Here is a 57,671-nt window from a genome sequence, read left to right as displayed (position 1 = left end):
CTGATAAGCGCAGCGTCATCAGGCAGTTTGCCGGATGACGGCACAAGACCTTATCCGGCCTACGGTGACCTATACCCGATGAAGCACTCCGTAGGCCTGATAAGCGCAGCCCCATCAGGCAGTTTGTCGGATGACGGCACAAGGCCTTATCTGGCCTACGGTGACCTATACCCGATGAAGCACTCCGTAGGCCTGATAAGCGCAGCGCCATCAGACAGTTTGTCGGATGACGGCACAAGGCCTTATCCGGCCTACGGTGACCTATACCCGATGAAGCATTTCGTAGGCCTGATAAACGCAGCGCCATCAGGCAGTTTGCCGGATGACGGCACAAGGCCTTATCCGGCCTACGGTGACCTATACCTGATGAAGCACTCCGTAGGCCTGATAAGCGCAGCCCCATCAGGCAGTTTGCCGGATGACGGCACAAGGCCTTATCCCGGCCTACGGTGACTTATACCCGATGAAGCACTCCGTAGGCCTGATAAGCGCAGCGTCCTCAGGCAGTTTGCCGGATATGCGAAAGCGCCATCCGGCAAATCATCAATCCAGCCGACGTTTGGTTTTTATCCACGTCAGACCAATAAACATCACCGCCGAAGCGATTAAAAACAGCACGTTGACAATCAGCACCACCGGAATATTACCAGCGAGAAACAGGCTTTGCAGCGTGCTGACGAAGTAACGCGCCGGAATAATGTAGGTCACCGCGCGGATCACCGCGGGCATACTGTCTATCTGGAAAATAAAGCCTGACAGCATAATCGACGGTAAAAAAGCGGCGTTAAGCGCCACCTGGGCGGCATTAAACTGGTTGCGGGTGATGGTGGAAATCAACAGCCCCATCCCCAGCGTGCTGAGCAAAAACAGGCTGGTGATGAAAAACAGCAGCAGTAACGATCCGCGATACGGGACGCCGAGAATAAACACCGATACCAGCATACACAGCAGCATTGCCAGCATGCCGAGGAAATAGTAGGGGATGAGTTTACACAGCAGCAGCTCGGCGCGCGTCACTTCGGTGGAGAGCAATGCTTCCATCGTACCGCGTTCCCATTCGCGCGCGACGACCAGCGAGGTGAGGATCGCGCCGATCACCGTCATGATGATCGTCACCGCACCGGGGATAATAAAATGCTGACTGATGGCCGCCGGGTTGAACCAGTAGCGGGTCTGCACCTCAATCAGCGGTTCAAACGTTTCCCCGCGATCTTCCGCCCGCTGCATCTGCCAGATTTGCCAGATGCCTTCCACATAGCCCTGCACGAAGTTGGCGGTATTGGGTTCACTGCCGTCGGTAATCACCTGAATCGGCGCGGTGTCGTTGGCGCGCGCCATCTGCTGGGCGAAATCGACCGGAATGACCACCAGCCCGCGAATGCGCCCGGCCTGCATTTTTTCAATCAGCGCCTGGCGGTTATCGCTGATAGTGGCGTCAATGTACGGCGAACCGGTCATTGCGTGGGCAAAGTCCAGCGCCTCTTCGCTTTGCTGTTCAAGCAGGATCCCTACCCGCAGCTTGCTGGAATCGAGGTTAATGCCGTAGCCAAAAATAAACAGCAGCAGCAGTGGGATGACCACAGCAATCAGCCAGCTACTGGGATCGCGGACGATCTGTCGCGTCTCTTTGACGCACAGCGCCCGCACGCGGCGCCAGGAGAGAAGGCGGTTACGCATTGCCGTGCTCCTTATCCCAGTCATTAATCAGCCGGATGAATGCCTGTTCCATGGTCGGGTCCGGCGTGTCATCATCGGCCGCCTGCGCCTTCAGGTCGTCCGGCGTGCCGCTGGCAATTAGCTTCCCGCGATAGACCAGGCCGATACGGTCGCAATATTCCGCTTCGTCCATAAAGTGCGTCGTCACCATCACCGTCACGCCTTTTTCCACCATGCTGTTGATATGCAGCCAGAACTCGCGGCGGGTGAGGGGATCGACGCCAGAAGTGGGTTCGTCGAGAAACAGAATGTCGGGTTCGTGCATCAGCGAACAGGCCAGCGCCAGACGCTGCTTAAAGCCCAGTGGGAGTTCATCGGTGGCATGCGAGGCGATACTTTTCAGGCCAAACGCCTCGCTCATGCGGGCAATTTTTTCGTTCTGCGCGCGTCCTCGCAGGCCATAAACGCCGGAGAAAAAGCGCAGGTTTTGCTCCACCGTCAGGTTGCCGTACAGCGAAAATTTTTGTGCCATATAGCCCAGATGCTGACGCGCCTTACCGGAGCTGACTTTCAGATCCATGTCCAGCACCAGCGCTTTGCCGGAAGTGGGCACCAGCAGGCCGCACATCATTTTAAAGGTCGTGGATTTCCCCGCGCCGTTGGGGCCCAGCAGGCCAAAAATTTCCCCGCGCTGGACGGCAAAATCAACGTGATCGGTGGCGGCGAAATCGCCAAATTTCTTGGTCAGGGCTTTCGCTTCAATCACCGTTTCGCCCGGTGTCCCTTCGACGGTGTGCAAAATGGCGCCCAGCGGCGATTCAGAGGTGGCAGCCCCGCCCAGCAGATCGATAAACGCGTCTTCGAAGCGTGGCGCGGTTTCGCTGATATCGATCGCCGGCATGCCGTTGCTGCGGCGAATATCGTCTGCTGTGGCCTCTTTTTTCAGGATCAGACGAACCGATTTCCCCTGGATCATGCCGTCGCTGACCTGCGGCAGTTTAAGCGCCCGCTGGAGCAATTTACGGTTGTTTTCCTGTGGGCTGTGCATCAGAAAACTGCGCCCGGCCATGGTTTGTGTCAGTTGAGTCGGTTCGCCCTGATACAGCAGTTCGCCTTCGTTCATCAGCAGTACGTCCCGACACTGTTCGGCTTCATCCAGATACGACGTGCTCCACAGGATCAGCATCCCGTCGCCCGCCAGTTCGTGCACCATCTGCCAGAGTTCGCGCCGTGAGATGGGGTCAACGCCGACGCCGGGTTCATCCAGTAACAGTACTTTGGGTTCACCGACCAGCGTACAGGCCAGCCCCAGTTTCTGTTTCATCCCGCCGGAGAGTTTTCCCGCCAGACGACCGGTAAACGGACCGAGCGAGGTGAATTCCAGCAGGCGGGCAAAGGTTTTTTCCCGCACATCGCCTGTAACGCTGCGTAAATCGGCGTACAGGTTGAGGTTCTCCATCACGGTGAGATCTTCATACAGGCCAAATTTTTGTGGCATGTAACCCAGCACCGCGTGCAGCGCGCTGTCGTTTTTAATCGGATCAAAGCCAATCACCGTTGCGCTGCCGCCGTCCGGCCTCAACAAACCCGCCAGCATTCTCATCAGCGTGGTTTTCCCTGCACCGTCCGGTCCCACCAGACCGGTCACGTATCCGGCGTGAATCGTACAGTCGAGCGGGGCGACTGCCGGCTTTTCCAGTCCGGAAAAACGTTTAGTCAGCCCGCTCAGCGTGATGACGGCGTCATTCATGTCCAGCCTCGTTGCCGAACGTCACCGTCACCGGCATGCCCTGGCGCAGGGCGTCGTCGGCATCGGTGACCACAATACGCAGGCGGTAAACCAGATCGGTACGCAGGTCCGGCGTCTCTACCGTTTTCGGGGTGAATTCTGCGGTCGGGGAGACAAAGCCGATTTTACCGTGATACGGCTTTTCGGGACGTCCATCGGTGTACAGCAGGATTTCGCGTCCCGGCTGTGCCTGAGAAAGATGACGTTCGTCGACGTAGGCGCGCACCCAAACCGGTCGGGTGAGGGAGAGCGTCAGCACGGTACCCCCTGCGCTGAGCATGCTGCCGGGCTCAACCGCGCGGGTTAACAGCGTGCCGTTCGCCGGGGCGACAAGCGTGGTGTCATGGAGGTCGAGTTCCGCCTGCGCCAGCTGTGCCTGCGCCTGTTCAAGGCTGGCTTTCGCCTGGGCGATATCCTGTTCACGATTACCGGAGCGGTACTGACTCAGTTTGTCCTGTGCGGATTTCAACGTTGCCAACGCCTGGTCGCGGGAAGAGCGGGCGTTTTCCAGATCGTTAGCGGAAATGGTGCGGCTTTTCCACAATCCCTGCTGACGGTTGTAGAAATTCTGCGCGTAATCATAGGCGGCCTGCGCCTGTTTCACCGCTGCCGCTGCCTGGGCAATCTCTTCCTGACGATAGCCCGCCAGCATCAAATCGTACTGGGCCTGCGCGACGGAAACACCGGCTTTTGCCTGCATCAGGGCGTTCTCATAGGGAGCATGATCCAGCTCGCCCAGCACCTGTCCTGTTTTAATGGCATCGCCTTCATCCACCGTCAGTGATGCGAGTCGACCACCGACGCGAAAGCTGAGGTTAACGGTACGGATGTCCACGTTGCCGTAGAGCGTCAGTCCGTTGTCCTGCCGGCTTTGATACCACCATGTGCCACCGGCAATCACCGCGAGCAGCGCCGCGATCACCAGGCCAATAACGACAGGCTTTTTCATCAGTCCAGACTCCTTTGCGATAAACCTTGCAGAATAAGATCGATATGACAGGTCACGGTCTGCGTAATCAGCGCCGTTTTTTCTTCATCAAACTGCGACCAGCCGGTACGTAACAGAATGGTTTCTTTACCGAGACGGAATGCCAACACTTCGCCGAGCAGCGCGTGGGTATGCAGAATCATGCGCGTGTCGTGGGCGTCGCAACCAGTATACGCGGCGATAAGACGGGTCAGATGACTGTGCAATGGCTCGATAACCTGCTCGTGCACCCGCTGATACGCCGCGGTAGGGGAGAGCTGTTCGCGCGAGATAAATTTGCTCAGATTCACGGTGTCATCCTGGGTTAACAGCATGATCATGTTTTTGCAGGCGCGCAGAATCAGCTCGCGCATGGCGGCACGGTCGGGATGGGCCTGGGCGAATAAACGTTCGGCGTCTTCCGCGTGCGGGCGAAACTGACTGCCAATGAAATCGGCAATCCACTGGGCGCAGGCGAGGTATAAATCCTCTTTTGAGCCAAAATAGTAGGTAATGGCGGCAATGTTTTGCCCGGCCAGCGCGGCAATGTCGCGAGTGGTGGCATGCAGGCCATACTCGCCAAACTGGGCCAGTGCGGCGGCAATCAGCTGGCTTTTGGCCTGTTCACCTTTGGTGGTCATAGTGGGAGTATTCATCACGCGACCTAAATCTTAATCAATCGATTGATTAAGATTATGACTGAAAATCATCCTTGTCCAGTCTGGTGGTTTATTTTGTCGATGCCAGTAAGAGGGATAATTTATGCGGTGCGTCACAAAAACTGCTACACTCCGCCCCTTCATGACATTGTGGTTTTTGTCATTCCCAAATTGTATGTATCTCCCTGAAAACGACACCGGGAACGGTCGGGGCGGTTCGGAGTAGTTATGTCTTTTGATTCCCTGGGTTTGAACCCTGATATTCTGCGCGCCATTGCCGAGCAGGGTTACCGTGAACCTACCCCTATTCAGCAGCAGGCAATCCCTGCCGTGTTGGAAGGTCGCGACCTGATGGCGAGTGCGCAGACCGGTACCGGTAAAACGGCGGGCTTTACGCTGCCACTGTTACAGCACCTTATTACTAAACAGCCGCACAACAAAGCGCGCCGTCCGGTACGGGCGCTGATCCTGACGCCGACGCGTGAACTGGCGGCGCAGATTGGTGAAAACGTCCGTGATTACAGCAAGTATCTGAACATCCGTTCGCTGGTCGTTTTTGGCGGCGTGAGCATTAACCCGCAGATGATGAAACTGCGCGGCGGCGTCGATGTGCTGGTTGCAACGCCGGGCCGCTTGCTGGACCTGGAACACCAGAACGCGGTGAAACTGGACCAGATTGAGATTCTGGTGCTGGATGAAGCGGACCGTATGCTGGATATGGGCTTTATTCACGATATTCGCCGTGTGTTAGCGAAACTGCCGGCGAAGCGTCAGAACCTGCTGTTCTCTGCGACATTCTCTGATGAGATCAAGGCGCTGGCCGAAAAGCTGCTGCATAACCCACTGGAAATTGAAGTGGCACGCCGCAACACGGCTTCAGAACAGGTCACGCAGCACGTGCATTTTGTGGATAAGAAACGCAAACGTGAGCTGTTATCGCAGATGATCGGCCAGGGGAACTGGCAGCAGGTGCTGGTGTTTACCCGTACCAAACACGGCGCCAATCATCTGGCGGAACAACTGAACAAAGATGGCATTCGCAGTGCGGCGATCCACGGCAACAAGAGCCAGGGGGCGCGTACCCGTGCGCTGGCTGATTTTAAATCAGGTGAAATTCGCGTGCTGGTGGCAACGGATATTGCCGCGCGTGGTCTGGATATCGAAGAACTGCCGCACGTGGTGAACTACGAGCTGCCGAATGTTCCGGAAGATTATGTGCACCGTATCGGTCGTACCGGGCGTGCGGCGGCTACCGGTGAGGCGCTGTCGCTGGTCTGTGTTGATGAACACAAACTGCTGCGTGATATCGAAAAACTGCTGAAAAAAGAGATCCCACGTATTGCCATGCCAGGCTATGAGCCGGATCCATCGATTAAAGCAGAGCCGATCGAGAATGGTCGCCAACAGCGTGGCGGTGGCGGCGGCGGTCGAGGCCGTGGTCAGGGGCAAGGGCAGGGCGCGGGTCGCGCTCAACAGCCGCGTCGTCAGGACGGTGGCGCGCCAAAAGTCGGCGCTAAACCTTCACGCCGCACAGGCGATGCGAAACCGGCTGGCGAAAAGCCCCGTCCGCCGCGTCGTCCACGCAGAATTACGCCAGTCCAGTAAGGGGTCAGGGGAACCTGATACTCTGAGAAATTTTACGTTCACTTTGTATTCAGTGATTCTCTGAAACTACAGCACACGTGAACGTGCAAGGGAGGCTCTCCGCCGCCTCCCTTGCAACCCTGGCTCCCGGCAAGGAAAATCGCCACTTCGTGGTGCATTCGTCTTATGCCGTCTGCCTGTCGGGTCGGGGTCGAGCCTGCATCCCCGCAGGCCGTCCCCTCCGCCCGCTTCCCTGCGGGCGGACCCGGTCAGCCGTCACGCCTCATCGATTTTCAGGCCGGACCAACGGCATCGCTTCAACATCCTCCCTCCCGGATAAATTTATTTTGCTGCCAAAAAAGCAAACCGCTGAGAGGGTCAGGTGTGGAGTGGTCCGGCTGAAAATTGCCGACGTGTTTCCGTAAGGCCGGGGGAACCCGCAGGGATGCGGGTTCAGGGTGCGCGAAGCAGGGATGCTGAGTCGCACCCGACCCGATAGCCTGAAGGAATAAGCGGAGGGTATCGCGAAGCGACAATTTTCCTGCCGGGAGCCTGGATTGTTAAGGAGGCGGCGACGAGCCTCCTTAACACGTTCACAGGAGCAAGGGTGCCAGACAAGCTGCGAACATGAGGTGAACGGAACCTGTTACAGGTGGTGGCATATTCACTTTAAAAGGGTATGCAAAATTCCCCCTCATTCCCCCGAATTCTGCGATTTCAACACGATAGAGCAGGTATACCTTCCCGCCGGGTGAATTGAAATCGTGGTCTCGAACACCTTTCCGTCTCGATCCCGATAGCGTCGCACGATGCGCATCCCCGGAGAATCGGGCTCGACATTCAGTATCTTTGCGATTTTCTTTGGTACACCAACGGCGGTGATCGTCTGATGGACTTCGTGGCTCTTAATCCCGTAGTGCGTTTCGATCAGATCGCTAATCAGCGAGTGCGGATCGTCACGGATAAACGTGCGCAGCCTGGAGTAATCGGTGCTGGCGTAACTGTCCGTCCAGCAAATGGGGGCGTCCGGGTTTTGCGCATCTTCGCGAATACTGGCGATATGTAGCCAGCGTGAGCCTGGCGGACAATCTATCAGCTGAGAAAGCTCAATATCCGCCACAATCTCATCGATCTTCTTAATCACCCGCAGGTTGTTCTTCGCCAACAGCAGCAGATCTTCCAGATGCGACAGCGGATGGTTAACCCCGCTCGCCTGCGGTTCACATACGCGCGTACCTGCGCCTTTACGCCGCGAAATCAGCCCCTGTTCCGTTAATTCCCGCAACGCTTCGCGCATGGTGTGACGGCTCACCTGCCAGGTTTCGCACAGTTCCATTTCCGTCGGAAACAGTGAACCCGGTGGGTAAGTTCCCGTCGAGATTTGATGGGCCAGTTCACGGGCTATCCGCTTGTACAGAGATTCTTTCATCGCAGTTTCATCAAATAATTAATGATCACAGTCACAAAAATGTGTACGGGCTATTCCATACATTCATCATGATTATTATAAATGTCCGTACATTTAAAATGTACGGACATTGTTTTATGTTCGGACATTTAAGCTGTCCCGGCTGAGGTGTAAACCGGGGCAGACACACATCTTATCACTATCGGATTAAACCGGGGGATTTATGGCTTCGAATGTAATGGATTCTGTTTTATTTAGAGATTCTTTTGGTACACCGGCAATGCGTGCGGTGTTTGATGACTACGAACTCATTCGCAAATATGTCGAAGTGGAGGTCGCGCTCGCCAAAGCGCAGGCGCGCTGTGGGGTGATCCCGGAAGCGGCAGCCAAAGAGATCGCCGAGAAGTGCAATGCCGATACGCTGGATTTCGATTTGCTGCGCCATGAGACGGAAATCGTCGGTTACCCGATCCTGCCGCTCGTTCACCAGATTTCAAAGCAGGCCGGCGAGTCTGGCGGCTACGTGCACTGGGGAGCGACGACGCAGGACATTATGGACACGGCGGTGGTCCTGCAAATCCGTGATGCCTTTGAACTGATCGAGGCGGACATGGACCGGTTGCGTGCAACGCTGGCTGACCTGGCGCTGCGCTATCGTGATACGCCGATGGCCGGACGCACCCACTTACAGCAGGCGCTGCCGGTGACTTTTGGCTATAAAGCCGCCATCTGGCTGGACATGTTTGAACGCCATGCCGAACGTCTGCAACAGGCGCGTCCCCGCGTGCTGGTCGGTGAATTTGCCGGGGCTGCCGGCACGCTGGCATCGCTGGGCGATAAAGGATTGGCGGTACAAAAAGCGCTGATGGAAGAGTTGGGCCTCAACGTTCCCACTTCCACCTGGCACGTGGCGCGCGACGGCTTTGCCGAAGCGGTGAACCTGCTGGCGGTCATGACCGGTTCGTTAGGGAAGATTGCGTATGACGTGATGCTGATGGCGTCGAACGAGTTTGGCGAACTGTATGAACCGTTCGTGAAAGGACGCGGTGCGAGCAGCACCATGCCGCAAAAACGCAACCCTATCTCCAGCGAACTGATGCTGGCCTGTGCAAAAGGCGTTCGTCAACAGGCCGGACTGATGCTGGATGCGATGGTTCAGGATCTGGAACGCGCGACCGGGCCGTGGCATGCGGAGTGGATTGCGATCCCGGAAAGTTTCGTGCTGAGCGCAGGCGCGCTGCATCAGGCCAACTTTATGCTGGCGGGACTGGAGGTCGATGAAGCGGCGATGCTGCGCAATCTGGGAATGACCAATGGACTGATTGTGGCAGAAGCCGTGATGATGGGACTGGCTCCGTACATCGGTCGCCAGGATGCCCACGATGTCGTCTATGACGCCTGTCGTATCGTCAATGAGAAGGGCGGTCACCTGGCAGACGTGCTGAACGCTATGCCGACAGTTGCACAGCGACTGGATCCGCAACTGATCCACCAACTGACCGATCCGGCAAATTACCTGGGAATGGCGCCTGAAATGGTCGATCAGGTGCTGGCCAAGTATCAGTCACGGAAATGAACGTTCTCGTGTTAACGGAATAAGGATATTGCTATGTCTACGAATTCTGTCGCGGGAAAGAAAGTTATCTCATTTCTGATCCCGCTGGTGATTGGCGCCGTCATTTGGTTTATTCCCGTCCCTGACGGGCTAACGCCGGCGGCCTGGCATATGTTTGCGATTTTTGCCGCGACCATTGCGGCTATCCTGACCCAACCGCTCCCTTCGGGGGCGGTCATGCTGATTGCGCTTTGCGTGGTTATCTTTAGTAAAACCTTGACCGAGGCAAAGGCGCTGTCGGGCTTTGCCTCTGGCACCGTGTGGCTGATTTTCTGCGCCTACGTGCTCTCACTGGGATTTGTGACCTCCGGACTGGGGAAACGCATTGCTTATAAAATGCTGTCGCTGTTTGGTGGAAGCAGTCTGGGAATTGCTTATTCGCTCGGCGTTTCCGACCTGATTATGGCCCCGGCGATGCCTTCCGTGACGGCGCGTTCTGGTGGGATTATTTTCCCCATCGCCCGTTCAATCAACGACGTACTCGGCTCGGCACCCGGCGCGACCGGTAAGCGGATTGGTGATTTCTTAACGATGGTCTGCTTTCAGTTCACGCCGATCACCGGGGCGATATTTTTGACGGGGATGGCGGCGAACCCGCTGGTAGCAAGCCTGGCAAAATCCACGCTGGGTCTGGATATCACCTGGGGCGGATGGTTTATTTCCGCCGTAGTACCGGCGATGGTCTGCTTTTGCCTGATGCCGCTGCTGGTCTACAAGCTGCTGGATCCGGAACTGAAGCACACTCCGGAAGCCAAAGCGATGGGCAAACAGTCGCTCAGCGAACTGGGCGGAATGAGCAGTAATGAGAAAAAAGTGGCGGTAGGCTTTGTGCTGGCGCTGGTGGGCTGGGGAACCAGCCTGATAACCGGGATCTCCGCGACGTCGGTCGGGCTGGGGCTGGCGGCCTATTTGTTTGCGACCGGCGCGGTAAGCTGGAAAAGTCTCCTTAATGACCATGCCGCGTGGGATACGGTAATCTGGTTTAGCGTGATCATCAGCCTGGCGACGGGTCTGGCGGATCTGGGATTCATCAAATGGATGACGGTGAAGTTGGGCAGCGGGATTCAGGGATTCGGCGCGATGGAAGCCTTTATCGTGCTCGGGGTACTGTACATCTATGTCCACTATCTGTTTGCCACCGCCACGGGGCACGTTGCCGCGCTGTACGCGCCGTTTGCCGCAACGGCGATTGCGGCCGGCGCGCCGCCGATGATGGTGGCAATCTGCTTCGGTATCTTCAGTAACCTGATGTGGGGGAACACGGAGTACGGTGGTGGACCCGGCCCTATCTACTTTGCGCAAGGCTATTTCGAGCGACCGCGGTTTTACCGAATCAACCTGTGTGTGGTGACGTTTAATGTGATCATCATCTTCGCGGTTGGGATGCTGTGGTGGAAGCTGCTGGGATACTATTAAGTCATAGCGCAGCTGCCTGATGGCGCTGCGCTTATCAGGCCTACGCGCTTATCCGGCCCGGAGTATGCTTAAACGTAGGCCGGATAAGGCGCAAGCCGCCATCCGGCACTTCGCCCCCGAGTTGCGAAGCGCTTTCCAGAACCGGCAAAAAAGGTACGTTCCAGGCCTGAAATGTGCCACAATAGTGGCTGTTTATACAGTATTTCAGGTTTTCTCATGGCATTAACCGCTGCGCTCAAAGCGCAAATCGCCGCCTGGTATAAGGCGCTTCAGGAACAGATCCCCGACTTTATCCCCCGTGCGCCGCAGCGGCAGATGATTGCCGATGTCGCGAAAACGCTGACCGGAGAAGAAGGGCGTCATCTGGCGATTGAAGCACCCACCGGGGTGGGGAAAACCCTGTCTTATCTCATTCCCGGTATTGCCATTGCCCGGGAAGAGCAAAAAACGCTGGTGGTCAGTACCGCCAACGTGGCGTTGCAGGATCAGATCTACAGTAAAGATCTGCCATTACTGCGCAAAATCATTCCCGATCTTCGCTTTACCGCCGCGTTTGGTCGCGGTCGCTATGTGTGCCCGCGAAATCTGACGGCGCTGGCCAGTACTGAACCCACGCAGCAGGATCTGCTCGCGTTTCTTGATGATGAACTCACGCCGAACAACCAGGAAGAACAGAAGCGCTGCGCAAAGTTGAAAGACGCCCTCGACAGCTACAAGTGGGACGGCCTGCGCGATCATACGGATATCGCCATTGATGACGACCTCTGGCGGCGATTGAGCACCGACAAAGCCAGCTGCCTGAACCGCAACTGTCATTACTATCGTGAGTGCCCGTTCTTTGTGGCGCGTCGTGAGATTCAGGAAGCGGAAGTGGTGGTGGCAAACCATGCGCTGGTGATGGCAGCGATGGAAAGTGAAGCGGTGCTGCCGGACCCGAAAAACCTGCTGCTGGTGCTGGATGAAGGCCATCATCTGCCGGACGTCGCCCGCGATGCGCTGGAAATGAGTGCCGAAATCACCGCACCCTGGTATCGCCTGCAGCTGGATCTGTTCAGCAAACTGGTGGCGACCTGCATGGAGCAGTTTCGTCCCAAAACCACGCCGCCGCTGGCGAATCCGGAGCGTCTGAACGCCCATTGCGAAGAGTTGTATGAGCTTATCGCCTCGCTTAATAGCATTCTCAATCTGTACATGCCCGCCGGGCAGGAGGCGGAACATCGCTTTGCGATGGGAACACTGCCGGATGAAGTGATGGAGATTTGCCAGCGTCTGGCGAAGCTCACCGAAACGCTGCGCGGTCTGGCGGAGCTATTTTTAAACGATCTCAGCGAGAAAACCGGCAGCCACGATGTTGTGCGCCTGCACCGGGCTATTTTGCAGATGAACCGTGCGCTGGGGATGTTTGAGGCACAAAGCAAACTGTGGCGGCTGGCCTCACTGGCCCAGTCGTCCGGTGCGCCGGTGTCGAAATGGACGACGCGCGATGTGCGCGACGGGCAGCCTCACGTCTGGTTTCACTGTGTGGGGATCCGCGTGAGCGATCAGCTGGAGCGGCTACTCTGGCGCAGCGTGCCGCATATTATCGTCACCTCCGCCACGCTGCGTTCGCTTAACAGTTTTTCACGCCTGCAGGAGATGAGCGGTCTGAAGGAGAAAGCCGGAGACCGTTTTGTCGCGCTTGATTCGCCGTTTAACCACGTCGAACAGGGCAAAATCATTATTCCGCAGATGCGCTATGAGCCGCTAATTGATACCGAAGAGCAGCATATCGCGGAAATGGCTGCCTATTTTCGCGAACAGCTGGAAAGCAAAAAGCACACCGGCATGCTGGTATTGTTTGCCAGCGGACGGGCAATGCAGCGATTTCTGGAACACGTCACCGATTTGCGTCTGCTGTTGCTGGTCCAGGGTGACCAGCCGCGCTATCGGTTGGTGGAGTTGCACCGTAAGCGGGTGGAGAACGGCGAGCGTAGCGTGTTGATTGGGCTGCAATCTTTCGCCGAGGGGCTGGATCTGAAAGGGGATTTGCTCAGCCAGGTGCATATTCATAAAATAGCGTTCCCGCCCATTGACAGCCCGGTGGTGATCACCGAAGGCGAATGGCTCAAAAGCCTCAATCGCTATCCGTTTGAGGTGCAAAGCCTGCCCGCCGCCTCGTTTAATCTCATTCAGCAGGTGGGACGCCTGATCCGTAGCCACGGGTGCTGGGGAGAAGTGGTGATTTATGACAAACGGCTACTTACCAAAAACTATGGTCAGCGGCTGCTGAACGCGCTGCCGGTATTCCCAATTGAACAACCGGAAGTACCGGAAGTGAAAAAAAAACCGACAAAACTCGCCGCCGGGCGTAAAAAAAGCCTCCGTGCTAAGGGGCGCGGTCCTACTGGTAAATAAAGGTCACCTGAACCACGCTTGCGAATGTCCCGCCGCTGACCGGCATTGACGTTGCGTAGTAGCGGGCGGCCAGCGGGAAATCCGCCGTATGATCGTTTGGGTTGATTAACACGCTGAAGCTTGAGTGCGGTGCCAGCGCTATCTGATCCTGGGGATCGGCGAGCTCCAGCGCTAACCCTTTTGCCGTACCGGCATTGGCGAATTTCGTCGGATGGGTGCTGTCCGGCTGGCCGTGAAAGGTGGCGGTGGCTAGTACAGCGGTCGTCGGACATTTCGACAGCGTCAGATCAAACGTTTTCCATTTGCCGGTATCGCCCACCTCTTTAAAATCACTTGAGTTTGCCTTACCCAGACTCACCGTTAAATCCTGGCTGGCGCTGTCTACCTGGCAGGCGTTCGCGTAAATATTTCCGCGAATATTGATCTGGACTTCTTCCGCCTGGGACTGGCAAGTCAGTCCCAGCAGCAAAACGGCCAAAAACATTTTCATTTATAGGCCACCGTGATGGTTGCGACGGTGTTAGCCGTCCCCGGCGAAATGTCCGCGCTGGTTTGTTCGTAAGAGACGCTGAAGGGGTATTGCGACTGAATATTCGCATGTGTGATGAACGTGTTCATATATTGTTCAAAAACAGGTACCTGACCGTTGAAGAGCATTTTCACGCCCACACCCGTGGCGACGCCGCTTTCCGGAGTGAGCTTAATGACACCGGGATAATTCGTTTCATAGCCGTTGGCGCTGGCGATCATCATTTCCGGCTGTACGTCCTGATCGCAGAGCATGCCAATATTGAAAACCGACTGGGATACTAAAGTGCCTGGACCGGTAAAGCGGCTCAGCGGAACATCTCCGAGCGTGACGGTCAGGGATGCGGGCGATACGGCGCAGGTCACCGCTTTGACCTGGACATCACCAGAATATGAAATGGTGTTCGGGCTGTCTAAGCCTTCAACATGCCCAACGCCAAGGTTGAATTGCGTATTGCTGCTTGTGAGTGAGCCGGCGGCCACTGTTTCGCTGGTTTTCACCAGCTCCAGTGAGACATCAAAGCTAAACGGGTATGAACCGTCGCTGTTCTTCGTAGAAGACACCTGGCCTATGGGGTCATTATCAGAGCAGTACTGATCTGCCGCCCCTACTACGCGTTGCCCCTTATCGTTTCTGAGCGACACCCCCACTCCGGTAACCCCCGACGCATAGACGCCAGGGATGCCGGGAACCTCTTTACCGAAGCCGTTGTAGCAGACAATGATAGGCTGACCCGCGTCTTCGTCCACATAGCAGTCCCCCGATATGTGAACTGAACGTTCTGTTCCCGAAATCGTTGCGCCTACGGGCAGGCTGGTAGACACGGAGACAGACGTTAACGACAACAGCGCGGGTATATTCGGCGACATACAGTTGGCCTTCGCGTGCGGCATAAAGAGCACAGCCGTAGCCAGTACCAAAAGTAAAAATAATTGTTTTGCTATCTGCATAATGTTCAGTCCGGTGTTCATCAGTGACACTGCGCGGCAGCGTTTATAATGTGGGTATTGTCCTTTTCTTTCGTCAGGGCGTAATCGGCGACGCAATGTTCGCTTGACTCCTTGCCCCAGGAGACGAGCAGTTGTCCCTGCTGTGACAGACCAGTGAGATACACCTGACCATCGTTGCCGACGATAAATTCGCCGCTCTTATCTTCTGTTGTCACCGTTGCGCCAAAGGGCAGCGGTTTATCGTTCCTGGCTATCGTCATTAAGACGCGGTTGCCGACGCGGGTATCGAAGCTGGCTCGAACCACCGCACCGCGTGTCGGCGTGACCGTCTGCGAGGCGTGTGTGACGTCGGCATCCTCAGGCAGTGTTTCCGTATCCAGCGATATTGGGTTGTGGCGCCACGGCGTAACAAAGGGAACGAGGGTATAGCCGCGAGAATCGGTTTCCACACCCGTCTGGTTAGCGACATGTGTGCCATGCGTACCCGGTGCTTTGACCAACACCACGGTTTCGCCCAGCGTCTGACCAAGCGTGACCCCGTCGGCGTGGGCAACGATGCCCCCCTGAACCCCGGCGCTTACCGTCTGCTGGTGGCTGTCCTGGCTTACTCCGCCATGCATTTCGCCATAAGTGCCTTTGTAATCCGCATTCATGCTGGTGGCCGTATTGTTATTGGCACTGTCCTGACTTTGTTGAACGCTCCAGCTCAGGTTGTCACCCTCCAGTGTCGTACCGTTCAGGCCGAGGTTGTGAGTGGTGCCATCTTTACTGTTGTTCAGACTGTAGTTTGCCCAGGTGTTGTGCATCCAGTGGTCAAGAGGTACCGATATGTTCAGGCTAATCAGGCGTTCATTGCTGACCGATTCACCATCTTCATTCGTGTCGTAACTGTTCTTATTAAAACTGTAGCTAAGGCTGTAACTTATCCCGTGCCAGCTATTGTTGTAGCTGGCGCTCAGCGAGGTCATATCCTGACTCTGAGACCAGTAGCTCTCTTTCACCAGACTTAACGTCATTGACCCCCAGTTCTCACCCAGCGGCTGGTCTACAGTTGCTTCCGCCCGCGAACGGCGCTGCTGCGGCGCGGACCAGTTGTTCGCGCGGGTCCAGGAGTCCATCGTGTCCTGTAAGGTGTAAAAGCCTTTGCTGTTGTAGCGATAACCCGCCAGCGAAACGTTAGTGCCGGTTACGGCAAAATTTTTGCTGTAACGCAGACGTAAGGACTGGCCTTTGCTGGTTTTACGCTGTTTGAGCAATGCTTTGGCGCGTGTGACATCCACCGAGAACGCCCCTAAGTCACCCACGTTTTTCCCGATGCCAAGGGCAGCGGAGTGATAATGCGAGCTCTGCTGCGTACCGCCATAAAGGGTCACACCGTGTGACATGCCATAGATAGCACTTCCTTGCGCGAACGGATTTTTCTCGACGTCTTTATCGTATGAGCGGTAACGTCCGACGGTAGCGCTGTATTTCAGGTGTTTCTCACGTTGCAATACTGGCACTGAGGCAAACGGCACCACGAAATGGCTTTCACTGCCGTCGGTCTCTTTCACGGTGACGTTCAGATCGCCACTGCTGCCGGTCGGATAGAGATCGTTAATCTCGAACGCGCCGGGAGCGACAGTGTTCTGGTAGATAACATAGCCGTTCTGACGAACGACCACCATGGCGTTACTGTGCGCTGTGCCGCGTACCACGGGGGCATAGCCACGCTCGCTGTCTGGTAGCATGTCACTTTCGGAAGCTATCTGTGCGCCGGTATAAGAAATACTGTCAAACACATCGGCCTGAGTATTACTCTGGCCCACGGTCAACTCACTCTTCAAACCGATGACGTCGCGCTGCGCATAGGTATAAACAGGGGTGAATTTCCCGTTGTCATTACCGCCATCCGAACTGTGATTCCATGTGGTGTAATTACGTATACGCCAGGCGCCGGCGTTAAAACCCGGACGCAGGTTGATGTACTGGTTGCTGCTGTCCGCTTCCCCCCGCTGGCGGGCGTGGTTCTGGCTGGCATTCGCGCTGTAGTTCAAAATACCGGCAGTGATCCCCTCGTCATATTCTTTCTGATCGATATAGCCACGCGGCACCTGACCCACCGCTGACTGAGGAATACTTAACAGAAGCTGTTGGTTTTTGATGCGAAAGGTCGCGGAAGCAGACGGTATGGCGCGAATGTCGGCACACTCTCCCTTTCCTGCCAGTTGGGGAAAGTCTTTGATTTTGACGCCAAGGTTTTTTAAATCATCAAGGCTGAAACAAGGCTGCAGGGAATTATTCCCCTGCGTATCTTTTTTTAATGTAAAAATAACGTCGCGGGTATCAATTTTATTATTATTGACGAACACGCTAACCTGATATTTTCCTGGTGCCTGGCCCGGGCCATTTTCATAAATGGCAAGATCAGTCTTTCCCTGCTCGGGATTATCAATATCCAGTAGGGCAGGGTTAAAATAATCATCAGCACGGGCCTGTAACGTAAAGCAGGTCAGTGCTATTCCACAAATGGTGGGCAGCATCGCATGCAATCGACGTGAAAGCGGTTTTTTTGTGCTGTACATGATTATTCAGGCACCAAATAATGAATTTATTAATGAACGGGTGCAGACCTGGTTTTGCTGATGCTGCCAAAATCGGTAATGATTGACCATGACACGGTTGAACCACGTGTATTGGGCGGTAGGGCAAAGTGGCTTGCCGTTTTCGGCCTGGCCCAGGTGGCCTTAGTCACTTTTTTCCCATTCAGGGTGACGCTCTGGAAATTCATATAAAAGGGCGTGGGGTTATTCACCACCAGATCGTTGCCTTCGATGTGCCATTCAAGTTTATCGGCAACCTCTTCTGGTTTGCCTTTGATGGAAGCCGGGCGATACATCAATTTCAGGCGCGTATTGATGGCGATTTGTAATGTATTTACCCCTTCCTGATGACTTGAGGAAGGAATGGCTTTAATATTCAGCCAGTACAGCGATTCGCGATCTTCCGGGATATTTCCACCGGTACGGACTACGCGCAGCACGTTATCTTCTTTCGCGTTCAGGCGGAACAGTGGCGGGGTAATCAGAAATGGCGCTTTGTCACTTTTTTTTATGCCAGTATCCACCCAGGACTGCACCAGGTAGTTAATATCATCCGGATTGGAAATACCAATTGAAGACTCTTTTTTCTCTCCCTGATAGACCAGACGGGTGCCATTAATAATAACACCCGCATGGGTTGTTACTGCGGTGAGTAACAGTGCGCCTAATAAATAACTGTGTCGCATAATTCTTTCTTAAAAAAGGAGGAGATAGTCACCTTCGTGTGAAGGCGACTATCTCCTGATTGATTGTATCAGTTATAAATAACGGTAAACGTAGAAACTGAGTTAGCCAGGCCCGCGGTGACAGCCGTCTGGGTTTGAATATAACGCGCACCGAATTCGAGATTGTTGACCGCTGTACCGGACGCTAACGGGTACTGGCGGGTAGGGGTATAGAGACTAACGGGTTGCGCTGAAGCGTCAACCAGTTGGATCGCCACACCCGTTGCCGTATCGGCATCCGGCGTTAACGCCAGCGTGGAATGGTTATCCGCATCCGGTGTGCCACCGAAATTAATCGCCGCTGAGGTCACTGTCTCAGGGCAATCTTTCAGCTGGATATCAAATTTCGTCAATGTGCTGGTAGAGCCCGCACCGGTAAAGACCGTTTTAGAGATCTTGCCTAACTGCACGTTCAGTGGATTACTGATCTCATTAACCACCTGACAGGCGGAATCAATGATTTCCCCTGTGAAGTTAATTTGTCCTTCACCGTCAGTGGCTGCAAATACGGATGCGGAGCATCCTACGGTTGCAGCAATAAATAAACCTAACGCAATTTTTTTCATGTTAAATCCTGGTATTCTCCTGTGAAAACTTTGCCTGGAAGTCTTCAGATTGACACTAAACTATTTTCCGGTAGTGATTAGACCAGAATACTCAGGCGGGATGTTTCTCTATAGACATTACAAGTATTTTAAATAATGCTTGAATTTTAATATTTTCAACAAAAACAGACGCGTGATGCAGTAGATAAAAAACTAACGGCAGGGTCTCCTTAGGCGCTATATTGTGAAAAAGTCGCAATGGGAGACGTTATGGATTACCGCAAAATTATTAAAGAGATCGGCCGGGGCAAAAACCACGCCCGGGATCTGGACCTGGACACCGCCCGCGGTCTGTATACCCACATGCTCAACGGGGACGTGCCTGAACTGGAGATGGGCGGCGTGCTGATTGCGCTGCGTATTAAAGGGGAAGGGGAAGCCGAAATGCTGGGCTTTTATGAGGCGATGCAAAACCATTCTATTAAGCTAACCCCTCCGGTTGCGAAACCGATGCCGATTGTCATTCCCAGCTATAACGGCGCGCGTAAACAGGCGAATCTGACGCCGCTGTTGGCCATTTTATTACACAAACTGGGTTTCCCGGTGGTGGTGCATGGGGTGAGTGAAGATCCGACCCGCGTGCTAACGGAAACCATTTTTGAGCTGATGGGGATTGCACCGACGCGGCATGCCGGACAAGCGCAGGCGAAGCTGGATGGACATCAGCCGGTCTTTATTCCGGTGAGTACGCTCTGCCCGCCGCTGGAAAAACAGCTGGCAATGCGTTGGCGACTGGGCGTGCGTAACAGCGCACATACGCTGGCGAAGCTGGCGACACCGTTTGCTGAGGACGCCGCGCTGCGTCTTGCCAGCGTGTCACATCCGGAATATGTGCCGCGCGTAGCGAAATTCTTTAGTGATATTGGCGGGCGTGGGCTGTTGATGCACGGAACTGAAGGTGAGGTCTACGCCAACCCGCAGCGCTGTCCGCAGATCAGCCTGATTGATAGCACCGGCTCGCGGGTGTTACAGAACCGACAAAGCGAAATGCCCGACGAACCCGTACCGCTGCCTGCGGCAAAGGATCCCGAGACGACTGCGCGCTGGATCGAACGCTGTCTGGCGGGAAGCGAGCCGGTACCGGCATCGTTGAAAATCCAGATGGCCTGTTGCCTGGTGGCAACGGCAGCAGTGTCAACACTCGAGGAAGGACTGGCGCGGGTGAACGACAGTTTTTAGCACGACAGATAAAAAAAAGCCCGTCCAGTGGCGGACGGGCAAATAAGGGTAATTCAGGTTCAATGAGGGTTGGAGCAGGGTGTCTGTTGGCAGCAGACGGGGTAAAACTTATTTGTAGATAACAGCAGTACCGCTCATTTTGTTGTTGTTGTTGGCAGAGGTGATGCTGTAACCGCTCGCGCCAGCTGCAGCGGCTTTCTCAGCCAGTTTTGCTTCCAGGCCGTCCAGCGTGGTTGCGCCTTCTGCAGAAACCACACCGATTTTATTCATGTTTTGCGCCTGAGCAGCCGTGACAGGTTCGGCAGCGAAAACGCCAAAAGACAGGGTAGACAGGGCAACAGCGGCAATAGCGTATTTGATAGTTTTCATTGTTAATCTCTCGCAGGTTATTCTTTAAGGAAGACGATGTTTCGTCGATGTGATAAGTATCACGCTTTTGCTTGAGAGATAAAATCGAAGAGAATTGACAACATTCATCAAATAATTTGAATGACAAATAACTTATTGATTATTAATTAATTCGCGAGATGAATTTACGGTTCTTCGACGTTCGCTTTACAGTTGAGCGGTGAACGGCACGTTTTGCTACGCAGAATGCGATTTAACGTGAGCGTAAGCGAAACGGCATGTTCTTTATATCTCTGTAAAAATAGGTCAGCGTAGCTGGCTGTCTTTTGAACCTCTGCGATTATATCCTGTGTAAGATGCATTTTTTGAATCTTTCTCCTGTTGGCAGTTGAGGCACAGTCTTACACCGGGCACCGCCTGTCGACGCGCTTCGGGTATGGGGTCGCCACATTCTTCACATTCATACAGGCTATCACCGCGCGGAATTTCACCTCTTGCACGGGCGACAGCATCTTCAATTGTACTGTTGATCTGTTCGTTCACGGCGTCATCATTTGCCCAACCGGAGGCCATAGCGATATTCTCCTCACGCTTTATGACAGGGATTATTATAACCGAGATGGGGTCAAAAATTGCTCAGTCAAGGGAGGTATTGCCCGATAAGCGAAGTCGCTATCGGGCAGGTCGTGGGGAAGATTACTTGTAAATGGTAGCTGTACCGTACATTTGGTTGTTACCGCCTGCGGAATTAACCACAAAGCCTTTCGCGCCTTGTTCTTGCGCTTTTTCCGCCAGTTTATCCTCCAGGTCACTCAGGTTGGTTGCGCCAGTCGCAGAGACGGTACCTGACGCGCGTAGCTGACCAGTATCGGGGCTATTGAGAGGCTGTACTGCTGATGTCGCGAATGCCACACCGGCAAGCGTGGTAGCGACGAGTAATGCGAGGCATTTTTTCATGATGCTCTCCTCAGTGAAACAACGTGTAGTGCCTGATAAGTTTAGGTCGTCAGTGCGGCGGAAATGGCGTAAAAAATTGATGATGTTCTGCTTAAAATTTGAACGATAAATATTGACGTATGTTGACAAATCAATGACATGCATATCACTGATTTTCGGGTGATTTATGCCGCTTCGCCCCATTTTTCGTTCTGATACGCCGCAGCGAAGCGGTTGTTTCTCATCAACCTGGTTTACCGCGTTGCGTTATGCGGGTATCTTACGCCGCTGTTAAAAGGAGAATGCTATGTCCCCCCAGAAACCGGGCCTACACCCGCGTAACCGTCATCACAGCCGCTACGATCTTGCCTCGCTCTGCAAAGGCACGCCTGAGCTGGCGCAGTATCTCGTCCTGACTCCCGCAGGCGAGCAAAGCGTTGATTTTGCCAATCCACTGGCGGTAAAAGCGTTGAATAAGGCGCTGCTGGCGCATTTCTATGGGGTGGCAAACTGGGATATTCCTGAAGGGTTCCTGTGTCCGCCCGTGCCAGGGCGTGCAGATTACATCCACCATCTGGCCGATCTTCTTGCTGAGACGTCGGGAAGTGTGCCAACCCAGGCCACTATCCTGGATGTCGGTGTCGGCGCGAACTGTATTTATCCGCTGATTGGCGTGCATGAGTATGGCTGGCGCTTTACGGGCAGCGAGACGCATGAGCAGGCATTAGCTAGCGCGCAGGCGATTATCAGTGCCAATCCGGGACTGACGCGTTCGATTCGCCTGCGTCGGCAGAAAACCCCTGCGGCTATCTTTAACGGCATCATTCATAAGAATGAGCAATATGATGCAACGCTGTGCAACCCGCCGTTTCATGACTCTGCCGCGTCTGCCCGGGCAGGGAGCGAGCGCAAACGCCGCAACCTCGGACAGAGCAAAGACGATGCGTTGAACTTCGGCGGTCAGCAGCAGGAATTGTGGTGTGAAGGTGGCGAAGTGGCATTCATCAAAACGATGATTGCTGAAAGCCAGGCCTTTGGCCGTCAGGTCATGTGGTTTACTACGCTGGTGTCTCGCGGTGAAAACCTGCCGCCACTTTATCGTGCGCTGACAGACGTGGGGGCGGTCAGGGTGGTGAAAAAAGAGATGGCCCAGGGACAAAAGCAGAGTCGCTTTATCGCCTGGACCTTTATGGATGACGACCAGCGCCGCCGTTTTAGCACGCGTAAACGCTAGAGGGTTGGCTCGCCGGGCGGCAGCGGCGCCGGTGCGGTCGGCGCTGTCGGTGTCGTTGGCGTGGCGGGCAGTACCTGATAAGTTTGCACCGGCGGGCGAACGCCAGCGAGGTCGAAATGTTTTTTCACCTGGCTGTCCAGCGCGAAGCGGACCGTCCACTGTTTCAGCGGCAGCGTGGTGAACGATACTCTCAGCGTAAATGCTGTGTTGGTTAATCCGACAATCCCGGCAAACGACGGCTCACCGATAATCAGCCCTCGAACCTCTTCGGTTTCCATCACCGCAGCGACCGCCTCTTTCAGCGCCTGATTGGCTTTATCGGCATCTTCATGGCGATCCACATCGTAGTTGGCGACCACCGACCCAATGCCGCGGACAAAGTTGGCGAAGGTGGTGATCGATGACCACGGGATAATATGGTACGCCCCGGTGTCCTGGCGCACGCCAACGGAACGAATCGACATCCGTTCTACTGTCCCGGTCAACGGTCCGATGGTCACCAGATCCCCGGTGTTCATGCCATTCTCGAACTGAATAAAGACCCCGGTAATAATATCTTTCACCAGCGTTTGCGAACCAAATGAAATCGCCAGCCCCAGCGCCCCGGCCCCGGCCAACAGTGGGGCGATGTTAACGCCAATTTCCGAGAGCACAATCATGATGGTGATCGTGCTGATGATCACCGCCAGCGCGTTGCGAAACAGCGTTAACAGCGTGCGGGTACGTGCGCTGGGCAGAGGGCGACCATGAATATCGGAGGCCAGCCGGTTTTCGATCAGGCTGGCAAGCAGCGTCCAGCCCACCGCGGAGAAAAACAGGATCAGCGCAATACGGATCAGAATATCGACCGTCTTCTCTCCGGCGCCGTTGTGCAGCCAGTTCCAGAAATCAAACAGCCCCCATGCGTTTAACAGCAGCATGATGGCAACGCATACCGTCAGGATCCGCGCCACGTTCAACGCGGTAGAGAGCCAGCCGTTAAGCCGTTTTTGCAGTTCAGGATAATTGCGCTGCGTATGCGGGGAGAGGGTAATCGTTTTGGCGATCCAGCGGGTGAACATCCCGGAAACGAAGGCCGCAATGCCGATGATCATCAGACTGCGCACCGTCGCCCCCATCATAAACTTCAGGCTGTTGCCAGGGTCGAACAGCGAGAAGAAAAACAAGACGATGAAATAGGCGCTCGCCAGCCAGTGCCAGACCAGCGCAAAGGCGCGGATAAACAGACTGAAGAAGGCCAGCGATCGTTCTGCCAGATTCAACAGGTGTTGGGTAATCTCTTTCTTGTTGCGGAAGATCAGATACAGCGCCCACAGCGTGATACACAGCATGATGACCACGTTGGCCATTGCGCCAACCTGCACGTTCACCTGATTAGAAATAATGGGAACCGCAACGATCAGTCCATAGCCAATCAGGCTGCTGAGTGAACTTAATCGCCGGTTCCAGTAACGGGCGCTGGCATCCTGAATATTAAAGGGTCGCAGTTGCGCCACGTTTGGACAAAAAATCAGCCGCAGAATGGCTTTGAAAAATTCGATCAGCGCAAAGGCGTTCAGAAACAGCCCTTGCTGAAACGCGATGGTGCGGCTGCCTGCGTTCAGTCTGTCACTCAACAACTGACCGACAAACAGGGTCAACGCCAGTAGCAGCAGATCGATAATAAAGGCGCCAACGATCATTGCCGGTAGCTGGAGCCAGTTGCTGCGCTCACGGTTCTTTTTTCGCGCCCAGTTACCCATTTTGCGATACAACGGTAGCGCACACAGACGAATCAACCAGTAGAAGCCGAACACCGCCGCGGCCAGCATCAGAAAGTGGCTAAGGGCATTATTAAAGGTCTGGCTGTTAAACGGTTTGTGAGGCGCATCGGTGATGTTGCGATAGAGTTGGGCGAAGCGGTCAGACAGCGCTTCGCCGTAATGACGGCTGAGCTCGGTGACGTTCTCCAGTACGGTTTTTTCTTCAACCACCACCGGCGGCGTGATTTTTGGCACCGGGTCCGGCGGTGGCGTGGCCGCAACGCTGCGCAACTGGTCAATCAGCTCCTTGCGCGAGGTGTCATTTTCCAGTACGTCGGCCAGCGCCCCGTAAGCGGCTTTCTTTTGCTCGACGTCAGGTTCTGGCGCAGGAGTGGTTTGTGCGTCAGCGTCTGTACCGGTCGTGACGCCGGGGATGGTCACCGCCTGGGCGGGTGTGCCCAGCAGGCAAAAGAGGATGAACAGGATCCACCGCATGACTCCTCCAGTGAGAAAACAGAACAAAAAGATAAGTATAGTTGCTGGAGGAGCGGCGATTCGAAATGGGAAGAGTCGTAGAAAAACCTCCCTTCCAGGCGGAAGGGAGGTGGACCGTCAGGAAACGTGTTGCAAAAACTCCTGCAAGCGCTGGCTGGGCGGGTTTTCAATCAGGGTTTGCGGATGGCCGTCTTCGGCAATACGGCCTTTGTCGATGAAGATCAGACGTGAGGCGACTTTTTCGGCGAAGCCGATTTCGTGCGTGACGATGACCATCGTCATCCCTTCTTCCGCCAGATCCTGCATTACTTTCAATACTTCGTGACGCAGTTCTGGATCGAGCGCAGAGGTAGGCTCATCAAACAGCATCATCTTCGGTTTTACCGCCAGGGCGCGGGCGATGGCCACACGCTGCTGTTGACCGCCGGAAAGTTCAGAAGGGTAGTGGTGGGCGCGCTCGGCCAGACCCACTTTCGCCAGCAACTCTCTCGCCTGCTTCTCGGCCGCGTCTTTCTTCGTCCCCCGCACGCGTTGTGGACCGAACATGACGTTTTCCAGCGCGGTCAGGTGAGGGAAAAGATAGAACTGCTGGAACACCATTCCGGCTTCCTGACGAATCAGGCGCTCGTCCACCTTCGGATCGTTAACCTTCAGCCCATCGACGAACAGATCGCCGGAGGTGATTTCTTCGAGTTTATTAATACAGCGCAACAGCGTGGATTTACCGGAGCCTGATGGTCCGATAATCACCACCACTTCGCCCTGCTTAATGTTCAGATCGATGTTATGCAGCACCTGGGTTGGACCAAAATGCTTTGAGACGTTTTTAAATTCAATCACAGGATTTTCATCCTTCTTTCCAGACTACGAAGCACGATGTTCAGGACCTGCGTGATAATGAGATAGATAACCCCCACCGCGGTCCAGATCTCCAGGGCGCGGAAGTTACCGGCAATAATCTCCTGACCGCTACGGGTCAGTTCGGCCGCGCCGATCACGATAAACAGCGACGTATCTTTGATACTGATGATTAACTGGTTACCGAGCGACGGCAGCATACGGCGCAGCGCAAGCGGCATGATCACGTGGAGAATGGTTTCGCGACGGGAAAGCCCCAATGCCAGACCGGCTTCGCTAAACCCTTTATGGATCGACAGGACTGAACCACGGGTGATTTCGGCGATATAGGCGCCGGAGTTAATCATGATAGTGATAACAGCGGCGCTGAAGGTGTCGATACGCAAGTCCGGGAAGGCCATCGGTAGGGCAAAATAGATGTACATCACCTGGACGACGATCGGCGTGCCGCGGATGATCTCAATGAAGACAAGAGAGACGTGATTGGCTATCCAACCACCATAGGTACGGGCTAAACCCGCCAGCAAGCCGATGATGATCCCGCCAGCCAGACCAAGGATGGAGATCCACAGGGTCATTTTGGCACCCTGAAGCAGGATCGGAATGGCGGGCCAGATGGCACTCCAGTCAAACTGCATATGTTGTTCCTGTTACCGTGGTGAAAAAAATCAAATGCCCGGTACGCTTAGCGCCCCCGGGCAACATCTGAAGGCAAAACGTCTTATTATTTAGGTTCAGAACCGAACCATTTTTTGTAAATTTCGTTATAGGTACCGTTGTCACGCAGCGTTTTCAGCGCGCCGTTCACTTTCTCGCGCAGTTCGTCGCTGCCTTTCGGGAATGCGATACCGTACTGCTGTGCTTCCAGTGATTCGCCAACCGCTTTGAACTGGCCGTTACCTGCGGTTTTGATGAAGTAGAGGATGTTTGGCGTATCGTGCAGAACCGCATCTGCGCGGTTGGTGCCCAGTTCCATGTACGCGTTATCGATGTTCGGGAACTGACGCAGATCTTTCGTTTTGATGTTGGCTTTTGCGTAATCAACGGAGCCGGTGCCGCTCTTCACTGCGACGACTTTACCGTCCAAATCTTTTACGCTTTTCACGTCGTTGTTGTTGGTTTTCACCATCACTAACAGGCCGCTTTTGTAGTAACCATCAGAGAAATCGATCGCTTTTTTGCGCTCGTCAGTAATGGTGATGCCCGCCAGCGCCAGGTCAACGTTCTTCGTTTGCAGTGCCGGGATAATGCCGCTGAAATCCATCGGTTTCAGTTCATAATCCAGCTTCAGTTCTTTTGCTACGGCGGCCCACAGGTCCACATCAAAGCCAACGTATTTGTCGCCCTGTTTGAATTCGAACGGGACGAACGCGGTGTCGGTCGCGACAACCAGTTTCTTATCCGCGGCATGAGAGGACACCGCAAAAGCCAGGGTAAGTGCTGCCAGTGAAACTTTTAATACAGACTTCATAGCATTTCCTTTTTTATCCACGGGGCGATCCCCTGCGAGAACGATAAGTGTAATGAAAGAATCGTGCCAATTTTGCAACCCCTTGTTTTCACAAGAGGGTATCGCACTCTTTTGCACAGTTAGCGGAGCAAAACTCGCTTTTTGCACCATGTTGGGGCACTGATTTAGTGCATCCCAAAGGGTGTGCGAATGGTTTGCCTATTTAGCGCAAAGATCGTTGATAAAACAATCTTTCGTTAACGATTGTGTGAGGTGATTATTACAAATATTTTACTTTACAGCGGGGAAGAGGCGATGTTATGCACCATAAAAGTGCAAAACCCCCGCCGTGGCGAGGGTTATAGAGGGAATACTTATGATGCGATTATTCGATGTTGGATTCGATGAACCACAGGAATTTATCGAGATCGCGGGAAGCGGCGGTAAAGATATCTGCGGTATCTTCGTCTTTCGCTTCACTGATGGCTTTACGGACATCATTTGCCACTACAGCATAACGGTCTGCCAGTTCTTTCAGGTGATCCTGGACGGTATGGATGTCCAGCGGATAGCTTTTCAGCGGCGTTTTACTATTGATAACCTGCGTGGTTCCCAGGGCAACACCACCCAGCTGCACGGCACGCTCTGCCATGGTGTCGAGATGATCGGTCAGTGCCGTACGGAAGCCATCCAGCATCTCATGAACGGCAATAAAATTCGCACCGCGCATGTTCCAGTGGGCCTGCTTAGTGATCAGCGACAGGTCGATAAACTGGATCACCTGACGATTCAGCAACTCAACTGTTGCTTTCTTATCGCTGTCGGAGACATCGTTACGGGTATAAAGCAGATTGGACGCTTTTGTTTTTACCAATTTAGCGGTACTCATAATTTCATATCCTCTTGATGTTATGTCCCAGTAATTTACGGGATTCAGTATAGCACCGGTTATCGTTCCTGCTTTTCTGGCTCTGCCTATCGCTTTAATAGCATTTAACAACATCTGCATTTAATTGCATTACTATTCATGTAGTTGCGTACGTAAAAGATTGAGATATCAATATTCTCACTGTGACATCGGAATGAGAATAAATAGGTGAGGCGAAGCCGATGAGCCGTGGAGAAATATCAGGAAAATATCAGGAAAACAGCGGGAAGATATTCTGCATGGTTATGCAAACCATGCAGAAATGTAAAATTAATTTACATCAACTTCTTTTATTTTGCTCTCCCGCCGAATGGTCAGCGTCGAGCCCATTGAGGCGGCAATAATCGCGCCGAGCGCCAGCAGTTGAACTGGCGTCAGCGTTTCGCCCAGAAACAGGATGCCCGCCACCGCGGCCAGCGCCGGTTCCATACTCATCAACGTACCAAAGGTGCGCGTAGGCAGACGGGTTAAGGCAATCATTTCCAGCGAGTAGGGGAGAGCTGTCGACAGCACCGCAACCGCCAGACCCAGCGGAATCACCGACCAGTGCCAGAGCGCTTCTCCGGCCTGCGCCACCCCAAGTGGAACGAAAACCAGAGCGGCAATCAGCGAGCCTACCGCGACGGTGGCTGGGCCGTGCTCAGCACCGGCGCGTTGACCGCTAAGAATATAAATAGCCCAACAGGCACCCGCACCCAGCGCCATGGCGGCACCGAACAAATCGACATGCGAAACGTCCTGACCCAGCGGCAGCAGGAACCAGAGCCCGAGAACGGCCAGCACCACCCAGATAAAATCAACGGGGCGTCGAGACGAGAACAGGGCGACCGCCAGCGGCCCGGTAAATTCCAGAGCGACCGCGATCCCCAGCGGAACCGTCTGAATCGACAAATAGAAGAGGTAGTTCATTCCCCCGAGCGACAGGCCGTAAAAAAGCAGCGGCAGGCGCTGCTCTTTGGCGAAACGTAGACGCCAGGGTTTGAAGAAGACAATAAGGATCAATGTGCCCAGGGCCAGACGAAGGGCGGTCACGCCGGGCGCGCCAACCAGCGGGAACAGTGATTTTGCCAGCGATGCGCCGCTCTGGATCGAGGACATGGCGATAAGCAGTACTAAAATGGGCAACCAAACTGGCGTTTTACGTGACGACCCTGGCATCCTTTCTCCCGACAATAACTGTAGATACACGGCATCCAGCAACTTGCCTGACTTGTGTATAGAAAAGTAAAAGAGGCAGTGTAATGGAAATAACCTCCTGCGGTTGAGTCTTCGTTGAAAAAAAATTCCCGGAAAACCGTAAAATAGCGGCAGGTTGATGGATTAATACGCTGGCGAATTAGGAATAATCTGGATGAATGTTCTTTATTATGCGCGTAATAATGGGACGAAAATCCAGAAAAGTGATGTTAATTGAAAGAGATAGCGGCTCGTTGAAATGTTCTGTTACACGAAATGGCCCGTTAGACATCACTAATCGCAAAGAGTTTCTCATCAATTTTTGATATATTTAACACTTAGGACTTATTTGAAGCACATTTGAGGTGGTTATGAAAAAAATTGCATGTCTTTCAGCACTGGCCGCTGTTCTGGCTATCTCCGCAGGTTCTGCTGTCGCTGCGACTTCTACCGTTACCGGTGGTTATGCTCAGAGCGATGCTCAGGGCGCGGCGAACAAAATGAACGGTTTCAACCTGAAGTATCGCTATGAGCAGGACAACAACCCGCTGGGCGTAATCGGTTCCTTCACTTACACCGAAAAAGATCGTACTAACGGTGCAGGCGATTACAACAAAACTCAGTACTACGGCATCACTGCTGGTCCGGCTTACCGTCTGAACGACTGGGCAAGCATCTACGGTGTTGTGGGTGTCGGTTACGGTAAATTCCAGGACACCAACTACCCGACCCATAAAGATGATACCAGCGACTATGGTTTCTCTTATGGCGCAGGTCTGCAGTTCAACCCGATCGAAAACGTTGCGCTGGACTTCTCTTACGAGCAGAGCCGTATTCGTAGCGTTGACGTTGGCACCTGGATCGCAGGCGTTGGTTACCGCTTCTAATCACTTCGGTGATATAAAAAATCCGCCTCAAGGGGCGGATTTTTTTTGGCTGTTTTTCACGACGGTTTAGCGCGATGTGGTGCTAAAAATGTCGGTTCCCAGGTGAGTGTAATCCACCTTCTGCAACTTGAAGTTGGTGATATACACCGGTCCGGCCTTCTGTTCGGAGATAAAACGATACTTCGTCTTAATCTCTTTTGCGCTGATCCCTGTCCACTGTGAGAAGAAACCGAGGAAATCGTTGGCGGAGCGCCGTGCTTTGACGACCTTGTGCGCTTTATCATCGCTGGAGAGCACCATAAACGGGACCTGGAAGTTTTGCTGGAACTGGTCGTCATGCGCCAGATACTGCACTTCCTTCCCGCGCTCTTTAAAGGCGAGACCGTGATCGGAGAAGTACACCAACGAGAAACTGCCGCCGCTGTTGCGAAGCTGATCGTACAGTTTTCGCAGCAGGTCGTCGGTCTGGGTCATGGTGTAGAGATAGCAGGAGGTCTCTTTCGACTGTACGAACGTGTCGTACTTCCCTTTGGTGCGGTCACAAGCCTGCGGATGAGAACCCATCAGATGCAGTACAATCAGCTGCGGCTGGGTACGTTCGGTTTCCAGCACCTGCGCGGTCATTTTTAACAGCGCGTCGTCCTGGGTGTTTTTGTCAGCTTCGAAGTCGCCGCTTTTCAGAAAATGCACTTCATCAGCCCGCTTCGCGATACTGGCGATGGCGGTGTCATATTCGCCGATTTGTCCCTGATTCGAGAACCACCAGGTCTGGAAACCGGCGCGGTTTGCCAGCGTGACAAAGTTATCCTGATACTGCGGTTTATCGTCGACAACCCGGTTAAGGGTCAGTCCGAGCGATTTTTGCGTTGACCCGCTGGCTGCGACGTAATCGGCGAACAGATAGCCGTTGACGCTGCTGGCAAACGGGGTGTTATCCCAGTGGCCGCCAAACGCCCCCAGCGCATCACGGCGCGCGCTTTCACCGATCACCACCACGTAGGTGTGATACTTCGGCTTCACGGCGGTGACGGTCCAGGTGTCTTTCATGCTGGCGAACTTCGCCATGCGTTCCTGCTCGTCAATCACTTCCTTGTTATTGACGATGACGTCTTTGGCGAAACGGAACACCGGATAGCCGGTATCCTTCAATTTAAACACGCCGCCCCAGGCCAGGTTCTGCACGGGGGTGACAAAAAAAGCGACGACGCTGAACAGCAGGCACAGGGTGTCATATTTATTCCAGCGCTTTTTCTCTTCGCTGGGTTTGCGACGCACGGCAATCACGCCAAGGGCAAAGATAAACACGCCCATCAGGTAATTGTACCAGGGGAAAATTGTCAGGATCTCGGTGGACTCTTCCATGTTGGTCGAGTGCAGCGCCAGCAGCGTATTAAAATTTGGCGACCCATAAGCCTGACCGAAAGGAAAGTAGAAGGCTGCGACAAGCGAGCAAACGCCGATCAGAACCTTTTGCGCTTTCGGCGCACTCCGCCAGAGCAACTGTAATATGCAGGTAAAGGCAACGGTATACAGCAGACTAAGCGGATAGCCCAGCGCCAGGTTTATCAGCAGGGACTGCAAAACATAAAAGCCAGTCCACGGGCTAAGGGCCCGGCTGCGGGCAAGAAGCGAGTCTTTAAGGGTTAAATTCATATACCACTATCGCAAAAACGCCATGTGCTTACCCTGGCGCCAAGGGTCATTACCTGCTGAGAGTGCGTGAAGAGGGGAAGAGGTCCGCATCTGCGAGCCGCAAGTTAGGCAGGGCTGCAAGAAGATAGAGCGTGTGAATGTGAAGGTCAACTGGCAGAAAGAAATTGTTTTGCGAAGGGGTTAGCAAATCCGACAAAAAGAGGGGCTATTTTGACATGAACAGGAGTGTAACGGCTGAATATGACAACCCGATGAAGCGGCGTACCGCGACGCCGCATTATTTTTCTGAGGGTTTATCCTGCTCTGGTTTGCTGTTGATCATATCGCACAGCATCGAGAGCAGCATTAACCGGACTTTAAAGGGAGAGTGACTAAACACGCGCATACACCTCTTGAATTCGTTCATATTGACCTCCTGACTTTCTGGTCCCTCTGTCCATGAGGGATGACTGCATTACATACAGATATAGCACAGGCTATATTATATAGCTATTGCTAAAACGTTAATTTTTTGTGCCCGGGCAACTCTGGTTTACAATGAGCGCTCTCCAATTAGATGCTGTTAATGCGTCACAGGAATGAGGAAGCAGAATGAGTCGTCGCGCAGGTATGCCAACAACAAAAAAAGTGACGCAGTTAGTGAACGTTGAGGAACACGTTGAAGGGTTTCGTCAGGTGCGAGAGGCTCATCGCCGCGAACTGATCGACGACTATGTTGAGTTGATTTCTGACCTGATTATTGAAGTCGGCGAAGCGCGTCAGGTGGATATGGCGGCCCGTCTCGGGGTGTCCCAACCGACGGTAGCCAAGATGCTTAAGCGTCTGGCCTCGGTGGGACTGATAGAAATGATCCCCTGGCGCGGCGTTTTTTTAACCCCGGAAGGGGAGAAGCTGGCGCAGGAAAGTCGTGAACGCCATCAGATTGTGGAAAACTTCCTGCTGGTACTGGGCGTAAGCCCGGAGATAGCCCGACGTGATGCGGAAGGGATGGAGCACCACGTAAGCCAGGAAACGCTGGAAGCCTTCCGTCATTTTACGCAACAGTACGGAAACTCTATTGAATGAGCCTGCCTTTTTTACGGGCGCTGAAACGCGACCGTTTTTTCCATTTACTGATAGTGGTGGGTGTTGGATTGAGTGTGTGGGTTCCGTTCACGCCACAGACCTGGCCCGGCGCAATTGACTGGCACACCATTATTACCCTCAGTGGTCTGATGATGTTGACCAAAGGCGTCGAGCTGAGCGGTTACTTTGATGTCCTGGGCCGTAAAATGACCCGGCGTCTTGCGACGGAGCGCCGACTGTCGATGTTCATGGTGCTGGCGGCGGCGCTGCTTTCGACGTTCCTGACGAACGATGTCGCATTATTTATCGTCATCCCTCTGACCATTACCCTGAAAAAGTTGTGCGCAATACCGGTCAACCGTCTCATTATTTTTGAAGCGCTGGCGGTGAATGCGGGTTCTTTACTTACACCCATCGGGAATCCGCAAAATATCCTGATGTGGGGGCGTTCTGGTCTATCCTTTGTTGCGTTTATCGGTCAGATGGCACCGCTGGCCGTTGCGATGATGTTGACGCTGCTGGTGCTCTGCTGGTTTTGCTTCCCCAATAAACCGCTGCAATACCATACCGGGACAAGTCAGCCAGAGTGGCTACCCCGGCTGGTGTGGGGCTGTCTGGGACTGTACATCGTTTTTCTGACGGCGCTGGAGCTTAAGCAGGAATTGGTTGGGCTGGCGATTGTGGCCCTCGGTTTCCTGTTGCTGGCACGCCGCGTGCTGTTGAGTGTTGACTGGACGCTGCTGCTGGTGTTTATGGCCATGTTTATTGATGTCCATTTGCTAACCCAACTGCCGGCGTTGCAGGGGGTGCTAAGTCATGTTGGTACGTTGTCTGAACCCGGACTGTGGCTGACGGCAATTGGCCTGTCGCAAGCGATCAGTAATGTTCCCAGCACTATCTTACTGCTGAACTATGTCCCTCCTGGCGTGCTGTTGGCCTGGGCGGTTAACGTGGGTGGATTCGGCCTGTTGCCGGGTTCGCTGGCGAATCTGATTGCCCTGCGGATGGCGAATGATCGACGCATCTGGTGGCGCTTCCATCTCTATTCGGTACCCATGTTGATATGGGCTGCGGCTGTAGGATTTGTTCTGCTTAAGTTTTAGTCGCGATTCCCACTCCATTCTGACAAAAGCAAATCCATCTCCTGATTGAATGGATTTGTTTGATCTATTTATTTACTTTACTGTAAAGTAAATAAATGGTGATTAAACAAGCTGAGCAGATAATGGACACAAGATTGTTGGCTTGTGCGGCCTCTGTTCAGCGGACCCTGATGGGGGAAGTGGCTCATGCTGGCACGTTTTTTTGTTATCCGACCTGTTTTTTCCGCAGTGATGGCTATCTCAATCATGGCCGCAGGAACGCTTGCGCTGTTTCTGTTACCCGTTGAGCAGTATCCCGATATTGCTCCTCCGGGCGTGAATATCACAGCGAACTACCCAGGGGCATCTGCACAGACCGTTGAGGACAGCATCACCCAGGTTCTGGAACAACAGATCAAAGGGATTGACGGGCTGCTCTATTTCTCATCAAGCAGCAGTTCTGCTGGCCAGGCCCGAATCAGCCTCAGCTTTAATCAGGGGGTAAACCCCGATATGGCACAGGTCCAGGTACAAAACGCGGTCAACCAGGCGATAACACGCCTGCCGCCGGAAGTGCAGCAGCAAGGAATTACCGTGACCAAATCGCAGGGGGATAGCCTGATGGTGGTCGCGCTTTATGATGAAACCCGGCAGCTAAGCAGTCTGGATATTAACGATTTTCTCATTAGCACATTGCAGGATCCTCTCAGTCGGGTTGATGGCGTTGGCGAAACCACCGTTTTTGGCGCGCAATATGCGATGCGCATCTGGTTGGATCCTTACAAGCTTACCAGTTATGGGTTGATGCCATCTGATATCCGGGCTGCTATTGAAGCTCAGAACGCCCAGGTCACCGGGGGCGAGATAGGCTCACTGCCTGCAGTAGAGGGGCAATATCTCAATGCGACCGTGATGGCGCAGTCGCGACTTGAAACGGTCAAACAATTTGAAAACATTGTCGTTCGTATTAATGGTGATGGTTCTGTCATCTATTTACGTGATGTTGCCCGCATAGAGTTGGGGGCAGAAAATTATCAGAACCAGACGACTCTCAACGGCTATCCGGCCGCCGGGATTTCCATTCAGTTGGCTTCAGGGGCGAATGCCCTGGCGACAGCTGAAAATGTTCGCGCTGAAGTGGAGCGTCTCAGTGTACAGTTTCCGCAAGGGGTGATCAGCGCTTACCCGCGTGACAGTACGCCGTTCGTGACCGTTTCCATTGAAGGCGTGGTATGGACGTTAATTGAAGCGATCATCCTTGTGATTGTGGTGATGTATCTGTTTTTGCAAAACTGGCGCGCCACATTTATTCCTGCGATCACTGTACCGGTCGTCCTGCTCGGTACGTTCGGCATTTTAAGTGTCCTGGGCTACAACATTAATACTCTGACTCTTTTTGCCATGGTGCTGGCGATTGGTCTGTTAGTCGATGACGCTATCGTGGTTGTCGAAAATGTTGAGCGAGTGATGGCCGAAAAAGATATGACGCCTAAGGAAGCGACATTGCATTCAATGAGGGAAATCACCAGTGCGCTGATTGGTATCGCACTGGTGTTAGCTGCCGTTTTTGTTCCAATGGCTTTTTTTGGCGGTTCAGTGGGGATAATTTACCGTCAGTTCACCATAACCATTGCGGCGGCAATGGCACTTTCCGCGCTGGTGGCATTAACATTGACGCCGACCCTTTGTGCTCATTTGCTGAAAAAAGAGCAGCCGAAGAAAGGGGCCTTTTTTATCTGCTTTAACCAGGGGGTGGAAAAGAGCCAGCGGCGTTATTTAGCCACGCTGCGACGGATAGTTTCGCGCCCCTTACGTTCATGCATTATGGCGACGTTACTGGTGCTGTTTATGGTGTGGGAATATCAACGATTGCCGACGGGTTTTCTTCCTGATGAGGATCAGGGGGCGGTGATGATTCAGTTTGCGCTCCCTACCGGATCGCCACTGTCTATGACCCAACGCGTGGGTGATTCCATTACCGATTATTTTCTGACGCAAGAGAAAGATAATCTCAGTGTTATCTTCATGGTCACGGGGCGCAATAATGCGGGTAGCGGCCAAAATGTCGGAATGGCTTTTGCGGAATTAAAGCACTGGGACAGGCGAAGCGGGGAACAGAATAGTGCCAGAGCGATCATTTCCCGTGCGAACCAATACTTCAAAACGGTACCTCTGGCATCAATTAACGCGATGTCTCCACCGACGGTCCGCGGGCTTGGACAGTCCAGCGGATTTGAAATGTGGCTTCAGGATCAATCGGCCAGCGGATATGAGGCGCTGTTGCAGGCGCAGCAGGCGCTTTTACACAAGGCCAGTGCCAATGAACATCTCACTGCGGTCAGAATTAACAGCCTGGAAGAAAAGGCACAGCTACAGGTTGCAATTGACCCACTGAAAGCCGGTGCGCAAGGCGTTGTTCACGCTGATATCAATGAAACGCTTTCCGCTGCCCTGGGGGGCGTTTATATCAATGATTTTATCGATCGTGGACGTGTTAAAAGGGTGTATATGCAGGGGGATGCCGAGTGGCGGGCAAACCCTGAGAATCTTGCCGCCTGGTTTGTGAAAGGCGCGAGTGGCAATATGGCCTCTATCGCGAGTTTCGCGTCATTCAGATGGACAACGGGTCCACAGATGCTGCAACGTTTTAACGGTTTGCCCGCGGTTCAATTTCAGGGGAATGCCGCAGCAGGCACCAGCTCCGGTCATGCGATGGACGTGATGGCAGAGAAGGTAGAGGAAATGCCCGGTCTGGGTTTGCAATGGAGTGGTTTGTCGTATCAAGAAAAAGCGTCGTCCGCGCAGACTCTCTGGATGTACATGGCGTCGCTCATCTTTATTTTTCTCTGTCTTGCCGCTTTGTATGAAAGCTGGTCAATTCCACTGGCTGTCATGTTGATAATCCCACTGGGAATTCTGGGGGCGGTGACTGCCTCAATGCTCGTCGGATTCAATAACGATATTTATTTCCAGGTTGGCGTATTGACCACCATGGGATTGTCGGCAAAAAACGCGATTTTGATTGTCGAGTTTGCTCAGTCGCGTATCGCCGACGGTCTTGATATCACACAAGCGGCGTATGAGGGCGCAAGGTTACGTTTGCGTCCCATTATCATGACCTCACTGGCATTTGTGGCAGGCGTTATCCCTCTGGTACTCTCTACCGGGGCGGGCGCAGCCAGCCGAATAGAGATCGGTACCGCCGTCATTGGGGGAATGCTTTCAGGTACGGTATTAACGCTGCTTTTTGTGCCGCTGTTTTTCATCCTTATTCGACAAGGGTTACGGTATCTGAAGACGTAAGATTTCATCGATAAATCATTAAGGACAGTTTTAATGGCAAATCAACGTGGGCGTCCGATGAAAGCGCGCCCTCGCATTTTACAGGCTGCTTGCGATCTTTTTCTTGAGCAGGGACTTGATGTGTCGTTAGACACCATCGTCGCCACTGCCGGGATCTCCAGGCCTACACTGTATAGCCATTTCCCAGGGGGGAAAGACGCTCTGCTGGTTGAAGCGTTTTCCTTTCTTAATGACAGGATGCAGCCGCCGCTCCAGCAGATGATGACGGATAATGCGGACTGTCTGCCAGCATTACTACTCGGCTTCGCGAAAGTGGTACAAGAACACTTCTATGCCCCTGAGCATATCCATTTCCAGCGTTTGTTAATTCAGGTTCTGGTACAGAAACCAGAGCTTTACGCCACGCTTAAGCAGCGTCCAACAGGGCGCGTATTACAGGCGCTGGCAGAGATACTGAAGCGATATCAGGAGCAGGGGAGAATACAGCTTGATAACCCGACACTTCAGGCGACCGCCTTTCTCGGTGCGGTAATGGGATACCCATTACCAGCCGCATTGATTGATCAACAACCGATGGATAGCCGTGTGCTGGAGCAACTTGCGCACTCGGCGGTTCAAACCTTTCTTACCGCCTGGCGCTACCATTAAAAAAGGGCTCAGTGGATGAGCCCTTTTTCATTAACTTGATGAATCCAAAACAATCAGTTCAGACGAACGGGCATCCCTGAACGGTTCTGAACCGCCTGTTCCACCACGCTCTGGTCAACATCAGGCTGGTTAGTGATGTTCTGAATGCTCTTCGACAGCGTGATCGGTACGATTTCGCCGCCTTCAAACTGCGCTTCGGTGGTCGACAGCGGGTTGTGAACCTCGATGTAACGACTGCCATCTGGCTCCGTCGTTGCTTTTACCGGCTCATCGATAAACTGTACGCGCGTTCCAACAGGCACATTCTGGAACAGGAATTTGATGTCTTCGTTACGCAGACGCACACAGCCGTGGCTCACGCGCAGGCCGATACCGAAGTTCGCGTTAGTACCGTGAATGGCGTACAGACGGCCAATGTACAGGGCGTACAGACCCATCGGGTTATCCGGACCGGCAGGCACGACAGCGGGCAGCGGTTCGCCTGCGGCACGATATTCAGCGTGCATTTTCGCCGTTGGCGTCCAGGTCGGGCCGGCTTTCTTACGTTCTACTTTGGTGGTCCAGTTGATTGGCGTGTCTTTACCTAACTGGCCGATACCGATTGGCAGGACGATCACGGTATTGGTGCCTTTCGGGTAGTAGTACAAACGCATTTCCGCGCTGTTGATCACAATGCCTTCATGCACGGTGTCCGGCAGAATCAACTGCTGCGGAATGTTCAGCACGGTGCCGCCTTTCGGCAGGAAAGTATCCACGCCCGGGTTGGCTTCCAGCATGTTGGAAAGCCCCATCTGGTATTCAGCAGCAAAATACTCCAGCGGCTGCGAGTTACCTTCCGGGATGGTGATGACCTGATTCTGACCAATGACGCGACTACCATCCGTTGGCAGAGGATAGGTGACAGCGGATGCGGTACTGCAAAAGCCGACTACCGCGAGTGCTGCCGCGAAAAACGTTGTTAATTTCATATTCATGTTATGCGAGATTCATTGCCTGGCAGGCTGTTGGGTTGAGAATTCTGTAGTGTTGGGAGCGCATTATATGTGCATTCCTGTTAACAGGGAATTCAGATGTGTACGAAATCACATTTTTTTCCTGTTCCCCCAGTGTAGTCGTTTGCTACAGGGCGCGATCTTATTTAAGACTTGTGGCATAATATGAGGTTTGTCACATATTCTTTAGGATACGTCCGTGTTAGTTTCCAGCAACGTCACCATGCAGTTCGGCAGTAAGCCGCTGTTCGAAAACATTTCCGTCAAATTTGGCGGCGGCAACCGTTACGGCCTGATTGGCGCTAACGGTAGCGGTAAATCCACCTTCATGAAAATTCTCGGCGGCGACCTCGAACCGACGCTGGGTAACGTTTCTCTCGATCCCAACGAGCGTATCGGTAAGCTGCGCCAGGATCAGTTCGCTTTTGAAGAGTTCACGGTGCTCGACACGGTCATCATGGGCCACGGTGAGCTGTGGGAAGTGAAGCAAGAGCGCGATCGCATCTATGCGTTACCGGAGATGAGCGAAGAAGATGGCTACAAAGTGGCCGATCTGGAAGTGAAATACGGCGAGATGGACGGTTACTCTGCTGAAGCGCGCGCCGGTGAACTGCTGCTCGGCGTGGGGATTCCGGTAGAGCAACACTACGGCCCGATGAGCGAAGTTGCCCCTGGCTGGAAGCTTCGTGTACTGCTGGCGCAGGCACTGTTTTCCAATCCGGATATTCTGCTGCTTGACGAACCGACCAACAACCTGGACATCGATACCATCCGTTGGCTGGAGCAGGTGCTGAACGAACGTGACAGCACCATGATCATCATTTCGCACGACCGTCACTTCCTGAACATGGTGTGTACGCACATGGCGGATCTTGACTACGGCGAACTGCGTATTTATCCGGGCAACTACGACGAATACATGACCGCCGCGACGCAGGCGCGCGAACGTCTGCTGGCGGATAACGCCAAGAAAAAAGCGCAGATTGCCGACCTGCAATCCTTTGTCAGCCGTTTTAGCGCTAACGCCTCTAAATCTCGTCAGGCGACGTCTCGCGCCCGTCAGATTGATAAAATCAAACTCGACGAAGTGAAGGCGTCCAGCCGTCAGAACCCGTTCATCCGCTTCGAGCAGGACAAGAAACTGTTCCGTAACGCGCTGGAAGTGGAAGCGCTCAGCAAAGGCTTTGATAACGGCCCGTTGTTCAAAGGGGTCAACCTGCTGCTGGAAGTCGGTGAAAAGCTGGCGGTACTGGGAACCAACGGCGTGGGTAAATCGACGCTGCTGAAAACGCTGGTGGGCGATCTGGACGCCGATAGCGGTACGGTGAAGTGGTCTGAAAACGCGCGCATTGGCTACTACGCGCAGGATCACGAATATGAGTTTGAAAACGATCTGACGGTCTTCGACTGGATGAGCCAGTGGAAGCAAGAAGGCGATGACGAACAGGCGGTGCGCAGCATCCTCGGTCGTCTGCTGTTCAGCCAGGACGACATCAAAAAGCCGGCGAAGGTACTTTCGGGTGGTGAAAAGGGTCGTATGCTGTTTGGTAAGCTGATGATGCAGAAGCCAAACATTCTGGTGATGGACGAACCGACCAACCACCTTGATATGGAATCCATCGAATCGCTGAACATGGCCCTGGAGATGTATCAGGGAACCCTGATCTTCGTTTCTCACGACCGTGAATTCGTGAGTTCACTGGCAACCCGCGTACTGGAGATAACCCCCGATCGCGTGGTGGACTTCAGCGGTAACTACGAAGATTATCTGCGCAGTAAAGGCATTGACGGCTAATTTCCCCATTGCCTTTCATGTGACAGGTGTGGTCAACACACCTGTCACGATTTGGCGTTACGCCATCCCCAGCGCGCGCTTGCCGTGGATATTCAAATCCGCCAGCGTAAAGCGTCCTTCCCAGTCTGTTTCGTAATCCTCACGCGGGAAATCGCCTGGCGAAGCCCCTTTTTCCAGCGCCGCTTTTACTTTGTGCGCATAGGCCAGATTCTTCTCGCACAGGGGCGCGGCGGGAATGTACATCACATTTCCCCATCCCTGTTGATTGTCGACCGGCGCCACGGAGTGAATCACATCGCAATGCCACCAGACGGAATCGCCGGCTTCCAGTGGCGGAATGCTGGTGAGCGCCTCAATCAACAGGGGATGCCACTGTTCGGATATTGGCAGCACCCGGCCCGGCGACACGCCACACAGTTCGTCTTCCGGGACATCATCCATCAGCGGACGTAACAGCACATACGCCATGGCTTCCGGAATGGGCACGACATGCAGCAAGCCCTGACCGGGCAGCATATCCGACAGCGCGGTCCAGCCCTGGAAGGTGCGGAACACCGAACATTTGGTGGTGTTATCCACGGTATACTCTTCCACCTCGGTGCGATGAGCGGCATGCCACGGATCGTATTTCGCCAGATTGCCGTTAAAGACACTGGCGAAAACGCGCTGATACGCCGGCAGCAACCAGCGCTCCAGCGCGCCGGAATCGGTGTGCGCACCCAGCCCTTTTGAGGTGGTGCCCGGCGGACGGCGGCGGATCCTGTCCGGGTAGATCACGCTCACATCCGGGTTAAACCACTGCTTGCCCTCGCTTTCAAAGGTCCACAGACGGTTGAGGAACGATTGCACGTTCGCCATCTCCTCACTCTGCCGCGCCTGCATTTGCGCCTGCGACCAGTAGATCGGATAGATCTCCGGACGGGAGGCGCTGAGGGTGCCAAAAAAGTTATCGCCAGGCCCTTTATACACCTCGTCAAAGCGGTTGCGGTCCAGATAGTCCAGCATCGACCGATCCCAGGCCAGCGCCCGCTCGCGCGGGAAGTGACCTTTGATAACCGCACAGCCCCGACGTTTGATCTGTTCACGCTGCTGCGCTGCGATCGTGTCAGCGTTGATATCGGCATAGGACAGCTCAGGCCAGACCGGCGCGCCCTGTGCTTTGAGCGCGTTGATTTCCGCCACGCGGGTGGCAATGGCATCGCTAATCTGGCCGAAGACCTGCTCAACGTCGCCAAGCTGCGCCCGCAGTTCCTGCTTCATCTGACGGATAGCCGCTTTGTGATCGACCGGTAATGTGTCGCTTGTGAAGGTAAAAGCCATAACCACCTCGCATAACTTTCATTCGAAACTTATTTAACTTACAGTTGATAATATAAGTTATAAAAAAGTTAATGCAAGTTTAAATGTTTGCTGGTGAGATCGTCGCGCCATTTGTCCAGGGCAACGCATACCAGAGGCCTGATGATTGGATTGTGGCGCCCGACGGCGCCATAAAGGGCAGGGGAACAGCTTACTTCGCGGCAGTCGCTGAGCTGACTAACTTTTGGTGCAACTTTTTCCAGACTTCAATATAGGATTCCGTCATGTTACTGAGCGTTAATTCCGGATGATTTACGCTCTGGCGAAACACCTGGTTATCCTGATCGCGCCAGAGTTGTTCAGCATGTGAGAGATAGTGGACAATGCGCTGCTGTAGCGCGGCAACGGTAGGTTCGCAGGCGTAATCAGAAGGCATGTATGCATCCATACCCAGTCCTGGCGTCGCGATCAGTGCGCAGTTTGAGAGCAAGGCTTCCAGTCCGACAATACCGAAACTCTCCTGAATGCTGGGGAAGACCACAATGTCAGTTTCCGCAAAAGCCCGTTTTTTTTCCTCGCCCTGAACAAATGTCAGACCTTTAAAGCCTTCTTTTTCCATGTAGTCAGGGATCTTCTCTGGCCCATAAACCCGGGCCTCAACCCGGTTGCGATAGGCTTCTGACAGCGTATTGATCGACTCACGAAAAATCTGGAAGTTTTTCACAATATCGGTGAATCGCCCAAAGAAGCTGATGACCACTTTACCTTGCGGATGGCGGATTTTTTTTTCCGGGTAATCGGCGAAATCGACACCGATAGGGAAGATATCGGGGGGAACAATATCGGCGGAGACATGCTGAATAATTGAACGGTGCGCCCAGTCGCTGTGAAGCACTACCGCGCCACTCTGACGTACCGCGATTCGCTGTTCCCAGTAATGCTGCATACCTTTCTGGGTTCGGGTCAGATAGTGCTGCATGCCGATATAGCTGGAATGGAGCGTGAATTGCACTCTGTGTAACTCAAAGTAAAACGGTAACAGAGGTGAGTTTTCGTGCACTGAGATAATATCGGGCTTGAACTCATTGAGTATGGGCTGAATTTTTTGCGCGGTACTCCATGCCACATTCAGGCTCAGTGATTCCAGGGAGGAGTCAAAAGGCAATGAAGGTTCAACGGCAATCTCATAATCAGCCAGTGTTGACGCCCGGGTTTTCTGATTGTTCAGGTATAACACCCTGAAGGGGTAGCGACGGCGCGTTAATTCCTGCCAGAAATGCTGATTGAAAAAGCCCAGGCCACTGAACAGCACATCAGGGGCTTCGGTAGTGACAATTAAAACGCGTGGTTGCATGACCATTCCTGTTATCAAATGCGTTTGGTATAAATCGTCAGGGAGGCAGACGGACAATATCATCCGTCTGCCAGGAGCCCTGCTACTGGCTAGAAACGGTATTTGATCCCTATCATTGCCTGAGTATCACTGTAACCACTGTTCCCTATTTGCTGCGTCACGTTACCCCACATATCCAGTTGTCGGGATAGTTGTCCTTCAACCCCGATTTTGGCTTCACCAATATTGCGGGTGCCGGCAATTTCATTGCCCTGGCCATTGATACTGGCCCCAAAATCACGGGTGTTATGGATCCAGTTTGCTTCGATGAAGGGTTGGAACTCGCGATTTTTGCCCTTGTCTACCGTGCTGTGTCCTTGCAGATAGGCACGGACACCCAATCGACTTTGAAGATTACCATCGCCCTCGAATGAGACACGTGAACCGCCGCTGCTTTGGCGTTCAGTATGATCGCTGGATCTGACGCCCATCCAGATAAGCTGGGCTTTAGGCTGGATGTAATATCCCACTGCATCCGTTTCTCTGCTGCCTAATTCAAAAGTATAACCGGCTTCTACAGAGGCGGTAATGCCACGCGATTTATACTTCTCGGTCGCCAGCTGATCGCCTTTCACTTCGTTATCAAACCAGTTGTAGAGCACCCAACTGTCGACATAGCTACCGGTTTTTTTCTCATCGTTGGCATACCAGGTTCCGTATAAACCCGCGCTATAGCCTTTGACCGAACCTTTGGATTGATAGTGTGAGTATCTGGATTCGGTATTGTTACTTTGCCGGGCGTAGCCCGCCATGATACCCAGATGCCAGCGATCCCGTTGATCGGAACTCCACTGCGCAATGTCACCGCCAATTTGCGCGACATAGCGATTTCCCTGGTTTTTAAACTGACCAGAACTGTCCTGAGAGCGGTTATGCCCACCGACCTGACGAAGCCACAGGCTGGTTGTCTGTTCCCCGGTTAACGCATCGGTATACTGCGCTTCACCGAGGCGATCGTGAAGACGTGTCTGGAAGAGGGTATTGGCGGCCATGTGGTTAACCATATAGCTGCCGATTTCCGGACGTTGCACGGGTTCAGGATCCTGGGGATCCGGCGTGACCGAAGGCAGTTCGGAGCGCAAGTACCAGTCGCCGTCCTGAACGCTGAGACTATTTTTGTGTAAATAGTATTCATATGCTCCCCCGACAATACGCCCGCTCTGCGTGAACACCCCTGATGAATCGCCATTGACCTCAATGACTTTAATGCCTTCACGGGTTTGTGCCCCGGTGCCACCGAGATTATTGATGGACAGCACGCTTTGGCCTGACGTTGAGCCGTTAATAATGAGCTGGTCGGTCAGTGAGCTGTCGTCACCCAGAACCGTATCAAGCGCAATAACGCCGCCGTCTCCGACATAATCCCCGTTAAGGGTAAAGCGATCGCCAGCGACATTATTGGTTAACAGCAGGCTACCCTGATTTCGAAACGTCGCCAGGTTATCAAATAACGCATGATTGGCTGTCCCGTCCGGGCGCGCGGTGAGGGAAATTACGCCACGGTTGACAAGTTCCGTTGTGCCTCCGCCAAAATCACTGGTCGCTACAGGCGCGACGGTATCCCGGATACCGTCGCGATCCGAATCAGACCACTGCCGCACGTTCCAGACACCCGTAGCGTCGTTAATCACCGTATCCTGACCGCTGGAGAGGCGTACGACGCCCGTCATGGCCCCTGCGTTAATGATGCGGGTTTCTGCTCCGCTATAATGGGTACTGTCTAGCGGCAAATTGGGCATGGCGGGATCGCGCAAATAAAAACCGTCAAAACCTGCCACGTCGATTGCCACATCGGATAGCGCGCCAAGCGTGGCACCTTGATCGATTTGCACAGTGGACTGCGTTCCCCCCGTGGTTTTGATACCCGCGCCTTCGCTCCCCCCCTCGACAACGCTGTCGGCCTTCAGGTGAACATCAAACACGCCCTGCGGATCGACAATGATGTAACCGCCGCTGGACCAGGTATATTCAGGCGGGGTGCTTTCTATGCGAATGGCATCACCGACCTGGGAACGAATCACGCCTGAGCTGGTAATCCGCGATTCCAGCGCCTGCGAATAGATAGCTGCGGTATCTTTACTCGCGCTGTTGTTAACGATCTGGCTTCCGGACTGCTGAAGAACTGAACCAATAGCTAACAGCCCGCCGGATGCGCCGGCCAGATAAATCCCAGCGTGCTGCGTATCCCGGATATTGGTTTTATCAAAAATTATGCCACCAGAAGGGCCCGTAATCGGTGCAAGCGGATCCGCCGCATCGCTGTCGGTTACCTTACCGGTATAGATGTTTCCCGATGTGCTGACTTCTATTTCATCAAGAGCAAGGGGATTGCCTTGGGCCTGTATCCCATTCTGATCGGCCGTGAGCGTCTTACCCGCGTCCAGAGAGATGACGACCTTATCAGACTGCATCCCGTTCTGAGCGTTGAATGAGTAGGCAGGGTAAGGGGTAGGGTTGTCGATATCTGCATGAATATCAATATTCAGTTGGTTACCGTTTTGTACGCAACTCACTCCAGCCTGAGGCGCCAGGTTATTACAGTCATCTGCGTAAGCAGAGTGGGCTGCCAATAAAATCGCGCTAGCGAGAAAAGTCTTATTAAAATTTCCCGAAAGAAACGTGAAATTCCTTGCCTGGTGTAATTTCAGAGTGTAATCCATGTTAACTTGTCCATAATGATTAAATTATAATAAAAAATTTAACATTTAATGAGTGGGGCAAACAATGGTTCCTGTTTGTCAATTAATAGTCTAAATGATTTGTGTGTGCATGAAAATAAAATAGACATCACTTTAATTGCGTTGTGGTTGTTTTGTATGTTTATCAATAAGTTAATAATGAATTTTTTTTAGCTTACGGTGATATTGGTTATCCGTAAAAAATATGAAGCTATCTGTTGCTGTAAAGTAGTTGCCAGAGGTTGAGTGTTATAAAAGAAAACTGTTGCGATGCTAATCCAAAAGAATTAAGAATTTTACCAGCCTGAAGATATCTATATAAAGGAATAACAAAAAAACTTTCCATTATTATTATCAAAAATCCTAATATTGATAATAATAATCTGAATGCGGCATCCGGATTAAAATATTCTCCAGTCGCCGCATTCAGGCATTACACGTTGAAGGGGGCCGTGTTATCCAGCACGGCCTGGATCACGTTCAGCGCACCCTGATGGTTATTGTCATCCGTCTGATAGCGGGAGAGCGCTTTGATACTGTCGGTGGCATTCGCCATGGCGAAAGAGTAGTGCGCCATTTTCAACATTTCTGCATCGTTGCCGCTGTCGCCAATGGCGACCACCTCCTTCGGTGAAAGGTTCCAGCGTTTCAACAACCGGCTGATGCCATTGGCTTTGTGGAGCCCCGGAATGATCAGATCGATAAAGCCGAAACCGCTGGTCACAGGTTTCATAATGCCGTCCAGCGCCGTATGTAGCTTGTCGATAACCAATGGGATCTGCTGATCCGGCAGATTCAGAGAGAACTTAAACAGCACGTCGTCGATGTCGTGATAGTCCTTCACCGGCTTCAGGCGGTGATAGTGCTTTGCCATGAGCGCAACAAAGGACGCCGGGGCGTGTTCACTGACGTAAGCGCTTTGCAGACCGCAGGCGACAAAGTTGAGCTGTTTATCCTTGAGCAACTCGCCGATCACGCTCCGTGATTCATGACGGGTTAGTTCGCCGTGAAAAAGCTGTTGGCCATGCTCAAACACCAGCGCGCCGTTTTCGGCAACGAAAGAGATCTCGTCTTTGAGTTCGGGGAAGAAAGAGATGAGCTGAAAGTACTGATTGCCGCTGGCGACGACAAACTCGATGTTGCGTTTCTTTAGCTCGTGGTACTGCGCCATAAAACGTGCGTGATCGTACTTTTTGGCGTCATTGAGAAAAGTTCCGTCCATATCACTGACGATAACTTTAACGGTCATATAAAGCTCCTGGCTCAAAACTGCGACCAGAAACATTTTAATAACAATGTGACCTAAAGCACAAATTTAATTTCGAATGAAAGCAAAAGCGCCGGATGGCGGCTGCGCCTTATCCGGCCTACGGAGAGAGGCTTGTAGGCCCGGTAAGCGTTAGCGCCACCGGGCGTGAGTGTTAAAGCATATGTTCGGTACGGGCGATGATATCGTCTTGCGCGTCCGGTGAAAGCGCGGTGAAGAAGGCGGAATAACCGGCTACGCGGACTACCAGATCACGATACTGGTCCGGATGCTTTTTCGCGTCCAGCAGGGTCTCGCGCGAGACGATGTTGTACTGAATGTGCCAGCCTTTGTGCTCTTCAAAGAAGGTTCGCAACAGGATCATCAGTTTCTGCTTGTCGGACTCGTTCTCAAGCGTCGCCGGGTTCAGCTTCTGGTTCAACAGCACGCCGCCCAGAATCGAACCGGTAGGCAGCTTGCCGACGGAGCCAATCACCGCCGTGGGACCAAGATGGTCGGTACCGGATGCCGGGCTTGCCCCTTCAGCCAGCGGGGTATGGGCTTTACGACCATCAGGCGTCGCCATGGTCGCTGCGCCGAACGGCACGTTTGCCGAGATAGACGACGTACCCGCGTAGTAATTGCCGCCGACCGGGCCACGTCCATAACGCGGGTTATGGTATTGCTTCAGTTCATCGATATAGGTCTGATAAGCACGGGCCAACAGGGTATCGACGGAGTCATCATCGTTGCCATACTTCGGCGCGCCGTTGATTAAACGCTGGCGCAACTGCTCGTGGGTCAGGCCGTCAAAATCATCTGCCAGTGCAGCCGCCAGCTGTTGCTGACCAATTGCTCCCTGTTCAAAGACCAGTTTTTTCACCGCGGCCAGGCTGTTGCCGAGGTTCGCGATACCGACCTGCAGGCCGGATACCCAGTCATACTTCGCCCCACCTTGCTTAATGCTCTTTGCCCGCTCGATGCAGTCATCCACCAGCGCCGAGCAGAGGATATCGTGCACGTTCTCTTCCAGCATGGTATCGACCACATACTCGATCTCAATCGATTTGCGCGTGTAGTAGCGGATCTGGGTATCCCACGCCGCCATCACCTCGTCGAAATTGTTGAAGTTACCGGCGGAGAGCGCTTTTTCCTGTGGCAGGAAAACTTTCCCGCTGGTGGCGTCCCGACCACCTTCCAGCGCAGCCAGCATCACGCGGGCAAAGTTGATAAAGCTCATGCCGGTGCAGCGGTAGCCCCACTTGCCGCCCACGGCGGTTTCGATGCAGCCAATCGCCGCGTAATCGTAGGCGTCCTGCGGCTCAATACCGAGCTTAATGAATTCCGGGATCACGATTTCATCGTTGTTAAAGGCAGGCATACCAAAGCCGCAGCGGATCACCTGTACGCAGGCGTCGAGGAAATCATTGCTCATCCCGGCGTGATAACGCACGCTGAGGTTAGGCTGGGTGGAGCGTAGACGCCCACAGGATTCGAGGATCGCGTAGGAGAGCGGATTGACCGCATCCATCGGCTGACCGTTGACCAGGTTTTGTCCGCCAATGGTGACGTTCTGATACAGCGGGCTGCCTGCGGAGGCTTTAGAGTGCGAGCCGGAGCGGATTTTGTTCACTTCCAGCAGTTTCAGCCAGCAGCTGTGCAGCAGCTCAATGGCGTGTTCGCGGTCCAGCGACTGGTTCAGTTCCACATCGCGGCGGTAGTACGGATAAAGATACTGGTCCATGCGCCCGAACGACACCGAGTGACCGTTAGATTCAATTTGCAGAATCAACTGGATGAAGTAGCACAGCTGCAGCGCTTGCCAGAAAGTCTGCGGCGGCTGGTGAGCGATAAGATCGCAGTTTTCCGCCATCGCCAGCAGCTCGTTACGACGGCTGACGCGTGTCTCTTCGCTCGCCATTTTACGCGCCAGTTCGGCGAAGCGGGCGATGTGGTCGCTGACGGCAATCAGCACAATATCAATGGCTTTCAGGAATTGCTCGCCATGCAGATCGTCGAGAACGGTCAGGTTAATGCGTGAACGGCGCTCCGCGACTTTTGCCCGCAGACCGTCAATGCCTTTTTCCAGTAGCAGCGGGAAGTTGACCGCCAGGTGCGCGTCACCGGAGGTCATGTTGCCTTCGGCTTTGATAATACCGGTTTCCAGCAACCCTTTTTGCTCATCGGTAAACATGCCATAGCAGCGATCCTGAACGGTTTGGCCGCGCCACCACGGACAAACGCTATGCAATACGCGTTTGTTCTCTTCACTGACCGCAAAACCCGCACCCGGTCTGTCCGCGAGGGCGTCTATCTCTTTTTCAATCCACGAGACGGTGTATTCCGGGAAGATCGGCGCGGCGCGCACTTCGCTCGCCTGGTTGCCGACGATCAGCTCGTCGTGTTTGATCCAAATGGTTCGCTCTGCCAGATGATGCGCCAGCGCCAGCGCGCGGCGTACCGGAATCGGTTTGTCCAGATGCTGCTGGTACATTTCGGTGTAATGCTGCGCGCGTTCGGTACAGACCGGCGGTTTGACGATGTGCACCAGCGCGGTTTTGTGCGCTTTGATGCGGTCGCTGAGCGTATCCAGTTTCAGTTGGGTCATGAGATTATCCTCGTAATGTCGCGGTCAAACCTTTTGTGCAGGCGTACTGCTGCGCAAAGGCGAGCAGATCGGGTGCATCCAGCGGCTTGTCCGGCGCGTTGTAGGGTTGGCTGAGTAAGTGGTATTTGTTGATGCCCAACGTGTGGTAGGGCAAAAAGTGAATCTCGCCAACGTGCAGTTCATCGGCGGCAAAATCGGTAATCGCTTTAATGCTTTCTTCATCGGCGTTAAACCCCTGAACCAGCGGAACGCGGATGATGATTGTTTTTCCGGCGGCGGCGAGCTTTCTCAGGTTTTCCAGCACGCGTGACGCGCTGCCATCCGTCCATTGCTTAAACGGCGCGTCGGCGACGTGTTTCAAATCCGCAAGGAACAGATCGATCCAGGGCAGTGACGGTTCAATGTATTTCCACGGCACATGCAAACAGGTTTCGACCGCGGTATGAATGCCCGCCTCATGGCTTGCTTTTAAAAGTGATGCCGCCAGCTCCGGCTGCATAAACGGTTCGCCGCCGGAAAGCGTAATACCGCCGCCGCTGCGATCATAAAAAGGTTTATCGCGCAGGACGGTGGTCATAATCTCATCGACGCTTTTAACGTCGCCGCAGACGGTCAGAGCCTGAGTAGGGCAGCAGTCGATCAGGCTGGCAAGATGCGCGTCAGTCAGTTTTTCGCGATGGATAAGGAGGCCATTCAGCGCGCGTTCGATAACGCCCGGTGCCGCCTGGACGCAAAGCTCGCAGCCTTCGAGGCACAGACGTGCGTCAAACAGCAGATCCTGCGTGCGTGCCCGGCTTTCCGGATTCTGACACCAGCGACAGCCCAGAGAGCATCCTTTAAGGAACACCACGGTGCGGATACCGGGGCCATCGTGAGTAGAATAGCGCTGAATATTGAAAATCATAAACGGCCTCTCGTGTTTCGTATAAAGATTAAATAACTTTCGAATGAAAGTTATGTTGACGTACGTCAACTAACCGAGAGGTTTTGCCGTGGTATCTTTCTTTTATGCAAACTAGTCGTTGAGGAATGATTATGGAACTCTATCTGGATACGTCCGACGTTGACGCGGTGAAAGCATTGGCGCGAATTTTCCCGCTGGCGGGCGTGACCACAAACCCCAGTATTGTTGCGGCGGGTAAAAAACCGCTGGACGTCTTACTGCCACAATTGCATGAAGCAATGGGGGGGCAGGGGCGTTTATTTGCCCAAGTGATGGCGACAACGGCAGAAGGGATGGTGAGTGATGCGCGTAAACTGCGTGCGATCATTCCTGATATCGTCGTGAAAGTGCCCGTCACGGCGGAAGGTCTGGCTGCGATCAAGTTGCTTAAAGAGGAAGGTATTCCGACGCTGGGAACGGCGGTGTACGGTGCGGCACAGGGCCTGCTGTCGGCACTGGCGGGGGCGGAGTATGTTGCGCCTTACGTCAACCGCGTGGATGCACAGGGTGGCGATGGCATTCAGACCGTTACCGATTTGCAGAATTTGCTGAAGATGCACGCGCCGCATGCCAAAGTGCTGGCAGCCAGTTTCAAGACGCCGCGTCAGGCACTGGATTGTCTGCTGGCGGGCTGTGAATCCATCACCTTACCGCTGGACGTTGCCCAACAGTTGATTAGCTCTCCGGCTGTCGATGCGGCGGTGGCGAAGTTTGAGCACGACTGGCAGAGCGCCTTTGGGCGTTCGTCGCTGTAAGTTGTCGTTGTAGGCCGGATAAGGCAACGCCATCATCCGGCAATTCGCGCCGTCATTGCCTGATGGCGCGACGCTTATCCGGCTTACAATCCGATCAGGATGAGGCTTCCCCACACACCTCGCAGCCCGGATTTCGCATCAGCTTCATTTCGCGGAACTGGCAGGTCATGGCGTCGTACATGACGATTTTCCCCGACGCTGGCTGACCATAATGCGCCAGCAGCTTAATGGCTTCCATCGCCTGTAGCGACCCAATCACGCCAATCAGCGGCGCCATCACCCCCGCCTCCACGCAGGTTAATGCATTTTCACCAAACAGACGGCTCAGGCAGCGATAGCAGGGCTCACCCTCTTTGTAGGTAAAGACGGTTACCTGACCTTCCATGCGGATCGCCGCGCCAGAAATCAGCGGGACTTTTGCCGCGTAACAACCGGCATTGAGCTGATTACGAATTGCGACGTTATCGGTGCAGTCCAGCACCAGATCGTGTTCGGCGATAAGTGTCCGAAGGGCGGTCTCGTCCAGCAGCGCATTAACCGCAGTGATAGCCACGTGCGGATTAATACGGCTCAGCGCCGCATGTGCCGACTCCACTTTCGGCTGGCCGAGGGTCGCATCGCTGTGTAGCGTCTGGCGCTGTAGATTCGACAGCGACACGGTGTCAAAATCGAGCAGCGTCAGGTGGCCGACGCCAGCGCTCGCCAGATACTGCGAGGACGCGCAGCCCAGCCCACCGAGACCGACAACCAGCACGTTGGCTTCCTTCAGCGCTTCCTGCCCGTCAAAGTCAAAGCCGCGCAGGATTATCTGCCGATTGTAACGCAGCATCTCCTGATCGCTGAGTTCCGCCATCAGAGGCCTCCGAACAGCGCATTGAAGGGCTCGACTTCCACCCATTCACCGGCTTCAACGTTACCGCGATCGCGCTCCAGCACAATGAAGCAGTTCCCCTGACTGAAGGAACTGAAGACGTGTGAACCCTGATGACCCGTGGTGCTCACCTCCAGCTCGCCGTTGGCGGTGCGCTGGAGCACGCCGCGCTGGAAATCGAGACGACCCGGCGTTTTCTTCAGCCGTGAGGTGGTACGCACACGCTGGCGTGCAGGTAACCCGCTGGCCGCGTTGCCGCTCAGTTTCGCCAGCAACGGCTGAACCAGTTGGTAGAACGTCAGCGCCGCTGACACCGGGTTACCCGGCAATCCGCAGAACCAACTGTTGCTCAGTTTGCCGAAGGCGAACGGTTTGCCGGGTTTGATTGCCAGCTTCCAGAAGGCGATTTCGCCCAGCTCTTCAAGGATGGTTTTGGTGTAATCGGCTTCACCCACCGACACGCCGCCGGAGCTAATCACCACATCCGCCTGGCTGTCGGCTTCGATAAACGCCGTGCGCAGAGCGTGTGGGTCATCGCGGATGATGCCTAAATTGATCACGTCGCAACCCAACTGTTGCAGCATCAGATGCACGGTCAGGCGGTTGGTATCATAAATCTGGCCTTCGCCGAGCGGTTGTCCCGGCAGTTGCAGTTCATCACCGGTCGAGAACAGCGCGACGCGCACTTTCCGCACGACCTGGACGTCGGCAATACCGAGCGATGCCAGCACCGGCAGTTCGCCGGTGGTCAGGCGCGTACCGGCAGGGAAAACCACCGCATTTTGTTTAATGTCTTCGCCACGATGGCGGATGTTTTGCCCGCCGCGGACGTCGGCGGTAAAACGCACGCCGTCATCAGTCTGTTCCGTCTGCTCCTGCATCACCACGGCGTCACATCCCGCGGGTACCGGCGCGCCAGTCATAATGCGAATGCAGCTCCCCACAGGCCATTCTCCCTGGAACGGTTGACCGGCGAACGCTTTACCGGCGACCGACAGCGGCTGTCTGCTGGCGAGATCGGCCAGTCGCACCGCATAGCCGTCCATCGCCGAGTTATCGAAACCCGGCACGTCGAGCGGCGAAACCACGTCGGTCGCCAGAATACGGCCAAAGCACTGCACCAGCGGCAGCGTCTCAACGGCAGTCAGTGGGGTAACACGCGATAACATTTCGGTAAGCGCCGTTTCCAGCGGCATCAGTCCGGCGGTAAATTCCATGAAAACACTCCTGCGGGGCAAAATCGAATCCGCCTATTATGTCAGAAAACACGAGGGGACTGTATGCCACCTCGGACTTAGAAAGGATGTGAACGCTTTACATGCTAATCGCATCTTTCTATAGTCAAAAATCGAATCAATAAGTCTACAAAATTCTGATATTTGTAGAAGACGGACGACAAACATGGGCAAAGCAGTTATTGCAATTCACGGCGGCGCCGGGGCGATTACCCGCGCGCAGATGAGCCAGGAGCAGGAATTACGCTATATCCAGGCGCTTTCCGACATTGTCGACGCCGGGCAAAAGATGCTGGAAGCGGGAGAAAGCGCGCTGGACGTGGTCACCGAAGCCGTGCGACTGCTTGAAGAGTGCCCGCTGTTTAATGCCGGGATCGGCGCGGTGTATACCCGTGACGAGACCCATGAACTGGATGCCTGCGTCATGGATGGCAATACCCTGAAAGCCGGGGCAGTGGCGGGAGTCAGCCATTTGCGTAACCCGATTCTCGCTGCCCGACTGGTGATGGAGCACAGCCCGCATGTCATGATGATTGGCGCGGGGGCAGAAAAATTTGCGGCCAGGCAGGGGATGGAACTTGTCTCTGCGGATCTCTTTTCAACGCCTGAACGTTATGAACAACTGCTGGTCGCGCGTTCGAGCGGCGAAACCGTGCTGGATCACAGCGGCGCACCGCTCGATGAAGGCAAAAAAATGGGCACCGTGGGCGCGGTGGCGCTGGATGTCCACGGCAATCTGGCGGCGGCGACATCGACAGGAGGCATGACCAACAAACTACCGGGGCGCGTCGGCGACAGTCCGCTCGTGGGCGCGGGTTGTTATGCCAATAATGCCAGCGTGGCGGTTTCCTGCACCGGTACGGGTGAAGTGTTCATCCGCGCGCTGGCCGCCTATGACATTGCCGCGTTGATGGACTACGGTGGTCTGAGCTTATCGGAGGCCTGCGAGCGGGTGGTAATGGAGAAATTACCGGCGCTGGGTGGGAGTGGCGGGCTTATCGCCATCGATCATGAGGGAAATGTGGCCTTGCCGTTTAATTGCGAAGGAATGTATCGCGCCTGGGGTTATGCCGGGGATACACCAACGACCGGGATCTACCGGGAAAAAGGGGACACCGTTGCCACACAGTGATGCGCTTGACGTCAGCGACGTGCTGGCTGTCAGCAATCTGAATATTGCCTTTCAACAGGACCAGCAGCGTACTGAGGCGGTGCGGAACCTGTCGTTTCGTCTCAGGCGCGGCGAGACGCTGGCGATTGTCGGTGAGTCCGGTTCGGGAAAATCGGTCACCGCGCTGTCGTTGATGCGACTGATTGAACAGTCTGGTGGTGTGGTTCAGTGTGAGCAGATGCTGCTGCGCCGCCGTAACCGTGAGGTGATTGAACTGGGCGAACAGAGCACGTCGCAGCTTCAGCGGGTGCGGGGTGCCGATATCGCCATGATCTTCCAGGAGCCAATGACGTCGCTCAACCCGGTGTTTACCGTAGGAGAGCAAATTGCCGAGTCCATCCGCCTGCATCAGGGGGCGGGGCGTGAAGCGGCGATGGCGGAGGCCAAGCGGATGCTCGATCAGGTTCGCATTCCAGAGGCGAAAGCAATTCTCTCGCGCTACCCCCATCAGCTTTCCGGCGGTATGCGTCAGCGGGTGATGATTGCGATGGCGCTCTCCTGTCGTCCGGCGGTGCTGATTGCCGATGAACCGACAACCGCGCTGGACGTCACGATTCAGGCGCAGATCCTGCAACTGATCAAAGTTCTGCAACAAGAGATGTCGATGGGGGTGATTTTCATTACTCACGACATGGGCGTGGTGGCGGATGTCGCCGACCGCGTGCTGGTAATGTACCAGGGCGAGGGCGTGGAGACCGGCAGTGTGGAACAGATTTTCCGCTCGCCGCAGCATCCGTACACGCAGTCGTTATTAGCGGCGGTACCGCAGCTCGGGGCGATGAAAGGTCTGCCTTATCCGCGCCGCTTCCCGGTTATCTCCCTGAGTGCGCCGGAAAAGCAGGAGCGACCCGTCGATCAAAATACGGTGGTTGAGGGAGAGCCCATTTTGCAGGTTCGCAACCTGGTCACCCGTTTTCCGTTACGCAGCGGCGTTCTTAATCGAGTGACCCGCGAAGTGCACGCGGTGGAAAATGTCAGCTTTGATCTCTGGCCCGGTGAGACGCTGTCGCTGGTCGGCGAATCGGGCTGCGGCAAATCGACGACCGGACGTGCGCTACTGCGCCTGGTGGAATCGCAGTCCGGCGAGATTATTTTTAACGGTCAGCGAATCGATACGCTGTCCGACAGTCAATTACAGCCTTTGCGCCGCGATATTCAGTTTATTTTTCAGGATCCTTACGCCTCGCTCGACCCACGGCAAACCGTGGGGTATTCCATCATGGAGCCGCTGCGCGTCCACGGTTTATTGCAGGGTAAGGCGGCGGCCGATCGCGTGGCGTGGTTGCTGGAGCGCGTCGGGCTGCAACCTGAACATGCGTGGCGCTACCCGCATGAGTTTTCCGGCGGGCAGCGTCAGCGGATCTGCATTGCCCGCGCGCTGGCGCTCAATCCTAAAGTCATTATTGCTGATGAGTCGGTCTCCGCGCTGGATGTGTCGATTCGCGGACAAATCATCAACCTGTTGCTCGATTTGCAGCGGGAACTGGGGATCGCCTGGCTGTTCATCTCGCATGACATGGCCGTTGTTGAGCGGATCAGCCACCGCGTTGCGGTGATGCACATGGGGCAGATTGTGGAGATTGGTCCGCGTGCCGCGCTGTTTGAGGATCCGCAGCATCCGTATACCCGTAAGCTCATGGCGGCGGTTCCGGTTGCCGACCCCGGACATCCCCGACCGCAGCGGGTGCTGCTGTCGGATGAGCTGCCGAGCAACATTTACCGGCGCGGTGAAGCGCCAGCACCTGTTTCATTGCAGTTAGTCGGGCCCGGACATTATGTCGCGCGTCCACAACGAGAAAATGCGCTATCGCGCTTATAACATTCAGGCAGGGTTCAGGAGAAAAAAGATGACAAAATTGCTCGCCCGACATTGGCTGCTGGCATTAGGCGCGACGACCGCGCTGGCTGCGTCCCCGGCGTTTGCCGCGAAAGATGTGGTCGTGGCGGTGGGGTCCAACTTCACCACGCTCGATCCGTATGATGCGAATGACACGTTATCGCAGCAGGTCGCGAAGTCGTTTTATCAGGGACTGTTTGGTCTGGATAAAGAGATGAAGCTGAAGAACGTGCTGGCGGAAAGTTACACCGTCTCTGACGACGGTCTGGTGTATACCCTCAAACTGCGTCAGGGGGTAAAATTCCAGGACGGTACCGACTTTAACGCCGGGGCGGTGAAAATTAACCTCGACCGTGCCAGCGATCCCGCCAACAGCCTCAAGCGTTATAACCTGTATAAGAACATCGCCAAAACAGAGGCCGTCGATCCCGCAACGGTAAAAATCACCCTGAAGCAGCCGTTCTCCGCGTTTATTAATATCCTGGCGCACCCGGCGACAGCGATGATCTCACCGGCCGCGCTGGAGAAATACGGGAAAGAGATTGGCTTCCACCCGGTAGGCACCGGTCCTTACGTGCTGGATACCTGGAATCAAACCGATTTTGTGAAGGTGAAGAAATTTGCCGGTTACTGGCAGTCGGGATTGCCGAAGCTGGATAGCATCACCTGGCGCCCGGTCACCGATAACAACACCCGTGCGGCGATGCTGCAAACCGGAGAAGCACAGTTTGCCTTCCCGATCCCCTACGAGCAGGCGGCGCTGTTAGAGAAAAACAAAAATCTGCAACTGGTCGCCAGTCCGTCGATTATGCAGCGTTACATCAGTATGAACGTGACGCAAAAGCCGTTTGACAATCCGAAAGTCCGCGAGGCGTTAAACTACGCTATCAACCGCCAGGCGCTGGTGAAAGTGGCGTTTGCGGGATACGCGACCCCGGCGACCGGCGTGGTGCCGCCGTCGATTGCGTATGCGCAAAGCTACACG

General features: G+C 54.2%; 46 protein-coding genes and 1 pseudogene (1 of these 47 only partly in view). 17 read left to right on the top strand and 30 right to left on the bottom strand.

What is annotated here, in order from left to right:
- Positions 1 to 543: 543 nt before the first annotated feature.
- Genes OGY35_RS16800 through cecR form a run of 4 tightly spaced genes read right to left on the bottom strand, consistent with a single transcriptional unit; the run spans position 544 to position 5,068 of the window.
- The gene (locus OGY35_RS16800; RefSeq protein WP_286632884.1) at positions 544 to 1,677 is read right to left on the bottom strand and encodes an ABC transporter permease; all 1,134 of its coding nucleotides are present in this window, start codon (positions 1,675 to 1,677) and stop codon (positions 544 to 546) included.
- A complete protein-coding gene (locus tag OGY35_RS16795) occupies positions 1,670 to 3,406 on the bottom strand; it encodes an ATP-binding cassette domain-containing protein (protein ID WP_286632883.1) in 1,737 nt (578 codons plus the stop codon). The genes OGY35_RS16800 and OGY35_RS16795 overlap by 8 nt, the downstream gene beginning before the upstream one ends.
- On the bottom strand, positions 3,399 to 4,394 hold the full coding sequence (gene hlyD / locus OGY35_RS16790) for a secretion protein HlyD (protein ID WP_286632882.1): 996 nt from the start codon (positions 4,392 to 4,394) through the stop codon (positions 3,399 to 3,401). The genes OGY35_RS16795 and hlyD overlap by 8 nt, the downstream gene beginning before the upstream one ends.
- A complete protein-coding gene (gene cecR / locus OGY35_RS16785) occupies positions 4,394 to 5,068 on the bottom strand; it encodes a transcriptional regulator CecR (RefSeq protein WP_152405361.1) in 675 nt (224 codons plus the stop codon). Before cecR ends, hlyD begins: the two co-directional genes overlap by 1 nt.
- Positions 5,069 to 5,299: 231 nt before the next feature.
- On the opposite strand from cecR, the gene rhlE reads away from it, so the two are divergent.
- The gene (gene rhlE / locus OGY35_RS16780; protein WP_286632881.1) at positions 5,300 to 6,676 is read left to right on the top strand and encodes an ATP-dependent RNA helicase RhlE; all 1,377 of its coding nucleotides are present in this window, start codon (positions 5,300 to 5,302) and stop codon (positions 6,674 to 6,676) included.
- A 673-nt stretch (positions 6,677 to 7,349) separates the two neighbouring features.
- Here rhlE and OGY35_RS16775 read toward each other — a convergent pair.
- Positions 7,350 to 8,084: a GntR family transcriptional regulator gene (locus OGY35_RS16775; protein ID WP_152405358.1), complete on the bottom strand. Its 735-nt coding sequence runs from the start codon at positions 8,082 to 8,084 to the stop codon at positions 7,350 to 7,352.
- A 202-nt stretch (positions 8,085 to 8,286) separates the two neighbouring features.
- On the opposite strand from OGY35_RS16775, the gene pcaB reads away from it, so the two are divergent.
- The 3 genes from pcaB to dinG all read left to right on the top strand — a co-directional run bounded on the left by pcaB (position 8,287) and on the right by dinG (position 13,488).
- Entirely contained in the window at positions 8,287 to 9,639 is a 1,353-nt protein-coding gene (gene pcaB, locus OGY35_RS16770; RefSeq protein ID WP_286632880.1) for a 3-carboxy-cis,cis-muconate cycloisomerase, read from the top strand.
- Positions 9,640 to 9,672: 33 nt separating this feature from the next.
- A complete protein-coding gene (locus OGY35_RS16765) occupies positions 9,673 to 11,094 on the top strand; it encodes a DASS family sodium-coupled anion symporter (RefSeq protein WP_152405356.1) in 1,422 nt (473 codons plus the stop codon).
- A gap of 216 nt (positions 11,095 to 11,310) precedes the next feature.
- Entirely contained in the window at positions 11,311 to 13,488 is a 2,178-nt protein-coding gene (dinG, locus tag OGY35_RS16760) for an ATP-dependent DNA helicase DinG (protein WP_286632879.1), read from the top strand.
- Here the strand turns inward: dinG and OGY35_RS16755 are convergent.
- The 5 genes from OGY35_RS16755 to OGY35_RS16735 form a co-directional block, all read right to left on the bottom strand.
- Complete coding sequence (locus OGY35_RS16755; protein ID WP_286632878.1) at positions 13,475 to 13,978, bottom strand: fimbrial protein; 504 nt, start codon at positions 13,976 to 13,978, stop codon at positions 13,475 to 13,477. The genes dinG and OGY35_RS16755 overlap by 14 nt on opposite strands.
- The gene (locus OGY35_RS16750) at positions 13,975 to 14,886 is read right to left on the bottom strand and encodes a fimbrial protein (protein WP_353655489.1); all 912 of its coding nucleotides are present in this window, start codon (positions 14,884 to 14,886) and stop codon (positions 13,975 to 13,977) included. Before OGY35_RS16750 ends, OGY35_RS16755 begins: the two co-directional genes overlap by 4 nt.
- Before the next feature lie 101 nt (positions 14,887 to 14,987).
- A complete protein-coding gene (locus OGY35_RS16745) occupies positions 14,988 to 17,531 on the bottom strand; it encodes a fimbria/pilus outer membrane usher protein (RefSeq protein WP_286632877.1) in 2,544 nt (847 codons plus the stop codon).
- 29 nt (positions 17,532 to 17,560) lie between these two features.
- Positions 17,561 to 18,235 carry a fimbrial biogenesis chaperone gene (locus OGY35_RS16740; protein ID WP_286632876.1) on the bottom strand — a complete coding sequence of 225 codons (675 nt, stop codon included), beginning with the start codon at positions 18,233 to 18,235 and terminating at the stop codon, positions 17,561 to 17,563.
- 68 nt (positions 18,236 to 18,303) lie between these two features.
- Positions 18,304 to 18,840, bottom strand: a complete 537-nt coding sequence (locus OGY35_RS16735) for a fimbrial protein (RefSeq protein ID WP_286632874.1) — start codon at positions 18,838 to 18,840, stop codon at positions 18,304 to 18,306.
- A 249-nt stretch (positions 18,841 to 19,089) separates the two neighbouring features.
- On the opposite strand from OGY35_RS16735, the gene ybiB reads away from it, so the two are divergent.
- The gene (gene ybiB / locus OGY35_RS16730; RefSeq protein WP_178824240.1) at positions 19,090 to 20,058 is read left to right on the top strand and encodes a DNA-binding protein YbiB; all 969 of its coding nucleotides are present in this window, start codon (positions 19,090 to 19,092) and stop codon (positions 20,056 to 20,058) included.
- Positions 20,059 to 20,166: 108 nt separating this feature from the next.
- Here ybiB and ybiJ read toward each other — a convergent pair whose 3' ends face one another.
- The 3 genes from ybiJ to mcbA form a co-directional block, all read right to left on the bottom strand.
- Positions 20,167 to 20,427 carry a DUF1471 family protein YbiJ gene (gene ybiJ / locus OGY35_RS16725; protein WP_286632873.1) on the bottom strand — a complete coding sequence of 87 codons (261 nt, stop codon included), beginning with the start codon at positions 20,425 to 20,427 and terminating at the stop codon, positions 20,167 to 20,169.
- 285 nt (positions 20,428 to 20,712) lie between these two features.
- Positions 20,713 to 20,979 (bottom strand): DksA/TraR family C4-type zinc finger protein, encoded by a 267-nt coding sequence (locus OGY35_RS16720; RefSeq protein ID WP_152405351.1) that lies wholly within the window; start codon positions 20,977 to 20,979, stop codon positions 20,713 to 20,715.
- Positions 20,980 to 21,102: 123 nt separating this feature from the next.
- The gene (gene mcbA, locus OGY35_RS16715) at positions 21,103 to 21,363 is read right to left on the bottom strand and encodes a DUF1471 family periplasmic protein McbA (RefSeq protein ID WP_286632872.1); all 261 of its coding nucleotides are present in this window, start codon (positions 21,361 to 21,363) and stop codon (positions 21,103 to 21,105) included.
- 286 nt (positions 21,364 to 21,649) lie between these two features.
- Here mcbA and rlmF point away from each other — a divergent pair, with 286 nt between their 5' ends.
- Positions 21,650 to 22,576 carry a 23S rRNA (adenine(1618)-N(6))-methyltransferase RlmF gene (gene rlmF / locus OGY35_RS16710; protein WP_178824244.1) on the top strand — a complete coding sequence of 309 codons (927 nt, stop codon included), beginning with the start codon at positions 21,650 to 21,652 and terminating at the stop codon, positions 22,574 to 22,576.
- On the opposite strand, the gene ybiO is transcribed toward rlmF, so the two are convergent.
- The 6 genes from ybiO to rhtA all read right to left on the bottom strand — a co-directional run bounded on the left by ybiO (position 22,573) and on the right by rhtA (position 29,207).
- Positions 22,573 to 24,813 carry a mechanosensitive channel protein gene (gene ybiO / locus OGY35_RS16705; RefSeq protein WP_286632870.1) on the bottom strand — a complete coding sequence of 747 codons (2,241 nt, stop codon included), beginning with the start codon at positions 24,811 to 24,813 and terminating at the stop codon, positions 22,573 to 22,575. The genes rlmF and ybiO overlap by 4 nt on opposite strands.
- Positions 24,814 to 24,930: 117 nt before the next feature.
- Positions 24,931 to 25,653, bottom strand: a complete 723-nt coding sequence (gene glnQ, locus OGY35_RS16700) for a glutamine ABC transporter ATP-binding protein GlnQ (RefSeq protein ID WP_046477720.1) — start codon at positions 25,651 to 25,653, stop codon at positions 24,931 to 24,933.
- Positions 25,650 to 26,309, bottom strand: a complete 660-nt coding sequence (gene glnP / locus OGY35_RS16695) for a glutamine ABC transporter permease GlnP (protein ID WP_046477722.1) — start codon at positions 26,307 to 26,309, stop codon at positions 25,650 to 25,652. The genes glnQ and glnP overlap by 4 nt, the downstream gene beginning before the upstream one ends.
- 86 nt (positions 26,310 to 26,395) lie before the next feature.
- Entirely contained in the window at positions 26,396 to 27,142 is a 747-nt protein-coding gene (gene glnH, locus OGY35_RS16690; RefSeq protein ID WP_152405346.1) for a glutamine ABC transporter substrate-binding protein GlnH, read from the bottom strand.
- A gap of 364 nt (positions 27,143 to 27,506) precedes the next feature.
- Entirely contained in the window at positions 27,507 to 28,010 is a 504-nt protein-coding gene (dps, locus tag OGY35_RS16685; RefSeq protein ID WP_042320427.1) for a DNA starvation/stationary phase protection protein Dps, read from the bottom strand.
- Between the two features lie 309 nt (positions 28,011 to 28,319).
- Positions 28,320 to 29,207 (bottom strand): threonine/homoserine exporter RhtA, encoded by an 888-nt coding sequence (gene rhtA, locus OGY35_RS16680; protein WP_042320426.1) that lies wholly within the window; start codon positions 29,205 to 29,207, stop codon positions 28,320 to 28,322.
- Between the two features lie 277 nt (positions 29,208 to 29,484).
- On the opposite strand from rhtA, the pseudogene OGY35_RS24595 reads away from it, so the two are divergent.
- Together OGY35_RS24595 and ompX are read left to right on the top strand one after the other, a co-directional pair.
- Positions 29,485 to 29,523 (top strand): annotated as a pseudogene (locus OGY35_RS24595) (hypothetical protein).
- A gap of 73 nt (positions 29,524 to 29,596) precedes the next feature.
- Positions 29,597 to 30,112: an outer membrane protein OmpX gene (ompX, locus tag OGY35_RS16675; protein WP_152405344.1), complete on the top strand. Its 516-nt coding sequence runs from the start codon at positions 29,597 to 29,599 to the stop codon at positions 30,110 to 30,112.
- Positions 30,113 to 30,178: 66 nt separating this feature from the next.
- On the opposite strand, the gene OGY35_RS16670 is transcribed toward ompX, so the two are convergent.
- Complete coding sequence (locus tag OGY35_RS16670) at positions 30,179 to 31,765, bottom strand: phosphoethanolamine transferase (RefSeq protein ID WP_152405343.1); 1,587 nt, start codon at positions 31,763 to 31,765, stop codon at positions 30,179 to 30,181.
- A 277-nt stretch (positions 31,766 to 32,042) separates the two neighbouring features.
- Positions 32,043 to 32,171, bottom strand: a complete 129-nt coding sequence (gene mntS / locus OGY35_RS16665) for a manganase accumulation protein MntS (protein WP_061076948.1) — start codon at positions 32,169 to 32,171, stop codon at positions 32,043 to 32,045.
- 185 nt (positions 32,172 to 32,356) lie between these two features.
- Here mntS and mntR point away from each other — a divergent pair, with 185 nt between their 5' ends.
- From mntR to OGY35_RS16645, 4 genes are all read left to right on the top strand, one after another.
- The gene (gene mntR, locus OGY35_RS16660; RefSeq protein WP_286632869.1) at positions 32,357 to 32,830 is read left to right on the top strand and encodes a manganese-binding transcriptional regulator MntR; all 474 of its coding nucleotides are present in this window, start codon (positions 32,357 to 32,359) and stop codon (positions 32,828 to 32,830) included.
- Entirely contained in the window at positions 32,827 to 33,933 is a 1,107-nt protein-coding gene (locus tag OGY35_RS16655; RefSeq protein ID WP_286632868.1) for an anion transporter, read from the top strand. Before mntR ends, OGY35_RS16655 begins: the two co-directional genes overlap by 4 nt.
- Before the next feature lie 186 nt (positions 33,934 to 34,119).
- Complete coding sequence (locus tag OGY35_RS16650; RefSeq protein WP_286632866.1) at positions 34,120 to 37,215, top strand: efflux RND transporter permease subunit; 3,096 nt, start codon at positions 34,120 to 34,122, stop codon at positions 37,213 to 37,215.
- Between the two features lie 33 nt (positions 37,216 to 37,248).
- Positions 37,249 to 37,863: a TetR/AcrR family transcriptional regulator gene (locus OGY35_RS16645; RefSeq protein ID WP_152405339.1), complete on the top strand. Its 615-nt coding sequence runs from the start codon at positions 37,249 to 37,251 to the stop codon at positions 37,861 to 37,863.
- Positions 37,864 to 37,916: 53 nt separating this feature from the next.
- Here the strand turns inward: OGY35_RS16645 and ldtB are convergent, their stop codons facing one another.
- Complete coding sequence (gene ldtB / locus OGY35_RS16640; protein ID WP_152405338.1) at positions 37,917 to 38,837, bottom strand: L,D-transpeptidase; 921 nt, start codon at positions 38,835 to 38,837, stop codon at positions 37,917 to 37,919.
- A gap of 217 nt (positions 38,838 to 39,054) precedes the next feature.
- Here ldtB and OGY35_RS16635 point away from each other — a divergent pair, with 217 nt between their 5' ends.
- The gene (locus tag OGY35_RS16635) at positions 39,055 to 40,650 is read left to right on the top strand and encodes an ABC-F family ATPase (protein ID WP_152405337.1); all 1,596 of its coding nucleotides are present in this window, start codon (positions 39,055 to 39,057) and stop codon (positions 40,648 to 40,650) included.
- Positions 40,651 to 40,707: 57 nt separating this feature from the next.
- On the opposite strand, the gene OGY35_RS16630 is transcribed toward OGY35_RS16635, so the two are convergent.
- The 6 genes from OGY35_RS16630 to OGY35_RS16605 form a co-directional block, all read right to left on the bottom strand.
- Positions 40,708 to 41,970 carry a DUF1479 domain-containing protein gene (locus OGY35_RS16630; RefSeq protein WP_286632865.1) on the bottom strand — a complete coding sequence of 421 codons (1,263 nt, stop codon included), beginning with the start codon at positions 41,968 to 41,970 and terminating at the stop codon, positions 40,708 to 40,710.
- Between the two features lie 190 nt (positions 41,971 to 42,160).
- Positions 42,161 to 43,303: a glycosyltransferase family 4 protein gene (locus tag OGY35_RS16625; RefSeq protein ID WP_286632864.1), complete on the bottom strand. Its 1,143-nt coding sequence runs from the start codon at positions 43,301 to 43,303 to the stop codon at positions 42,161 to 42,163.
- 89 nt (positions 43,304 to 43,392) lie between these two features.
- A complete protein-coding gene (locus OGY35_RS16620; RefSeq protein ID WP_286632863.1) occupies positions 43,393 to 45,855 on the bottom strand; it encodes an autotransporter outer membrane beta-barrel domain-containing protein in 2,463 nt (820 codons plus the stop codon).
- 598 nt (positions 45,856 to 46,453) lie between these two features.
- Positions 46,454 to 47,269, bottom strand: a complete 816-nt coding sequence (locus OGY35_RS16615) for a Cof-type HAD-IIB family hydrolase (RefSeq protein ID WP_286632862.1) — start codon at positions 47,267 to 47,269, stop codon at positions 46,454 to 46,456.
- A gap of 172 nt (positions 47,270 to 47,441) precedes the next feature.
- A complete protein-coding gene (locus OGY35_RS16610; protein WP_152405333.1) occupies positions 47,442 to 49,874 on the bottom strand; it encodes a glycyl radical protein in 2,433 nt (810 codons plus the stop codon).
- Between the two features lie 4 nt (positions 49,875 to 49,878).
- On the bottom strand, positions 49,879 to 50,778 hold the full coding sequence (locus tag OGY35_RS16605; RefSeq protein ID WP_286632861.1) for a glycyl-radical enzyme activating protein: 900 nt from the start codon (positions 50,776 to 50,778) through the stop codon (positions 49,879 to 49,881).
- A gap of 131 nt (positions 50,779 to 50,909) precedes the next feature.
- Between OGY35_RS16605 and fsa the strand changes: the two genes are divergently transcribed.
- On the top strand, positions 50,910 to 51,572 hold the full coding sequence (gene fsa, locus OGY35_RS16600) for a fructose-6-phosphate aldolase (RefSeq protein WP_286632860.1): 663 nt from the start codon (positions 50,910 to 50,912) through the stop codon (positions 51,570 to 51,572).
- A gap of 94 nt (positions 51,573 to 51,666) precedes the next feature.
- On the opposite strand, the gene moeB is transcribed toward fsa, so the two are convergent.
- A complete protein-coding gene (gene moeB / locus OGY35_RS16595) occupies positions 51,667 to 52,425 on the bottom strand; it encodes a molybdopterin-synthase adenylyltransferase MoeB (RefSeq protein ID WP_286632859.1) in 759 nt (252 codons plus the stop codon).
- On the bottom strand, positions 52,425 to 53,660 hold the full coding sequence (gene moeA / locus OGY35_RS16590; protein WP_286632858.1) for a molybdopterin molybdotransferase MoeA: 1,236 nt from the start codon (positions 53,658 to 53,660) through the stop codon (positions 52,425 to 52,427). Before moeA ends, moeB begins: the two co-directional genes overlap by 1 nt.
- A 184-nt stretch (positions 53,661 to 53,844) precedes the next feature.
- Between moeA and iaaA the strand changes: the two genes are divergently transcribed.
- The 3 genes in view from iaaA to gsiB are tightly spaced (at most 28 nt apart) and all read left to right on the top strand, a layout consistent with a single transcriptional unit that may run on beyond the window.
- Positions 53,845 to 54,810, top strand: a complete 966-nt coding sequence (gene iaaA / locus OGY35_RS16585) for a beta-aspartyl-peptidase (protein ID WP_286632857.1) — start codon at positions 53,845 to 53,847, stop codon at positions 54,808 to 54,810.
- Positions 54,797 to 56,668, top strand: coding sequence for a glutathione ABC transporter ATP-binding protein GsiA (gsiA, locus tag OGY35_RS16580; protein WP_286632856.1), 1,872 nt, complete (start codon positions 54,797 to 54,799; stop codon positions 56,666 to 56,668). Before iaaA ends, gsiA begins: the two co-directional genes overlap by 14 nt.
- A 28-nt stretch (positions 56,669 to 56,696) precedes the next feature.
- Positions 56,697 to 57,671: the 5' portion of a glutathione ABC transporter substrate-binding protein GsiB gene (gsiB, locus tag OGY35_RS16575; RefSeq protein WP_286632855.1), read on the top strand. The gene runs 564 nt beyond the window's last position; 975 of the gene's 1,539 nt are visible here — the first part of the coding sequence; its start codon is at positions 56,697 to 56,699; its stop codon lies beyond the right edge, outside the window.

This window comes from Citrobacter sp. Ct235, from assembly GCF_030332305.1.
Lineage (GTDB): Bacteria > Pseudomonadota > Gammaproteobacteria > Enterobacterales > Enterobacteriaceae > Citrobacter_A > Citrobacter_A telavivensis.
Note: the sequence above shows the minus strand (reverse complement) of the source record. Positions and strands in the feature narration are given on the sequence as shown.

Coding starts and splice junctions, on each gene's coding strand:
- OGY35_RS16800 (WP_286632884.1), bottom strand. CDS start 1,677: ATGCGTAACCGCCTTCTCTCCTGGCGCCGCGTGCGGGCGCTGTGCGTC.
- OGY35_RS16795 (WP_286632883.1), bottom strand. CDS start 3,406: ATGAATGACGCCGTCATCACGCTGAGCGGGCTGACTAAACGTTTTTCC.
- hlyD (WP_286632882.1), bottom strand. CDS start 4,394: ATGAAAAAGCCTGTCGTTATTGGCCTGGTGATCGCGGCGCTGCTCGCG.
- cecR (WP_152405361.1), bottom strand. CDS start 5,068: ATGAATACTCCCACTATGACCACCAAAGGTGAACAGGCCAAAAGCCAG.
- rhlE (WP_286632881.1), top strand. CDS start 5,300: ATGTCTTTTGATTCCCTGGGTTTGAACCCTGATATTCTGCGCGCCATT.
- OGY35_RS16775 (WP_152405358.1), bottom strand. CDS start 8,084: ATGAAAGAATCTCTGTACAAGCGGATAGCCCGTGAACTGGCCCATCAA.
- pcaB (WP_286632880.1), top strand. CDS start 8,287: ATGGCTTCGAATGTAATGGATTCTGTTTTATTTAGAGATTCTTTTGGT.
- OGY35_RS16765 (WP_152405356.1), top strand. CDS start 9,673: ATGTCTACGAATTCTGTCGCGGGAAAGAAAGTTATCTCATTTCTGATC.
- dinG (WP_286632879.1), top strand. CDS start 11,311: ATGGCATTAACCGCTGCGCTCAAAGCGCAAATCGCCGCCTGGTATAAG.
- OGY35_RS16755 (WP_286632878.1), bottom strand. CDS start 13,978: ATGAAAATGTTTTTGGCCGTTTTGCTGCTGGGACTGACTTGCCAGTCC.
- OGY35_RS16750 (WP_353655489.1), bottom strand. CDS start 14,886: ATGTCGCCGAATATACCCGCGCTGTTGTCGTTAACGTCTGTCTCCGTG.
- OGY35_RS16745 (WP_286632877.1), bottom strand. CDS start 17,531: ATGTACAGCACAAAAAAACCGCTTTCACGTCGATTGCATGCGATGCTG.
- OGY35_RS16740 (WP_286632876.1), bottom strand. CDS start 18,235: ATGCGACACAGTTATTTATTAGGCGCACTGTTACTCACCGCAGTAACA.
- OGY35_RS16735 (WP_286632874.1), bottom strand. CDS start 18,840: ATGAAAAAAATTGCGTTAGGTTTATTTATTGCTGCAACCGTAGGATGC.
- ybiB (WP_178824240.1), top strand. CDS start 19,090: ATGGATTACCGCAAAATTATTAAAGAGATCGGCCGGGGCAAAAACCAC.
- ybiJ (WP_286632873.1), bottom strand. CDS start 20,427: ATGAAAACTATCAAATACGCTATTGCCGCTGTTGCCCTGTCTACCCTG.
- OGY35_RS16720 (WP_152405351.1), bottom strand. CDS start 20,979: ATGGCCTCCGGTTGGGCAAATGATGACGCCGTGAACGAACAGATCAAC.
- mcbA (WP_286632872.1), bottom strand. CDS start 21,363: ATGAAAAAATGCCTCGCATTACTCGTCGCTACCACGCTTGCCGGTGTG.
- rlmF (WP_178824244.1), top strand. CDS start 21,650: ATGTCCCCCCAGAAACCGGGCCTACACCCGCGTAACCGTCATCACAGC.
- ybiO (WP_286632870.1), bottom strand. CDS start 24,813: ATGCGGTGGATCCTGTTCATCCTCTTTTGCCTGCTGGGCACACCCGCC.
- glnP (WP_046477722.1), bottom strand. CDS start 26,309: ATGCAGTTTGACTGGAGTGCCATCTGGCCCGCCATTCCGATCCTGCTT.
- glnH (WP_152405346.1), bottom strand. CDS start 27,142: ATGAAGTCTGTATTAAAAGTTTCACTGGCAGCACTTACCCTGGCTTTT.
- dps (WP_042320427.1), bottom strand. CDS start 28,010: ATGAGTACCGCTAAATTGGTAAAAACAAAAGCGTCCAATCTGCTTTAT.
- rhtA (WP_042320426.1), bottom strand. CDS start 29,207: ATGCCAGGGTCGTCACGTAAAACGCCAGTTTGGTTGCCCATTTTAGTA.
- ompX (WP_152405344.1), top strand. CDS start 29,597: ATGAAAAAAATTGCATGTCTTTCAGCACTGGCCGCTGTTCTGGCTATC.
- OGY35_RS16670 (WP_152405343.1), bottom strand. CDS start 31,765: ATGAATTTAACCCTTAAAGACTCGCTTCTTGCCCGCAGCCGGGCCCTT.
- mntS (WP_061076948.1), bottom strand. CDS start 32,171: ATGAACGAATTCAAGAGGTGTATGCGCGTGTTTAGTCACTCTCCCTTT.
- mntR (WP_286632869.1), top strand. CDS start 32,357: ATGAGTCGTCGCGCAGGTATGCCAACAACAAAAAAAGTGACGCAGTTA.
- OGY35_RS16655 (WP_286632868.1), top strand. CDS start 32,827: ATGAGCCTGCCTTTTTTACGGGCGCTGAAACGCGACCGTTTTTTCCAT.
- OGY35_RS16650 (WP_286632866.1), top strand. CDS start 34,120: ATGCTGGCACGTTTTTTTGTTATCCGACCTGTTTTTTCCGCAGTGATG.
- OGY35_RS16645 (WP_152405339.1), top strand. CDS start 37,249: ATGGCAAATCAACGTGGGCGTCCGATGAAAGCGCGCCCTCGCATTTTA.
- ldtB (WP_152405338.1), bottom strand. CDS start 38,837: ATGAATATGAAATTAACAACGTTTTTCGCGGCAGCACTCGCGGTAGTC.
- OGY35_RS16630 (WP_286632865.1), bottom strand. CDS start 41,970: ATGGCTTTTACCTTCACAAGCGACACATTACCGGTCGATCACAAAGCG.
- OGY35_RS16625 (WP_286632864.1), bottom strand. CDS start 43,303: ATGCAACCACGCGTTTTAATTGTCACTACCGAAGCCCCTGATGTGCTG.
- OGY35_RS16615 (WP_286632862.1), bottom strand. CDS start 47,269: ATGACCGTTAAAGTTATCGTCAGTGATATGGACGGAACTTTTCTCAAT.
- OGY35_RS16610 (WP_152405333.1), bottom strand. CDS start 49,874: ATGACCCAACTGAAACTGGATACGCTCAGCGACCGCATCAAAGCGCAC.
- OGY35_RS16605 (WP_286632861.1), bottom strand. CDS start 50,778: ATGATTTTCAATATTCAGCGCTATTCTACTCACGATGGCCCCGGTATC.
- fsa (WP_286632860.1), top strand. CDS start 50,910: ATGGAACTCTATCTGGATACGTCCGACGTTGACGCGGTGAAAGCATTG.
- moeB (WP_286632859.1), bottom strand. CDS start 52,425: ATGGCGGAACTCAGCGATCAGGAGATGCTGCGTTACAATCGGCAGATA.
- moeA (WP_286632858.1), bottom strand. CDS start 53,660: ATGGAATTTACCGCCGGACTGATGCCGCTGGAAACGGCGCTTACCGAA.
- iaaA (WP_286632857.1), top strand. CDS start 53,845: ATGGGCAAAGCAGTTATTGCAATTCACGGCGGCGCCGGGGCGATTACC.